General features: G+C 44.2%; 56 protein-coding genes, 1 riboswitch and 1 other annotated feature (1 of these 58 running past the window's edge). Of the genes, 46 read left to right on the forward strand and 10 right to left on the reverse strand.

From position 1 onward, the window contains the following. The 6 genes from LCM00_RS18425 to LCM00_RS18450 all read left to right on the forward strand — a co-directional run. Positions 1 to 960: transposase (locus LCM00_RS18425; RefSeq protein ID WP_318247629.1), on the forward strand; the 960-nt coding region annotated here is incomplete at its 5' end. Between the two features lie 324 nt (positions 961 to 1,284). Continuing rightward, complete coding sequence (locus LCM00_RS18430) at positions 1,285 to 2,241, forward strand: ABC transporter permease (protein WP_224904818.1); 957 nt, start codon at positions 1,285 to 1,287, stop codon at positions 2,239 to 2,241. After that, positions 2,228 to 3,184 (forward strand): iron chelate uptake ABC transporter family permease subunit, encoded by a 957-nt coding sequence (locus LCM00_RS18435; protein WP_224904820.1) that lies wholly within the window; start codon positions 2,228 to 2,230, stop codon positions 3,182 to 3,184. Before LCM00_RS18430 ends, LCM00_RS18435 begins: the two co-directional genes overlap by 14 nt. After that, complete coding sequence (locus LCM00_RS18440; protein ID WP_101551400.1) at positions 3,181 to 3,948, forward strand: iron ABC transporter ATP-binding protein; 768 nt, start codon at positions 3,181 to 3,183, stop codon at positions 3,946 to 3,948. The genes LCM00_RS18435 and LCM00_RS18440 overlap by 4 nt, the downstream gene beginning before the upstream one ends. A 196-nt stretch (positions 3,949 to 4,144) precedes the next feature. Beyond that, a complete protein-coding gene (locus tag LCM00_RS18445; protein ID WP_224904822.1) occupies positions 4,145 to 5,173 on the forward strand; it encodes a siderophore ABC transporter substrate-binding protein in 1,029 nt (342 codons plus the stop codon). Between the two features lie 245 nt (positions 5,174 to 5,418). Beyond that, positions 5,419 to 5,751: an antibiotic biosynthesis monooxygenase family protein gene (locus tag LCM00_RS18450; protein WP_224904824.1), complete on the forward strand. Its 333-nt coding sequence runs from the start codon at positions 5,419 to 5,421 to the stop codon at positions 5,749 to 5,751. A gap of 27 nt (positions 5,752 to 5,778) precedes the next feature. Here LCM00_RS18450 and LCM00_RS18455 read toward each other — a convergent pair whose 3' ends face one another. After that, positions 5,779 to 6,423: a GGDEF domain-containing protein gene (locus LCM00_RS18455; protein ID WP_224904826.1), complete on the reverse strand. Its 645-nt coding sequence runs from the start codon at positions 6,421 to 6,423 to the stop codon at positions 5,779 to 5,781. Positions 6,424 to 6,597: 174 nt separating this feature from the next. Here LCM00_RS18455 and LCM00_RS18460 point away from each other — a divergent pair, with 174 nt between their 5' ends. Together LCM00_RS18460 and LCM00_RS18465 are read left to right on the forward strand one after the other, a co-directional pair. Further along, the gene (locus LCM00_RS18460) at positions 6,598 to 6,891 is read left to right on the forward strand and encodes a hypothetical protein (protein ID WP_224904828.1); all 294 of its coding nucleotides are present in this window, start codon (positions 6,598 to 6,600) and stop codon (positions 6,889 to 6,891) included. Between the two features lie 97 nt (positions 6,892 to 6,988). Then, positions 6,989 to 7,591 carry a hypothetical protein gene (locus tag LCM00_RS18465; protein WP_224904830.1) on the forward strand — a complete coding sequence of 201 codons (603 nt, stop codon included), beginning with the start codon at positions 6,989 to 6,991 and terminating at the stop codon, positions 7,589 to 7,591. 61 nt (positions 7,592 to 7,652) lie between these two features. Here LCM00_RS18465 and LCM00_RS18470 read toward each other — a convergent pair whose 3' ends face one another. Beyond that, positions 7,653 to 8,513 (reverse strand): RNA polymerase sigma-70 factor, encoded by an 861-nt coding sequence (locus LCM00_RS18470; protein ID WP_224904832.1) that lies wholly within the window; start codon positions 8,511 to 8,513, stop codon positions 7,653 to 7,655. Continuing rightward, a complete protein-coding gene (locus tag LCM00_RS18475; RefSeq protein ID WP_224904834.1) occupies positions 8,503 to 9,789 on the reverse strand; it encodes a phytoene desaturase family protein in 1,287 nt (428 codons plus the stop codon). Before LCM00_RS18475 ends, LCM00_RS18470 begins: the two co-directional genes overlap by 11 nt. 339 nt (positions 9,790 to 10,128) lie before the next feature. On the opposite strand from LCM00_RS18475, the gene LCM00_RS18480 reads away from it, so the two are divergent. From LCM00_RS18480 to LCM00_RS18510, 7 genes are all read left to right on the forward strand, one after another. Then, positions 10,129 to 10,632 (forward strand): sigma-70 family RNA polymerase sigma factor, encoded by a 504-nt coding sequence (locus LCM00_RS18480; protein WP_224904835.1) that lies wholly within the window; start codon positions 10,129 to 10,131, stop codon positions 10,630 to 10,632. Further along, the gene (locus LCM00_RS18485; RefSeq protein WP_224904837.1) at positions 10,625 to 11,755 is read left to right on the forward strand and encodes an anti-sigma factor; all 1,131 of its coding nucleotides are present in this window, start codon (positions 10,625 to 10,627) and stop codon (positions 11,753 to 11,755) included. The genes LCM00_RS18480 and LCM00_RS18485 overlap by 8 nt, the downstream gene beginning before the upstream one ends. Then, positions 11,743 to 12,279, forward strand: a complete 537-nt coding sequence (locus LCM00_RS18490) for an HXXEE domain-containing protein (protein ID WP_224904839.1) — start codon at positions 11,743 to 11,745, stop codon at positions 12,277 to 12,279. Before LCM00_RS18485 ends, LCM00_RS18490 begins: the two co-directional genes overlap by 13 nt. 83 nt (positions 12,280 to 12,362) lie before the next feature. Next, positions 12,363 to 13,214 (forward strand): DegV family protein, encoded by an 852-nt coding sequence (locus LCM00_RS18495; protein ID WP_224904841.1) that lies wholly within the window; start codon positions 12,363 to 12,365, stop codon positions 13,212 to 13,214. 136 nt (positions 13,215 to 13,350) lie between these two features. Beyond that, entirely contained in the window at positions 13,351 to 15,390 is a 2,040-nt protein-coding gene (locus tag LCM00_RS18500; protein ID WP_224904843.1) for a DUF4179 domain-containing protein, read from the forward strand. 89 nt (positions 15,391 to 15,479) lie between these two features. After that, positions 15,480 to 17,531: a DUF5643 domain-containing protein gene (locus LCM00_RS18505; protein WP_224904844.1), complete on the forward strand. Its 2,052-nt coding sequence runs from the start codon at positions 15,480 to 15,482 to the stop codon at positions 17,529 to 17,531. Between the two features lie 89 nt (positions 17,532 to 17,620). Next, positions 17,621 to 18,091 carry an NUDIX hydrolase gene (locus LCM00_RS18510; RefSeq protein WP_224904846.1) on the forward strand — a complete coding sequence of 157 codons (471 nt, stop codon included), beginning with the start codon at positions 17,621 to 17,623 and terminating at the stop codon, positions 18,089 to 18,091. 152 nt (positions 18,092 to 18,243) lie between these two features. Here LCM00_RS18510 and LCM00_RS18515 read toward each other — a convergent pair whose 3' ends face one another. Then, on the reverse strand, positions 18,244 to 18,798 hold the full coding sequence (locus tag LCM00_RS18515; protein ID WP_224904849.1) for a TetR/AcrR family transcriptional regulator: 555 nt from the start codon (positions 18,796 to 18,798) through the stop codon (positions 18,244 to 18,246). Positions 18,799 to 19,077: 279 nt separating this feature from the next. On the opposite strand from LCM00_RS18515, the gene LCM00_RS18520 reads away from it, so the two are divergent. The 6 genes from LCM00_RS18520 (at position 19,078) to LCM00_RS18545 (ending at position 28,811) form a co-directional block, all read left to right on the forward strand. After that, positions 19,078 to 21,021: an efflux RND transporter permease subunit gene (locus LCM00_RS18520; protein WP_224905004.1), complete on the forward strand. Its 1,944-nt coding sequence runs from the start codon at positions 19,078 to 19,080 to the stop codon at positions 21,019 to 21,021. 11 nt (positions 21,022 to 21,032) lie between these two features. Beyond that, positions 21,033 to 22,850 carry a YhgE/Pip domain-containing protein gene (locus LCM00_RS18525; RefSeq protein ID WP_224904850.1) on the forward strand — a complete coding sequence of 606 codons (1,818 nt, stop codon included), beginning with the start codon at positions 21,033 to 21,035 and terminating at the stop codon, positions 22,848 to 22,850. Positions 22,851 to 23,311: 461 nt separating this feature from the next. After that, positions 23,312 to 24,547 (forward strand): methyl-accepting chemotaxis protein, encoded by a 1,236-nt coding sequence (locus LCM00_RS18530; RefSeq protein WP_455768453.1) that lies wholly within the window; start codon positions 23,312 to 23,314, stop codon positions 24,545 to 24,547. A gap of 501 nt (positions 24,548 to 25,048) precedes the next feature. After that, on the forward strand, positions 25,049 to 26,467 hold the full coding sequence (locus tag LCM00_RS18535; RefSeq protein WP_224904854.1) for an amino acid permease: 1,419 nt from the start codon (positions 25,049 to 25,051) through the stop codon (positions 26,465 to 26,467). A 98-nt stretch (positions 26,468 to 26,565) separates the two neighbouring features. Next, positions 26,566 to 26,650: riboswitch (cyclic di-GMP riboswitch) on the forward strand. Between the two features lie 87 nt (positions 26,651 to 26,737). After that, positions 26,738 to 27,694 carry a sensor domain-containing diguanylate cyclase gene (locus LCM00_RS18540; protein WP_224904856.1) on the forward strand — a complete coding sequence of 319 codons (957 nt, stop codon included), beginning with the start codon at positions 26,738 to 26,740 and terminating at the stop codon, positions 27,692 to 27,694. Between the two features lie 55 nt (positions 27,695 to 27,749). After that, on the forward strand, positions 27,750 to 28,811 hold the full coding sequence (locus LCM00_RS18545) for a DmpA family aminopeptidase (RefSeq protein ID WP_224904858.1): 1,062 nt from the start codon (positions 27,750 to 27,752) through the stop codon (positions 28,809 to 28,811). Between the two features lie 39 nt (positions 28,812 to 28,850). Here LCM00_RS18545 and LCM00_RS18550 read toward each other — a convergent pair whose 3' ends face one another. Next, positions 28,851 to 30,140 carry a DUF4085 family protein gene (locus LCM00_RS18550; RefSeq protein ID WP_224904860.1) on the reverse strand — a complete coding sequence of 430 codons (1,290 nt, stop codon included), beginning with the start codon at positions 30,138 to 30,140 and terminating at the stop codon, positions 28,851 to 28,853. Positions 30,141 to 30,352: 212 nt separating this feature from the next. Here LCM00_RS18550 and LCM00_RS18555 point away from each other — a divergent pair, with 212 nt between their 5' ends. From LCM00_RS18555 to LCM00_RS18630, 16 genes are all read left to right on the forward strand, one after another. Then, positions 30,353 to 30,715 carry a helix-turn-helix domain-containing protein gene (locus tag LCM00_RS18555; RefSeq protein ID WP_224904863.1) on the forward strand — a complete coding sequence of 121 codons (363 nt, stop codon included), beginning with the start codon at positions 30,353 to 30,355 and terminating at the stop codon, positions 30,713 to 30,715. A 242-nt stretch (positions 30,716 to 30,957) separates the two neighbouring features. Next, on the forward strand, positions 30,958 to 32,043 hold the full coding sequence (locus LCM00_RS18560) for an acyltransferase family protein (protein WP_224904865.1): 1,086 nt from the start codon (positions 30,958 to 30,960) through the stop codon (positions 32,041 to 32,043). Between the two features lie 43 nt (positions 32,044 to 32,086). Next, positions 32,087 to 33,994, forward strand: a complete 1,908-nt coding sequence (locus LCM00_RS18565; protein WP_224904867.1) for an NAD-dependent epimerase/dehydratase family protein — start codon at positions 32,087 to 32,089, stop codon at positions 33,992 to 33,994. Next, a complete protein-coding gene (locus LCM00_RS18570) occupies positions 33,987 to 34,853 on the forward strand; it encodes a hypothetical protein (RefSeq protein ID WP_224904869.1) in 867 nt (288 codons plus the stop codon). Before LCM00_RS18565 ends, LCM00_RS18570 begins: the two co-directional genes overlap by 8 nt. Before the next feature lie 9 nt (positions 34,854 to 34,862). Further along, complete coding sequence (locus LCM00_RS18575) at positions 34,863 to 36,698, forward strand: DUF2194 domain-containing protein (protein ID WP_224904871.1); 1,836 nt, start codon at positions 34,863 to 34,865, stop codon at positions 36,696 to 36,698. Further along, complete coding sequence (gene pelF, locus LCM00_RS18580) at positions 36,695 to 38,155, forward strand: GT4 family glycosyltransferase PelF (protein WP_224904873.1); 1,461 nt, start codon at positions 36,695 to 36,697, stop codon at positions 38,153 to 38,155. Before LCM00_RS18575 ends, pelF begins: the two co-directional genes overlap by 4 nt. After that, on the forward strand, positions 38,115 to 39,560 hold the full coding sequence (gene pelG / locus LCM00_RS18585) for an exopolysaccharide Pel transporter PelG (RefSeq protein WP_224904875.1): 1,446 nt from the start codon (positions 38,115 to 38,117) through the stop codon (positions 39,558 to 39,560). Before pelF ends, pelG begins: the two co-directional genes overlap by 41 nt. An 88-nt stretch (positions 39,561 to 39,648) precedes the next feature. Next, on the forward strand, positions 39,649 to 41,028 hold the full coding sequence (locus LCM00_RS24765) for a DUF4832 domain-containing protein (RefSeq protein ID WP_224904877.1): 1,380 nt from the start codon (positions 39,649 to 39,651) through the stop codon (positions 41,026 to 41,028). 183 nt (positions 41,029 to 41,211) lie between these two features. Then, positions 41,212 to 41,440 (forward strand) — a binding site (T-box leader). Between the two features lie 52 nt (positions 41,441 to 41,492). Beyond that, the gene (asnS, locus tag LCM00_RS18595; protein ID WP_224904879.1) at positions 41,493 to 42,884 is read left to right on the forward strand and encodes an asparagine--tRNA ligase; all 1,392 of its coding nucleotides are present in this window, start codon (positions 41,493 to 41,495) and stop codon (positions 42,882 to 42,884) included. Between the two features lie 165 nt (positions 42,885 to 43,049). Beyond that, complete coding sequence (locus LCM00_RS18600; protein WP_224904881.1) at positions 43,050 to 43,946, forward strand: DMT family transporter; 897 nt, start codon at positions 43,050 to 43,052, stop codon at positions 43,944 to 43,946. A 273-nt stretch (positions 43,947 to 44,219) separates the two neighbouring features. After that, the gene (locus LCM00_RS18605) at positions 44,220 to 45,200 is read left to right on the forward strand and encodes a Gfo/Idh/MocA family protein (protein ID WP_224904883.1); all 981 of its coding nucleotides are present in this window, start codon (positions 44,220 to 44,222) and stop codon (positions 45,198 to 45,200) included. A gap of 302 nt (positions 45,201 to 45,502) precedes the next feature. Next, positions 45,503 to 46,375, forward strand: coding sequence for a YitT family protein (locus LCM00_RS18610; RefSeq protein WP_224904885.1), 873 nt, complete (start codon positions 45,503 to 45,505; stop codon positions 46,373 to 46,375). A gap of 113 nt (positions 46,376 to 46,488) precedes the next feature. Beyond that, a complete protein-coding gene (locus LCM00_RS18615; protein WP_224904887.1) occupies positions 46,489 to 46,884 on the forward strand; it encodes a VOC family protein in 396 nt (131 codons plus the stop codon). A 6-nt stretch (positions 46,885 to 46,890) separates the two neighbouring features. Further along, positions 46,891 to 47,091, forward strand: a complete 201-nt coding sequence (locus tag LCM00_RS18620) for a hypothetical protein (RefSeq protein WP_224904889.1) — start codon at positions 46,891 to 46,893, stop codon at positions 47,089 to 47,091. A 123-nt stretch (positions 47,092 to 47,214) separates the two neighbouring features. Then, entirely contained in the window at positions 47,215 to 47,415 is a 201-nt protein-coding gene (locus tag LCM00_RS18625) for a hypothetical protein (RefSeq protein WP_224904890.1), read from the forward strand. 101 nt (positions 47,416 to 47,516) lie between these two features. Next, positions 47,517 to 47,819, forward strand: a complete 303-nt coding sequence (locus tag LCM00_RS18630) for a hypothetical protein (protein WP_224904891.1) — start codon at positions 47,517 to 47,519, stop codon at positions 47,817 to 47,819. Between the two features lie 109 nt (positions 47,820 to 47,928). Here LCM00_RS18630 and LCM00_RS18635 read toward each other — a convergent pair whose 3' ends face one another. Further along, positions 47,929 to 48,690, reverse strand: coding sequence for a metal-binding protein ZinT (locus LCM00_RS18635; RefSeq protein ID WP_224904893.1), 762 nt, complete (start codon positions 48,688 to 48,690; stop codon positions 47,929 to 47,931). Between the two features lie 303 nt (positions 48,691 to 48,993). Between LCM00_RS18635 and LCM00_RS18640 the strand changes: the two genes are divergently transcribed. The 7 genes from LCM00_RS18640 to LCM00_RS18670 all read left to right on the forward strand — a co-directional run bounded on the left by LCM00_RS18640 (position 48,994) and on the right by LCM00_RS18670 (position 53,422). Further along, positions 48,994 to 49,764, forward strand: a complete 771-nt coding sequence (locus LCM00_RS18640; RefSeq protein WP_224904895.1) for a TerC family protein — start codon at positions 48,994 to 48,996, stop codon at positions 49,762 to 49,764. 139 nt (positions 49,765 to 49,903) lie between these two features. After that, positions 49,904 to 50,362, forward strand: coding sequence for a DinB family protein (locus LCM00_RS18645; protein WP_224904897.1), 459 nt, complete (start codon positions 49,904 to 49,906; stop codon positions 50,360 to 50,362). A gap of 401 nt (positions 50,363 to 50,763) precedes the next feature. Further along, positions 50,764 to 51,222, forward strand: coding sequence for an 8-oxo-dGTP diphosphatase (locus LCM00_RS18650; RefSeq protein ID WP_224904899.1), 459 nt, complete (start codon positions 50,764 to 50,766; stop codon positions 51,220 to 51,222). Between the two features lie 252 nt (positions 51,223 to 51,474). Next, the gene (locus LCM00_RS18655) at positions 51,475 to 52,008 is read left to right on the forward strand and encodes a dihydrofolate reductase family protein (protein ID WP_224904901.1); all 534 of its coding nucleotides are present in this window, start codon (positions 51,475 to 51,477) and stop codon (positions 52,006 to 52,008) included. A gap of 94 nt (positions 52,009 to 52,102) precedes the next feature. After that, positions 52,103 to 52,279, forward strand: coding sequence for a hypothetical protein (locus LCM00_RS18660; RefSeq protein WP_224904903.1), 177 nt, complete (start codon positions 52,103 to 52,105; stop codon positions 52,277 to 52,279). A 44-nt stretch (positions 52,280 to 52,323) separates the two neighbouring features. Beyond that, positions 52,324 to 52,809 (forward strand): GNAT family N-acetyltransferase, encoded by a 486-nt coding sequence (locus tag LCM00_RS18665; RefSeq protein ID WP_224904905.1) that lies wholly within the window; start codon positions 52,324 to 52,326, stop codon positions 52,807 to 52,809. Positions 52,810 to 53,041: 232 nt separating this feature from the next. Beyond that, positions 53,042 to 53,422, forward strand: coding sequence for a hypothetical protein (locus tag LCM00_RS18670; protein ID WP_224904907.1), 381 nt, complete (start codon positions 53,042 to 53,044; stop codon positions 53,420 to 53,422). Positions 53,423 to 53,552: 130 nt separating this feature from the next. Here LCM00_RS18670 and LCM00_RS18675 read toward each other — a convergent pair whose 3' ends face one another. Next, the gene (locus LCM00_RS18675) at positions 53,553 to 54,020 is read right to left on the reverse strand and encodes a hypothetical protein (protein WP_224904909.1); all 468 of its coding nucleotides are present in this window, start codon (positions 54,018 to 54,020) and stop codon (positions 53,553 to 53,555) included. 120 nt (positions 54,021 to 54,140) lie between these two features. Here LCM00_RS18675 and LCM00_RS18680 point away from each other — a divergent pair, with 120 nt between their 5' ends. Continuing rightward, the gene (locus LCM00_RS18680; protein WP_224904911.1) at positions 54,141 to 54,470 is read left to right on the forward strand and encodes a nuclear transport factor 2 family protein; all 330 of its coding nucleotides are present in this window, start codon (positions 54,141 to 54,143) and stop codon (positions 54,468 to 54,470) included. A gap of 140 nt (positions 54,471 to 54,610) precedes the next feature. On the opposite strand, the gene LCM00_RS18685 is transcribed toward LCM00_RS18680, so the two are convergent. The 3 genes from LCM00_RS18685 to LCM00_RS18695 are packed head-to-tail and all read right to left on the reverse strand — an operon-like array spanning position 54,611 to position 57,028. Then, positions 54,611 to 55,795 (reverse strand): methyl-accepting chemotaxis protein, encoded by a 1,185-nt coding sequence (locus LCM00_RS18685; RefSeq protein WP_224904913.1) that lies wholly within the window; start codon positions 55,793 to 55,795, stop codon positions 54,611 to 54,613. Between the two features lie 32 nt (positions 55,796 to 55,827). Next, a complete protein-coding gene (locus tag LCM00_RS18690) occupies positions 55,828 to 56,424 on the reverse strand; it encodes an ECF transporter S component (RefSeq protein ID WP_224904916.1) in 597 nt (198 codons plus the stop codon). A 55-nt stretch (positions 56,425 to 56,479) separates the two neighbouring features. Further along, positions 56,480 to 57,028, reverse strand: a complete 549-nt coding sequence (locus tag LCM00_RS18695) for a DICT sensory domain-containing protein (RefSeq protein WP_224904918.1) — start codon at positions 57,026 to 57,028, stop codon at positions 56,480 to 56,482. Positions 57,029 to 57,401: 373 nt separating this feature from the next. On the opposite strand from LCM00_RS18695, the gene LCM00_RS18700 reads away from it, so the two are divergent. Beyond that, on the forward strand, positions 57,402 to 57,671 hold the start of the coding sequence (locus LCM00_RS18700; RefSeq protein WP_224904920.1) for an NAD(P)H-binding protein. It continues 366 nt past the right edge of the window; 270 of the gene's 636 nt are visible here — the first part of the coding sequence; the start codon lies at positions 57,402 to 57,404; the stop codon falls past the right edge of the window.

Raw genomic sequence — 57,671 nt, forward strand, 5'->3', positions numbered from 1 at the left:
CAGGCCGCTGGCAAGGGCCCTGTACTCCCAGACCGAAATTGGCAGCACCATACCTTTATTGAGACTGAGCCAAGGGGTCTGACCCCCTGGCTCCCCAATGCAGGAGATTTTATCTTTGGGTCGAATAGTATTATGTATGAGCCGGGGACTTACGTGGCTGAATGGCCTGTCCCTGCAGTTAAAGAATGGAGGTGCCGAATGCCTAGACAATCTAGGAAGAAGAGTGTGACCGGCATATATCATGTAATGTTAAGGGGGATCAATAAGCAGACAATTTTTGAAGAAGATGAAGATAGGAGGCGATTTATTTATACGGTATTGAGATATAAAAAGGAATATGAATTCGATCTTTTCGCTTACTGCCTTATGGATAACCACGTTCATCTGCTGCTGAAAGAAAAAGAAATAGCACTATCAGATATAATCAAAAACCTCAGCTCAAGCTATGTTTATTGGTATAACACCAAATACGATCGCTGCGGCCACCTGTTCCAGGGCAGGTTCCGAAGTGAAAATGTTGAAACCACACCATATTTCCTCAAAGTAGTCCGCTACATTCACCAAAACCCTCTGAAAGCTGGTCTGGCCAGGACAGCGTTCTCCAGTAAATGGACCAGTATCCATGAATATACTTCTCCATCAAGCCCATTAAACACCGCGGCTGTCCTTAAGCTATTCTCCAAAAACAAAGACGAATCCATAATCTTATTCAAAGAATACATGAATGCACTAAACCAGGATGAATGCCTGGAGGACATTCCATCTTCACGTAAAACGGATGAACAACTGATCAGCTATATGCGTGAAATCGGAATTCATCATACCAGTATGCTGCAGCAAATGAACAAACCACAGCGAAATACGATTTTAAAAAAGTTAAGAAAACTAGAAGGAGTCTCGGACAGACAATTATCAAGAGTTACGGGGGTATCGAGAAGCATCATTCAGAGATTGGATTGAAGCCGCAGACAGGTCCCGTGGCTCATTTGGGAAAAGTGGGCCAGGGGGTCTGACCCCATGGCACCTCCTGAAAAGTAGGCCAGGGGGTCTGACCCCGTGGTTCCTCCTGAAAAGGGGGCCAGACTCCGTGGCTTCCCCGAAAAGTGGGCCAAGGGACCTGACCCCCCGGCCCAAAACGAGCCAAGGGACCCGACCCCCTGGCCCGCCCAATTTCCCCTTTGATTTTTCCCAATCCTTGTCATATAATAAAAACTAAATAAGGATGATAATCATTATCAACTGTGTGATGCTGATAATAGAAACAGAGAATTAAGAGGATTAGCTATGAAACTATGGGTTTTGACTATTGCAGCTTTTGTTTTGTCTGGTGTGTCGCTTTTTATTGGGGCGATTGATATCAGGGTCAGTGATTTGCTTGATTGGGAGTCGGATGAGGCGCAGATTTTCCTGATCAGCCGGGTGCCGCGTTTGATGGCGATTATTCTGGCTGGGGCGGGGATGAGTATTGCCGGTCTGATTATGCAGTCTTTGAGCCGGAATAAGTTTGTGTCGCCGACGACGGCCGGTACGCTGGATGCAGCGAAGCTGGGGATTTTGATTTCGATGCTGTTTTTTACGAATGTGACGTATACGCAGCAGGTGCTTTTCAGCTTTGCGTTTGCTTTGGCGGGGACATTTGTTTTCATGCAGATTCTTGACCGGGTGAAGTTTAAGGATGTTATCTTTGTGCCGCTGATCGGGATTATGTATGGTAATATTTTATCCTCGATCACGACGTTTTTTGCTTATGAGGCAGACCTTCTCCAGAATATTTCTTCCTGGCTGATGGGGAGCTTCACGTTAGTGATTTCAGGCCGTTATGAGCTTTTATACATAAGTGTTCCAGCGGTGATTCTGGCGTATATTTACGCGAATAAGTTCACGGTGGCAGGCATGGGCGAGGATTTTGCGAAGAATCTGGGCTTGAGCTATAAGGTTGTGCTGAACCTGGGACTGATCCTGGTTGCTATCATTTCTACAACTGTCGTGCTGACAGTCGGTGTCATTCCGTTCCTGGGATTGATTGTGCCGAATATCGTTTCGCTTTATCTGGGCGATAATTTGCGCAAGTCCATCCCGCATACCGCTTTATTGGGGATTGTTTTCCTGCTCATTTGCGACATCATCGGGCGGATTGTGATCCATCCATACGAGATTCCGGTCAATGTAACAGTGGCAGTAATCGGCAGTGCGATCTTCTTAATTATGCTGTTTAGGGGGAGAGCATATGCGAAAAAATAGTACGAAGCTGATATTCCTTGCCGTGCTGGCCATTATTAGTATATTATTCTATGCTTTTTACGATATAAAAGGCGGCTTTGACTACGCCTTCCCAAGGCGGATGATGAAAATAGCCGCGATGGTGATAACCGGAACCGCGATTGCGTATTCGACCGTTGTGTTCCAGACGATCACCCATAACCGCATCCTGACGCCTTCGATGATGGGGCTTGGCTCCATGTATGAAGTGGTGCAGACCCTGATCTACTTTTTCGGCGGATCGATGTCTGTCTGGGTGCTGAATAAATATTTGAATTTCGGTACTGCGATTTTCGCGATGGTCCTGTTTGCGCTCCTGCTTTACCGCTTCTTATTCAGGGCTGATAAGTATCCTATTTATCTGCTATTGCTGATCGGGATGATCATCGGGACGCTGCTCGGCAGCCTTGTGACCTTCTTGCAGGTTATCATCGATCCGGTCGAATATTTGAGTCTTCAAAGCCGCTTGTTTGCGACTTTTACCAATGTGAAATCTGATTTATTAATGATTGCGGCCGGCATCCTGCTTGTGGCGTTCATTTACGGGTTCCGCATCATGGGCCAGCTGGATGTGATGTCGCTTGGACGCGACAATGCGATGAATCTTGGCATCAATTATGACCGCATGGTGATGAATATTCTGATCCTGTCGTCTGTGCTGATTGCCACTTCGACCGCATTGGTGGGGCCGATTACGTTCTTTGGGCTTATTGTAGCTAATCTGTCTTATCAATTTCTGGTAACCTATAAGCACTCTATTCTGATATTGGGAGCCAGCCTGATCAGTGTCATTGCCCTGGTCGGGGGGCAGTTCCTTGTGGAACATATTTTTGAACTGCGCACCACATTAAGTGTGATTATCAATTTTGTCGGCGGTATTTACTTCATTTACTTATTATTAAAAGAAAGCAGGTCAGCAGGATGATAGAAATCAAGGGTCTCACAAAGCATTTTGGCAAAAAGCCTGTTGTGGAGGATGTGTCGGTCACAATCGAGCCGGGGACGATTACGTCATTCATCGGGCCGAATGGTGCCGGGAAGTCGACGCTTCTTTCGATGGTAAGCCGTCTATTGGATTCAGATACAGGTGAAGTTCTGCTGGATAAAAACAATATTAAGAAATGGAAGTCAAATGGATTCGCCAAACGCGTATCCATTTTGAAGCAGTCCAATTATATCAATGTCCGTTTGACCGTGCGCGAGCTGGTTTCGTTTGGCCGTTATCCGTATTCAAAAGGCCGCTTGACAGCGGAGGATGAAAAACTTGTTGAGCAGGCGCTGGAATATATGAATCTGCTGGAAATGCAGGATCAGTTTCTGGATGAACTGTCAGGCGGGCAGAAGCAGCGTGCGTTCATTGCCATGGTCATTGCCCAGGATACGGATTATATTTTGCTTGATGAGCCGCTCAATAACCTTGATATGAAGCACTCTGTCCAGATTATGAAAATTTTGCGCAGGCTCGTTGATGAGCTTGGCAAAACGGTTGTCATTGTGCTGCATGATATTAACTTTGCGTCTGTGTATTCGGACCGCATTGTGGCTTTGAAAAATGGGAAGCTCGTGAAGAACGGGAAGACCCATGAGATTATTAATTCCGATGCGTTGCGCGAGATTTACGATATGGACATTCCTATTCAGGAGCAGAATGGATGCCGCATCTGTGTTTATTTTAATTCGCATGCTTGAAAAATTTATGGGCAGTCTCTGCAAAATAGTCTACTAGAAGGCTGTTTTGCGGCGATTGTCTTTTTTTTACAAAAAATCAAAATTATTTATAAATCCAGTTGACTTTGAGATTTACCGGCTCTATAATGAGAATTGTTATCAGTGATAATGATTATCATCATCAAATACCAAATACATAGCAAGGGGAGAAAGACAGATGAAAAAATGGAAAATCGCGAGTGCGCTACTAGCAGCTTCACTCATGCTTGCAGCATGTGGATCCGATGAGGAAGCTTCAGGGGAAAAAGAAGTAAAGCCTGCAGCTGAGCAGACTTCTGCGGCAGCAGAGGAGCAGAATGGTGCTTACCCGATGACGGTATCTCCGACAGTAGCTTCTGTCGAAGGGGAAGAGGGCGCTGAGCCGTACAGCTTTGAAGATATAACATTCGAAGAGATGCCGGAAAACATCGTTGTCTTTGATTACGGTTTCCTGGATACATTGGATGCACTCGGTGTTGAAGGAATTACAGGCGTGGCAAAAGACTCTTCATTGCCGGATCAGCTTGAAAAATATTCTTCTGATGAATATGCAAGTGTCGGCAGCTTAAAAGAGCCGCTCCTTGAAGATGTTGCCGAGCTTGACCCGGATGTCATTTTCATCTCAGGACGCCAATCACCATTCTATGAAGAGCTGAGTGAAATTGCACCTGTCGTATTTGTTGGAACTTCACAGGAAGACTATTGGGGCACATTCCAGTCATCAGTTGATCTTGCTGCTAAAATGTTCGGCAAAGAAGCTGAAGCAGAAGAATATATGGCTAAGATCGATACAGCTTTAGAGGAAGTCAAAACGCTGTCTGGAAACTATGAAACATCTTTAGTGACCATGTATAACGAAGGGAAATTGTCCGGATTTGCTACAAACTCCCGTTACGGCTACATCTATGATCAATATGGCTTCAAGCCGGTAACAGAAGATATCGAAGCTTCATCCCACGGCTCAAACTTTGGTTTCGAAGCACTATTGGAATTTGATCCGCAGGTAATATTCGTCATCGACCGTACAGCAGCAATAGGCGACAAATCTAATATCGATAAGGATATGGAAAACGACATCGTCAAGAAAACAGAAGCATACAAAAACAAGAAAATCGTATACCTCGATGGCCCGCTTTGGTACCTGAGCGGCGGCGGACTGCAGTCTGAACTTGCAAAGATTGAAGAGATTCTGGCTGAGTTGAAATAAAAGTGAGCCAAAGGGTCGGGTCCCTTGGCTCTTTCTGAGATTGTGCCAGGGTGTCGGGTCCGTTGGCTCTTTTTGAGACTGAGCCAGGGGGACAGGTCCCTTGGCTCTTTTTTGAAACTGGGCCAGGGGACCTGTCCCCTCGGCACATAAGGATGAGCCAAGGGGACAGGTACCGTGGCACATTTTGAGACTGGGCCGAGGGGTCTGTCCCTGTGGCTCTGCTAATACTTTTTGGAGGGATTATCATGTTTGTACAAATACGCAAATGGACATTGACAGAAGGAAATGCTGATAAGATTCTTGATCGTTTTCAAAAGAAGCCGGGTGAAGGGCCATCGCTGATTGAGCAGCGAGAAGGATTCATAGGCCGTGAGCTGATGGTGAAGAATGGACGCCGCGGAGAAGAAGAGGTAGTGATGATCATCCGCTGGGAATCTGAAGAGGCATGGAAGGCATGGGAGAAGAGTCCGGAGCATATTGCGGGGCATAGGAATAAGATTAAAGAGAATGGCGGGAAGCCGCCGAAGCCTGAGTATGTGATTGAGATGGAGGTTGGGAATTATACGGTGGTTGAGTGAGAGCCAAGGGGTCTGTCCCCTTGGCTCCTACAAGGCTTTCTTTGAATTCTTACTGCTATACATATGGTGGTCAGCAATCCTGATCAGTTCAAGTAGATCTTTGCTCTGGTTTGGATAAATGGCTGAACCAATAGAAAGTGTAATAGGCATTTCTAATTCTTTAGAGAGATCTTTCATTTTATCTTCAAGTTTTTGAAGAGCGGTTTGCATCTCTGTGTCTTCATCGAATTGTCCAATGACCAGGAATTCATCTCCACCCCAGCGGGCGACAGCATCACGTTTTGTTGTTGTTGCAACAAGTGCTTTGCTGATTTTAGTTAAGATCATATCACCTTTTTGATGCCCGTATGTGTCATTAATTAATTTGAAGTTATCACAATCAACAATTGCTACATATAGTTTGCTGTCTGTTTTTTTCGTTAGATTGGATAATCTCTTAAAAGTGCTTAAAATATATCTTCGATTGTATGTACCTGTCAGTTCATCTTTTTCAGAATAAAATCTCACTTTGTCATACTGTTTGCCAGCCCAATAGCCAAACCAGATTAATAAGGGATATGTATACAAATCGAGCGGCTCTACTTCTCTATCACGGAGATAGTAATAGAGGATATATACGGAGTGAAATAATAACATGCTCAAACTTCCAATGATCTTACCAGTATGCTTCATTATCGCTCACCTTTATAGTTAAAAAGTCATGTTTTTATCATAACATGTGCTCACATTTAAATGTTATTTTAATATAGATATTTTTACATTTAAAGAAAGTTTTTCCTTTTATGATAATTTTTTATGGTACAGTGATATTTATAGGTAAAGATTCAGAGAATGGTGGGGAGTGCTATGAGAAAAGCAATTCTGATGGTTGTATACGGATCTATTATAATTTTTTCAGTTATTGCCCAGATCTCAGACAAATTCACCCAGTGGCTAAGCCCGAATGCGGTTTCTCTTATTGATGAAAGAATGAGCTTTACCTTTGGTCCAATGTTAATAAATTTCATAGTTGTATTCTTATTATGGAAAATCAAGACCCGAAAGAATTTGCTTCGCTTTTTGCTGCTATGTAATGCAGTGTTTTTCTTCTATTATATATACTATCAGTTTGGGGATATGGGGCTTGGGAGGTTTAGGTGAGCCAGGGGGACAGGCCCCATGGCTCTTTTTGAAACTGGGCCAGGGGACCTGTCCCCTTGGCTCAAAACGAGGGCTCTGTCCAACATTGAGGTGCTAAATGATTAAGTTAACAAGAAAGATACCAGGATATATTCTATGTCTCGTCTTTGGAATACTGCTGGGGGCAATAGCCAAGTATTTGGATACCGTCTCAGTTGATGGGCGCTGGGGGAACTATATCCTAAGCTATTCAGGGGATATTTTTACGAGGCTCGGCATTTGGGTGTTGATCGGGACCATTTTGGCTGCTTATAGTAAAACTCTATTAAGAGCGGCTGTGAATACGTTCCTGTTCTTTATCGGCATGCTGATAAGTTATTATGTGTACTCAGCCTATTTATTCGGATTTTTTCCAACGAGCTATTTTCTTATGTGGGGCAGTATAGCCATCGCATCTCCTTTCTTGGCTATTATTGTTTGGAAAGCTAAGAATGATCCGCGTCTAGCTTTTGTCCTGCCGGCTCTCCCGATGGGACTTTTATTAAGCCTTTCCCTGGGAATAGGTCTATTTTATGTGTATGTATCTTATACAGAAGAGTTAATGATGTATATTGTTCTTTGCATCGTCTTTTATAGGACAGGTAAGCAAATGGCTATATCCGTTATTCTTTCATTCCTTGTGGCTATCATTTTTGGCCTTTATAGCCCAATTCAATTTTGAGCCAAGGGGTCTGTCCCCATGGCTCTTTTTGGAATGGGCCAGGGGGTCTGTCCCCATGGCTCTATCCCCCCAGCTTCTCCGGATTCATAGTAATAAAAATCTCCGCAATCTGCCCATCAAAGATTGAAAAGCTGATGGTGCTGTGGATGCGGCCGTTCATGTAGTTGACCATGGCAGGCTGGCCGTTGGCTGTGGTGAGGGTGAACTGGAAGTCATCGGATAAGTTGCTTGTGATGCCATGCAAAAAGGCCAATACCCGCTGGCGGGTGAGGATTGGACGAACTGCGGCTCTGACGATTCCGCCGCCGTCGGAATAGAGTGTGACATTTTCTGAGATGAGTTCCAGAAGATCTTCGGTACGCTCTGTTTGAAAAGCGAGGATGAAGCGCTGGATCAGCGATAGATTCTTTTTATAATCCAGGCTTTCTCCTTCTGCTTTAGCCATCTTCTGCTTAGAGCGGCTGAACAGCTTGCGGCAGTTTTCTTCTGTTTTTTCAATCATTCTGCTAATCTCCGCATACGAAAAACCGAATGCTTCCCGCAGCAGCAGGACTGCCCGCTCGTGAGGGGTGAGATGCTCCATCATCCGTAAATAGGCGATGCTTAAAAACTCCTTCTCCATGAGAATTTGCGAAGGGTCATTGTGCTGGTCCCCAGGCTGCAAGAGGGGCTCCGGGTTCCAAGGGCCGATATATTGTTCTCTTTTAACCTTGGCAGATCGTAAAAAATCAATGCAGCGGTTGGTCATCATTCTGCATAAATAAGCCTTCTTGTTCTCAACCAGCTGTTCAGGCAGCTGGTAGGCCCGGAGGAAGGTTTCCTGGATCAGATCTTCTGTTTCTGACACGGAGCCGGTCATGCGGTAGCCGAGAGAAAATAATAATGGCTTATACAGCACATAATCTTCATTGCTAATTTGCATGCTTTACCCTCATTTCTTTATCAATCACTTCCAGAGCGGCCTGTTTTCCGCTTTCTGCCGCAGCCTCTGACAGTATGAAAGATGGTGAGGCCCAATCTCCGGCAGCGTAGAGCCCGGGGAGAATGGCGCAGCCGCGGGAAAATAGCGATGCGTCTTCGGCCTTTGGCAGGCGGGCATTCACCGTTATCTGCGGAAGGCATCTCTTAGTAATGATATATTTCTGCCAGCCAGGTTGTAATACCTCTAAAAAACTCTCCAGCTTCTTTTTTTCTTCCGTGACATCAATGGACTCATCAGGATGATGGTATTTCAATACATGGAGAATGGTGCTTTCTCCTGTCTGTGACAGCCGGGCATAGTTAGAGTGAACAGAATAATAGTAGGGTGCATCGATTCCCATGGCAAATAAGTTTTCCGGATGGGGAAGCCTGGTTAATGCAACATCCAATGTTGCGGCTTTGATGGGTTCAAATTGATTGAAAGGAAGCTTGCCGGATTCGCTGAGCAGACCATTCAGTGCTTGAGGTGGGCCTGTATAAATAATGTTATCGCAAAGTATATGTTCCTGATTGGACACTTCTATTAGCCACTGGCCGCTGTCCAATGCGGTCAGCTGCTTCACATTTGCACTGGTCTGGATCTGTACATTATTAGTGACTGCCAGGTTATACAGCTGGTCGATGATGGATTGCCATCCATTATCCACATAGATTACACCGCCCATGCCAATTTGCAGTTGAGTCAGCATGACACTCGCACTGATTTGTTCGGGGGCATGGGAATAGCTCACAAGCCGTCCTAGTGTAAAAAGAAGTTTCTGGATGTTAGGTGTCTGTGTAGTTTCATCCACGAACTGCTGGAAGGTTTGATTTTTGTATTGGCCTGGGTGCAGTTTCTGGACTTTGCGCAGAATGCCTATCCATTCTATTTTTTCTTTCCAACTTAGAAGTTTTGATTGAAGTACCCCATTTGGTGAAAAAGGTGCTGTAAAAGATTCGTGGCCATCCATTAACAAGCCGCCTAATTTAGGCGCACGGCCATTGATCTCCACACCCAATTCTTTGAGGATGGGCACTGCCTTGCCCTTTTTATACAGGGCATGCGGTCCAATGTTAAAATACTGCCCGCTGATGATATCCGTTTTTGCACGTCCCCCGGCAGATGTCGCTTTTTCAAGCAGCAGAGTCCTCATCCCTGCTTTTCCAAGAACAGCTGCGGAAACAAGACCTGCTAAACCGCCGCCTATAATGACAGCATTCCAATGATTCTGAGTCATAAATATCCCTCCAGTTTTAAATTCATTCTCAAGACGATTGAAGAGGGGATTTTGTGACCGGAGCCAAGGGGACAGGTCCCTTGGCTTATTTTGAAACTGGGCCAGGGGGTCTGTCCCCGTGGCTCTGATTGGGCCAGGGGGTCTGTCCCCCTGGACTGCCCGAAACCGAGCCAGGGAACCCGCCCCCCTGGCTCTCCCCCGAAACCGAGCCAGGGAACCCGGCCCCCTGGCTCTCCCCCGAAACTGGGCCACGGTACCTGACCCCCCGGCCCAAAAAAATGTTTTTTTCATGAAACAATTTCCTTTTTCATGCGTGTATACTGCAGAGGGGGGTGGCGAATGGCGAAGTTGTCTTTGGATGGTTTGTATGAGGAGTATGCGAGGGATGTGCTGCGCTATTTGCTGTCTCTTTCTGCGGACCTGGCTACTGCGGAGGATATGATGCAGGAGACGTTTTACCGCGCGTATTTGCATATTGAGGATTTGCATGATGAGAAGGTCAGGCCGTGGCTTTTCCGGGTTGCTCAGAATGCGTATATAGACCATATTCGTAAAAGGAAGAAAGAAAGCATTCAGTCAGATGAGTTTTTCTCTGGAATAAGAGACACTGGCGCATCTGTGGAGCATCGCGTTTTTCAGCAGGAAAAGCTGGGTGAGGTGATCGAACGGATGCAGAAGCTGCCGGAGCCGCAGAAGCAGGCATTGCTTCTTGTGACGGTGCATGATTTTACATACAGGGAAGCGTCCGAAATCTTAGGTGTATCAGAATCAAATACTAGATTGCTGGTGTTCCGGGCGAGGAAGAAGCTGCGAGATTTTGAGAGGGGTGAAGTAGATGAGTGAGGATTTTAAGAAAAAGCTTGAGGATTATAGCAATGGGCTGCTTTCTAAGGAAGAAAATGAAGAAGTGGAAAAAGAATTGGATAAAATGGAGTTATATCAATCCTATTTAGATTCATTGATGGAATCGGAAGAGGAACCGGAAAAGGGATCTTCACTTGAGAAGAAGCTGGTCAAGAAAGGAAAGTGGAAGGCCCGCCTGCAGAATGCGTGGACGGCTTTATCACTGCTGCTGCTGTTTCTGATTGCCGGCTGGATTACTTCGGCCATTTTTTATTCATGGGGAAGTCCCAGCCGTCAGGACACTTATTCGGATGTCATCAAAGCGGCTGTCGAAACGACACAGCCAAATATAACAATCGGGAGCACCTCGATGAATAGCGGTGTTTTTACCATGAATTATGAGGGCGAGCTTCGGAAGATGATAGGAAGGGAAAAAGAAACCGTGGAACAGTTCGAGACGAAATTCCTGTTCGGCTTTTTCAATGTCGATCTGCCGGATGGCCTCTCAGACCGCCCGATTTTCTTTTATCCCGAAAATGTTGTGAATTATAAGATCCAGGATGGTTTTGACCAGCTGGAAAAATTGCCGGAAGGAACGGTCTCGGAGTTGTATATCACTTTCACAGACTATATGAGCACAGACGATTTTTTAAAAAAGATGGAAGATAAAGAGATGATGCCTGTCTGGATGGCGGCAGACACAGGCCGGGAAAACGAGCGTGAGAGCAATCCGATAGGACCCTCTGAACCCTTTGGCTTCCCATATATGGGCTATCATTTCAGATCTGACTTTAAGACAGTATTAAAAGAAGAAAAAAAATTAGGAGGATATTCTAAAGAGACCAGCGAAACAGAAAGCATAGAGTCATATGGAGACGGTGAAAAAAGGGAAGCGGAATTTCTGAAAGCACTCCACTTGATTGAAGAATACCGGGGAAGAACCGAACATCTCCACTGGCAAACAAAAGAAGAACTGAAGGCCAAGGTCGATTATATCGAAGAAAATGGCGTGCGGCTTTATGGGGCTGTTGTTACCGGTCCATCAAAGGAACTCTTGAAGCTAAAAGAGGAAGATTGGGTGGGGAGCGCGAAGATAGGGGAGAAGAGGCTGTGGAATTGGTAGTTGAGCGGGGCAGGGAGCCTGTCCCCTCGTCTCTGAAGAAGCTCATTATATTGTTTCCATTTCTTTATCTGCTTCATGATATAGAAGAGATTGTAACGGTTGAAAAATTTCTCAGCAGCCACTCGGATATCATTCCATTTCATGTGACAGCTCTGGAATTCTCGCTGGCTTTTACGCTGTTATGGGTCGTGGCTTCGATTGGCTGTTTTAAAGCGGCAGCCGGTAGATCCTTTTTAGGGATGAAGCCAGTTGTTTTTGTATCCTTTTTAATACCGGGAATTCTGCTGGCAAATGGAATTGGCCACCTTTTTCAATTCATTTTTTTCAAAGGCTATGTGCCAGGAATTGTGACCAGTCTATTGATCATCTTTCCATATTCTTTTTTTACAGCAAAGCAACTGATTGCTGAAAGGCTGCTGACAGTAAAGAGGTTCCTGGGGTATCTCATCCTGGGGTTTATTCTGCAGGCGCCGGCGGCATTGGCTGCGCATTTTATATCGAAATTGATTTTGGGTCTTTTTTGAGCCAGGGGGACAGACCCCTTGGCCCGTTTTGAGACTGGGCCAGGGGGTCTGTCCCCCTGGCTCCTAACTAGGAGGCGAAATAGGTGAAAAAGATCATTCTCACGACTGAAAGCGGCGCTGATTTGCCGGCTGATTTAGCTGAAAGGTATAACGTTCAGGTGGTTCCGATGCACATCGTAATGGATGGGAAAGATTATTTGGATGGCCATCTGCCGGTTGAAGATATTTATGATTATTATGCACGAACGAAAAAGATTCCCTCCACGACGTCAACGAACTCTTATGAATACGAGGAGTTTTTTGCAAAGATAAGAGAGGATTATCCGGATTGCATCATTATTCACATTGGATATACAAGCAAAGCTTCTTCTTCTTTTCAGAATGCGGTGATCGCAGCGGAAGAGTTTGAAGATCTTTTTCTGATTGATGCCCTGAACGTGACAGGCGGACTGGCGGCCGTTGTCATTTATGCAGCACAACAGCTGGAACAAGATCCTGGCATCGAACCTGCAGCCCTGGTTGAAAAAATTGAAAGCATCGTGCCTAAATCCAGGCTTGCTTTCATACCGGGCAGCCTGGATTTTTTAAGAGCGGGCGGGCGCGTTAGCAATATGGCGTACCTTGGCGGGACACTATTAAAAATAAAGCCATGTATAGAATTAGTTGAGGGAAAGCTCGTCTCAACGAAAAAATACCGCGGGAAGATGAGCACTGTGGCTGAAAAAATGATGCAGGATTATTTAAATGATTACAAGATCGACAGAGACCAGCTTTACTTCATTTACTCAATCGGCCTTGATGAAAATATCAAGAAACGGATGGACGAAATCGCGGCAGATGCTGGATTCAAAAACGTAATGTGGATCCAAGCAGGCGGCATGATCTCCACCCACTCTGGCGCCGGCGGTTTCGGAGTGGCGGGATTAGAGGTGTGAGCCAAGGGGACAGGTCCCTTGGCTCTTTTTTAGATTGAGCCAGGGGGTCTGTCCCAGTGGCTCTCTTGAGTTTGAGCCAGGGGGTCTGTCCCCGTGGCTCACTAACAGGTATAATTAGGAAATAGAGGGGGGGAGCATGTTGATCATCCCAGCAAGAGTTAATACTAGTTTACCTGCAGAGATAAGGAAAGATGATTTGATGTCGGTTGCGGATTGGTTCGAGAAGCATCGGCGGTCTTTTTATGTGCTTGGCTGGTCATACGTCAGGGATCAGCAGCAGCTGGAGGAGCTTTTTTACCAGATCATATTAAAGGTGCAGAAGGATTTTCCGAAAGTTAAAAGAAAAACATCATTTGATATATGGGCAACAAGGGTTTTTATATATAATTGCCGTGAGCTTGATGCAAGCGGGAGTTTAGAAACTTCAGAGGGAAGTGATGCGCATCGGGAGCTGTTCAACGCGCTTGATCAGTTGAAAGGGCAAGAGAGGGAAGCGCTTGTTTTTACCTATTTAAGGGGACTGTCTGCTGAGGAAACAGCCAGCCTTCTTCAGCTTTCCGTTATAGAGGTGAAGGAGCTTCTGGTTTCCGGAATTCATTCACTCCGTAATGTATTGCTGCAGGGAGAGCATTTTGGCGGCTGTTTGGGGTACCAAAAGTTTTACTTTGATTATCTTGAACGGAACATGGAGAGACCGCTTAAGATTGATTTAGAAAAGCATATTTATCACTGCACAGACTGCCAGGAGGATTTGGCCTCTTTTCAGGAAGTGACATTACAGCTTGCGGAAACCCTTGAGGAATTCCAAGTGCCAGCCGGATTTATAGAGGGCATCAGCGAGCGTATTGCTGAAACAGAAAAACGCAGGCAGCGAAAGGCCGGCAAACGGAATAGAATTGCTTTTATTGCTGCGAGCGTCTTTGTCCTGGTCATGTGTACCGGATTTTTCACAGGGGCTTTTGCGGATGTTTATTATAAATGGAAAGAGGAAGACCCGGAGCTGCGGGCTTTTCTCAGGGCGGATTTGGGTGAAAGGCTGAATCTCGAAGCGGAGAGCAATGGGGTTAAAATCAAGATTAAGAGTGTAGTTGCTGATAAGTATCAGACCCTTATTTTTTACGAAATAGAAGATACGAAGAAAAACAATAAATATATGATCAACTATGAGGACGGGGTTTCTGTGCAGGACGATTGGGAAATCTTTAAAGGTCAATTCTATCCTCAGTACCAGCCTCCGAACCTGGATTCCGATTTTAATAAGAAAGAACAGAATATCTACCATGGAAAATTGAGCCTGCCGCCGCTAAAGGAGGATAGCGGGACAATCAAACTTAACATAACACAAATGATGAAATTACCTGGGGACTCCTCTGTACAAGGTATCTTCAACCCATACGGGAACCAGGATTATAAAAAAGGGGAGTGGGACTTTGAAATACATGCAGACAAAAAGCCCTCCACCGAGTATAAAATGGATGAGGAAGTTAAAGTGGAAGGGGTCACCGTTCGGCTGAAGAAGCTGACGCTGTCACCAACCGCAACAATTCTGGAATATGGAATAAATAATAGATTGCCGAAAAAGCGGTTAGATAATATCAATTTTAAGCAGCTGGAAATAAATGGCGAGGAATTAAAAGCTGATTTATATGGCAGCCTGGCCAGCTCAGCTTATAATAACCAGGCACAGTTTGAACCTTTTTTTGAAAAACATGCTAATAAGGTTAAACTTTATGTGGATCAGGTGTATTTATCATTTCAGGACAACAAAGTTGTTGAGCTGGATGCCCAAAAAGACTTTCCCCAAACATTTGAATATGCAGGCAGCACCATCTCCATTGAAAAGCTTGAACTTGGAGAGTCAACCACAATTATCATAAGTAATCATGAAAAGGAACGATCATATAACACCCTTGACTATGGTGTTCTCACCGAGGAAGGTCAAATGCATTCGATAGAAACAGGATCTGAAGGTGTCCTTATTGATAAAAATGGGAAAGAATATGATGCCAATACACTAACAACCAAAGAATTTGAAAAACTGGAGAACCCTCGTTATATCACTACTGAAGAAAGCATAAAGATCCATGAAAAAAATGTGATACCCAAAGCACTTGAGTTTTACGGATATAGGGCATCGAAGTATTTGGATGAAGTTTTTGAGGTTTCGCTGAATTGACGATTGTTGAGCCAAGGGGAAGGTCCCTTGGCTCTTTTTGAAAAAGAGCCAGGGGACCTGTCCCTGTGGCTCATAGAGGGGGGAACAAGTTGATCATCCCAGAGAAAGTGAATGCTGATTTACCTGCAAATATTATTCAAAATGATTTAGAGTCGATTGTTCATTGGTTCGAGAAGCATCAGCGGTCTCTTTATGTGCTTGGCTGGTCATACTTCAGGAATCAGCAGCAGCTGGAAGAGCTTTTTTACCAGTCCATTCTGAAAGTACAAAAGGATTCTCCTAAAGTAAAAAGCAAATTGTCATTCGAGGCATGTGTGACAGCAATTTTTATACATAATTGCAGGGAGCTTGCGGCCGCAAAGAGCTCCGAGATTTCACAAGAAGGCGGCCAGCATGATGAGCTATTCCAGACTCTTGGCCAGTTGAACGGGCAGGAGAGAGAAGCTCTGATTTTTACGTATATTAAAGGGCTATCGATAGATGAAACAGCCGGTCTGCTTCAAATTTCACAAGAACAAATGAATGATCGGCTGGCTGCCGGAATCCGGTCTTTAAGAGAAAAGCAGATTCGCGGGGAACAATTCAATGGCTGCCCGGAGTATCAGAGGTTTTACTTGGATTACCTCGAAAGAAATCTCGAAAGGCCAGAGAAGATTGAGTTTGAAAAGCATGTGTACCACTGCCAGAAGTGCCAGACGGATTTGGCTTCTTTTCAGGAAGTGATATTGCAGTTTACGGAAACTCTTGAGGAATATCAGGTGCCGGCCGGGTTTATGGAGAGGGTTAAAGAGCGAATTGCGGAAACGGAAAAAGCCAGGCAGCAAAAGATTGGTAAGCGCAATAGAATTGCTTTTATTGCTGCGAGCGTTTTTGTTTTAGTTATGTGTACCGGATTTTTTACAGGGGCTTTTGCCGACGTTTATTATAAGTGGACAGAGGAAGACCCGGAGCTGCGGGCTTTTCTCAAGGCAGACCTGGGTGAAAGGCTGAACCTTGAAGCGGAAAGTAATGGGGTTAAAATCAAGATTAAGAGTGTGATTGCTGATGAGTTTCAGACGCAGCTTTTTTATGAGATAGAAGATACAAAGGAAAACAAACAATATGTTATAAATTATGGGGACGGTGTTTCTGTGGAGGATGAACAGGAGATTTTAAGTAATGAAATCTATCCCCAATACCAGCCCCCTGACCCGGATTCGGAATTAAATAAGAAAAAACAAAATGTCTTCCATGGAAAAATCGGTCTGCCGCCGCTAAAAGGTGACAGCAAGACGCTCAACCTTGAAATATCAAAATTGGCGAGAATAGTGGGTGATTCCTCTGGACCAGCTGTCAACAGCTATACAGACTCCGGTGATTATGAAAAAAGGGGAGACTGGAATATAAAAGTACCTGTAACCAAACTGCCTTCAACAGAGTATCCAATGGAAGAGATCATTAATATTGAAGGAATCCCTGTTCAGCTGGAAAAACTGATCATTGCGCCAACATCAACCGTTCTGCAATATGCCATCAATAACGAACAGGAAGAGAAAAGGATAGACATGATTGATTTTGTCCATCTGAAAATGAACGGCAAAAAGCTGAAGGCAAATCCATATGGCGGCGGTTATGCAGCTGGTTCATGGAATAGTTACCAGTCATACTTTAACCCTATATTTGAAACTGAAACAAATGAAGTGGAAATCCACTTTAATATGGCTTATCTATCCATACAGGATAATAAAACCATTGAATTGGATCCTTCAGAAACATATCCCCAAATCTTTGAATATGCAGGCAGCATAATAAAGATTGAAGAGATGGACATCGGAAGGCCTACTACAGTGGCCATCAGCAATTATGAAATCAAGAATCGGGCGTATGAGTCGCTATACTTCAACATCATGACAGAAGAAGGCGACAATCAATCAATGACTATGAGCTCTGAAGGAATCTTTGTTGATAAAAATGGAAAAGAGTACGATATGAAAGAAATAACGAATGCCATCTACCTGGGACTCGAGAATCCCCGTCATTATATTACTTACGAAAAAGTAGAAATACCAGGTGACAATATAATCCCTAAAAGCCTAGAAATCTACGGATACAGCACAACGAAAAATCTGGATAATGTTATAAAGGTTAAGCTGGATAAATGAGCCAAGGGGACAGGTCCCTTGGCTCTTTTTGAGACTGAGCCAGGGGGTCTGTCCCTTTGGCTCTCAACAAGCAGGGAGGAGTATGCTAAATGATTAGAAATGCTGTTGGAGCTATAGTATTTCATGGGGAAGAATTCCTTTTGGTACATAAGGTTAAAAGAAGTTCTTTAAGGGATTCTGATGGGCATTTGCAAGGGGAGTGGGACTTTCCTAAAGGCGGTGTAGAAGAAAGTGATGAAAGTTTGCGGGCTGCAATCTTAAGAGAGCTGGCAGAGGAAACAGGATCTGCTGAATATCGGATTATAAGGCAGCTGAAGGAGAAGGTTTGTTTTGATTTTGATAAGGAGTTTGCTGAGAAAACAGGCTGGAGCCAGCAGGAAACGGTGATGTTTGTTGTTGAGTATGTGGGGGATAGGTCTGATTTGAAGGCAGAGGACAGCGAGATTAATGGAGTTGAATTTGTTGGGAGGGATGAGGTCCTGGAGCGGTTGGCGCATGGGGAGAGTAAGGCGTTTTTCTGGAGTTGGAGCCAAGGGGACAGACCCCCTGGCTCTTTTTAAAACCGGGCCAAGGGACCTGACCCCCTGGCTCAAAACCGGGCCAAGGAACCCGACCCCCTGGCTCAAACCAGAACAAGGAACCCGACCCCCCGGCCCAAACCGAGCCAAGGAACCTGACCCCCCGGCCCAAAACGAAACCCGTCCCCCTCACCTCACCGCACCCCCAACAACCCCCGATTAATCACCCCATTAATAATCTCCGCCATCTCCCTCGGAGAATGATCCATTCCATTATTGAGCCATTTCTTTATCGCGTGGATGCTGCCGCTTATGATAAAGGTGCTGAGGTATTCGGAAAGGTTTTCATCGTACGCAGTGTCGGCGAGCCAGCTGGTCATGAAGACCTGGTGGGCGAAGTTGATGACTTTTGTTTCGAAGGTTGTGTTTGTTTTTTCGTTGAGGAGGGTGGTGCATACTTCGTGCTTTGAGGCGAAGTATTCGAGCAGCTTTTCGATCATTTGGAGGGCCTGGTCTTCTTTTTCGAAGTTGTATTGGCTCATATAGCCCTGCATGTCCTGGAAGATTTCGTCTTCGATGGTGTCCAGGAGGTCATATTGATCGGTGTAGTGGGAATAAAATGTGGAGCGGTTGATGTCGGCGAGACTGCAGATTTCTTTGACGGTGATGTAGGAGATCTGCTTGTCCTTCAATAGCTTCATGAGGCTGTCTTTTAATACCATTTGTGTATATTTTTTGCGCCGGTCCATTTTTGAAGAGGTCATAACCAGATTCCTTTCTTTTTGCGTTTTCCAACACTTTTGATTATTGTGTCGGGAATACCACGGAAGTTAGAGAACTGTTCGTTGAATGGACAACACCGTGTTTATATAATGATAAAGTGTATAGAAAAAAAGGGCAAGAGAGGGTGAACACGCATCAATATTGCTGCACGAATACTTAAACATAAAAAAGCCGTTGCCATAACGTTTGCGGTTTTGACTGTGCTTTGCGCCCTGGCGCAGTTCACTGTGTCGGTGAACTATGATATGAAGGAATATCTGCCGGAGGATGCCCAGTCGACTAAAGCCATGACTGTGATGGAGCGGGAATTTGAAGGAAATGTCCCGACAAACCGGGTGATGATGCGGGACATGACCATACAGGAAGCTCTTGCTTTCAAAGAAAAGCTGGCCGCGATTGATGGTGTATCTGATGTCATGTGGCTGGATGATGTGATTGATATCAAGGCTCCGCTTGAGATGGCGGACCCGAATACGGTAGACGACTATTACAAAGATGAGTATGCTTTGTTTTCTTTCAGCATCCGTGAAGGAGAAGAAGTCCAGATTACCGATCGCATTTATGATCTCATCGGCGAAGACAATGCAATGGCCGGGGAATCCCTGAATACGGCCACACAGCAGAAAATGGCCGGGACGGAATCGATGTATGCGGCCGCCTTTTTGGTGCCGATCATCATCATCATTTTAGTGGTTTCCACGACCTCGTGGGTGGAGCCGCTGCTGTTCCTGACCGCTATCGGTGTGTCGGTGCTGATCAATATGGGGACGAATATTTTTCTCGGGGAGGTTTCCTTTGTCACCCAGTCGGTCGCCCCGATCCTGCAGCTTGCAGTCTCGCTGGATTATGCGATTTTCCTCCTGCACAGCTTTAACGATTACCGGAAAAAGGTGGGCGATCCGCGGGAGGCGATGGAGCTGGCGATGAAGAAATCATTCTCGGCAATCGCAGCCAGTGCGTCCACGACCTTCTTTGGTTTCATCGCCTTATCATTTATGGAGTTTGAAATCGGGTCGGATCTTGGCATCAACCTGGTAAAAGGAATTTTACTGAGCTTCATCAGTGTCATGGTATTCCTGCCGGCATTGACGCTGCTCTTTTATAAATGGATCGACAAGACGCAGCATAAGCCATTGCTGCCATACATCCGCGGCAAGGGAAATTTTGTGCTGAAGTTCCGGGTGCCGGTCCTTTTGCTTGTCGCCATCCTGATTGTCCCGGCCTTTCTTGCTCAGAGCAAGACCAATTTCACTTATGGAGTTGGCGAATTGCCGGAGTCGACAAGGGCGGGGAGCGATTTTGCGAAAATTAAAGAAGAGTTCGGGGAAAGCACGCCGATGGTCCTGCTTGTGCCGAAAGGGGATACGGCCAAGGAAGAAGAGCTGGTCGGCGATCTGGAAAAGCTTAACCATGTGACGAGTGTCATGGCATATGTCAACACCGTCAGTGCCGCAATCCCTTCAGAGTATCTCGACCCCAGCATCACCGAGCAATTCTACTCGGAAAATTACAGCCGGATCATCCTGCAGACAGATACGAAAACAGAAGGAGACGAGGCGTTCCAGCTGATCGAACGGGTCCAGGGTACTGCTGAAAAACTGTACGGGGATAAGGTGTATTCAGTCGGGGAAAGCGTGACATTGTATGATATCAAAAACACGGTCAAAAAAGACAACACACTGGTCAATCTATTGACCCTCCTGACGGTTGCGTTCGTCCTATTCGTAACCTTCAGGTCGATTTCGATTCCGCTGATCCTGCTGCTGACCATTCAGACAGCCGTCTGGATCAATCTGTCTGTCCCTTATTTTACAGATTCTTCATTAGTATACGTCGGCTATCTGCTCGTCAGCATTATCCAGCTGGCAGCGACTGTCGATTACGCCATCCTGCTGACAGATGCTTATAAAGAGGATCGGCAGGAAATGTCTGCCCTCGAAGCAGTCAAGAAGACGATGGATGAAAAAATATTCTCTATCGGCATTTCGGCCTCTATTTTATCAAGTGTCGGCTTTATCTTATGGATTACATCCTCGAATCCTATTGTTGCCTCAATTGGGCTGCTGCTTGGAAGGGGAGCGCTGCTGGCCTTGATTATGGTTGTGTTCTTCCTGCCGGCGTGCCTGCTGATCTTCGATAAACTGATCATGAAAACAACATGGAAAGCAAACTTTTATAAGGAGAAGTGATGATGAGGAGAATGAGAAAATTCTTGGCTGTTTTTGCCAGCATCCTGCTCATGATGCCCGCCCTGCTGGTTTCAGCTGATACAGCAGGCAGCAAGTCAGGGGAAGAGGTTTCCCAGGAAACAGGGGAGCTCTCTTCAAAGGACGAAGTGGTGTATGCAAAGCTCAGCCCTGCCGGTGAAAATCAGGAAGTTTATGTGGTTAACATTTTAAATATTGAAGAACCTGGGGAAGTGACTGATTACGGCCCCTATACGAACCTGAAAAATCTGACAGACATGTCGCCGATTGAGAAGTCAGACGCAGCGGTGAATGTGACGGCTGAGGAAGAAGGAAAGTTTTATTATCAGGGTGATTTGAATGAGTCAGCCCTGCCATGGAATGTTTCCATTTCGTATACATTGGATGGGCAGGAAACCGCACCGGAAGAACTGGCTGGAAAAAGCGGCCATGTGGAGATTGGGATACAAACCTCCAGAAATGAAAGTGCAGAAGCTTCCTTTTTCGAAAATTATCTGCTGCAGATCTCTTTCCCGCTGAATGGGGAGAAATTCAGCAATATCGAGGCTCCTGACGGGATGCTTGCCAATGCCGGGAAAAACAAGCAGGCCACATTCACTGTGATGCCGGAAAAAGAGGGCGAACTGACCCTTGAAGCAGATGTAGTTGATTTCGAGCTCGAAGGCATTGATATCACAGCGATTCCGTCTTCACTCCCGATTGATGCACCTGACATCGATGATATGACAGGTGAAATGGATACACTGACAAAGGCAATCAAAGAAGTCAATGACGGAGTGGGGCAGCTGCAGAACGGCGCTTCGGAATTGCATAATGGTGCCAGTAAGCTGAGCAATGGCTCCAGGGAGTACCGTAATGGCATAGCGGCGCTCAATGGCTCTTCATCCAAGCTGGTCAGCGGCTCCAAGAGCATCGAGCAGGCTTTGCAAAAGTTGAATAGCAGTCTGAGCGCTGGCTCTGGAGATATGGGCCTTGGTGATTTGAAAAAGATGCAGGATGGACTGTCCCAATCGGCTGCCGGCCTGCGGGAAGTGTCCAAGAATCTGGCAGAATTGCAGCAGGCCTTCAGCGCCTCTTACAATAGCTTGAATGAAGCAATGGAAAACATCCCGAATCATGAGATTTCCCAGGCGCAGATCGAGCAGCTGAAACAAAGCGGCGCCGATCCGAATGTGGTCGCGCAATTGCTTGAGACCTATGCAGCTGCCAAAAATACCAAAGGAGTCTTTGCTGCTGGGCAAGGCAGCTTTGCCGCTGTCAGCGGGACCTTAGAGCAAGTGAGCGCTTCTCTTACAGAGATGGCCAAGAATCTTGACGCTATGTCTGCCGGACTCTCTCAGGCTTTAGCCAATTCAGATGCTGCTGATGCAATGGCACAGCTGCAGAAAGGCGTTAATGCTCTTGCCGCCAATTACGAATCCTTTCATTCGGGATTGGTGGACTACACCGGCGGAGTGAGCAGGCTGGCCGGGTCTTATCAAGGACTGCATAACGGCATTGCAGGCATTGCTGACGGAACAGGGGAACTTTCTGACGGAGCAGCCGAACTCCACGGAGGGACTGCTGAATTATACGAAGCTACCAGGGATCTGCCTGAACAAATGAAGGAAGAAGTTGAAGGGATGCTCGAAGAATATGACAAAAGCGACTTCAAACCCGTTTCCTTCGTATCGCCTAAGAACGAGAAAGTGAATTCAGTTCAGTTTGTGCTAAAAACAGAGAGCATCAAACAGGAAGAAACGAAAGAGGTTGAAAAGCCTAAAGAAGAGCCGCAAGGGTTTTGGGCTCGTTTGAAGGCGCTGTTTTCATAAGTAATAGTCAGGTGCTGGCCTTTGGGGGCTGGCGCCTTTTTTTAAGCCAAGGGGAAGCCAAGGGGACAGACCCCGTGGCTCTTTCTGGGCGAAGCCAAGGGGACAGACCCCGTGGCTCATTCTGGGCCACGGGACCTGACCCCATGGCTACTGGGCCACGGGACCTGACTCCATGGCTACCCCATGGCTCATTCTGGGTCACGGGACCTGACCCCATGGCTCTTTCTGAGCCACGGGACCTGACCCCATGGCTTAAACAGGTCAAATGAAACAGATAATTTGATGTTTTCCTATAAAAGTAGCTAAAATAGGTTTTAAACAATCAATTATTAGGTATATAGAAATAGGAAAAAAGATACATAAAGAATTTTATAAGGTTAGGGGCTAGAACAACAATGGATAACAACAAGTCGGGAACTTTCAAAGAAATTGTAAATGTTCAGCGCAGTATAAAAGTAAAAATGATTTTTGCGGTGATTGTCTCCCTGCTGATCAGCACGCCTATTTCCGGAATTATCAACAGCCAATTGGAGGGTATTTTTGACGGAAGCTTCGGCGTCATTGTCAGCACCTGTGTGACGCTGCTGGTGTCGACATTAATCATTTCATTATGTACGACATTTCTGGTTACCAATCGCTTGAAAAAGGTGCTGGAAGCAACAAAATCCGGGGCCGAAGGAGATCTGAGCATCCAGATTGAAGATAGATCCAGAGATGAGATCGGGCAGCTGGCTTCTTCGTTCAATGTGATGATCGATAGTCTGAGGCAGGTGGTTGCGAAAACAAATGATACCGCCTCCAAGGTCTCAGCTTATTCGGAAGAGTTCCAGGTCAGCACGGAACAAAGCAGCGCTTCTGTTGAGCAGATTTCTGCCACCTTTCAAAACATTGTGTCCGGTTCCGAATATCAGGTGAATAAAACACAGGAGCTTCAGGACTCTGCAGGATTGATAAATGCTGAAATGAAAAGTATGGGCTCGTCCGTTCAAGCAGTCTCTAAAATGATTGCCGAGACAAATGCCAAGGCAGATATGGGGATGAAGCTGATTGGCAATACAGTCTCAAAAATGGACCTCATTCAAGAGTCTGTTAAAGAATCATCCAGCATTGTAAACCTGCTGGGAAACAAATCTAAAGAAATCAGCCAAATGGTGACGCTGATCAAAGGAATCTCAGATCAAACCAATTTGCTGGCGCTGAACGCTTCCATTGAGGCAGCGAGGGCAGGAGATGCAGGAAAAGGGTTTGCCGTTGTGGCTGAGGAAGTAAGAAAGCTTGCCGAAGAATCCGGACAAGCGGCCGAAAGCATCAAAAAGCTGGTCGATAATATTTTAGATCAGACAGCAGATGCCGTTGAATCCATCAATAAAGGCACAGAGATTGTAGACAATGGCAGGAATATGGTTCATGAAACTGGCGAAGCATTTAAAGACATTGCAGGCTATGTACATGAAATTGGCAAGCAGTCAACAGACTCACTGAAAGCGCTGGAGAAAGTAGGGAAAACATCAGCACATACCGGGGAAATCATTATGGAAATAGCCGGCATTGCCAGGCAGGCCTCAACAGGTGTTCAGCATGTGGCCTCCTCCCTGGAAGAACAGTCTGCTTCCAATGAAGAAATCACATCTGCTGCAGGAAGATTGAATAAGATGGCCGGTGAATTGAGTGTGGAGCTGAGTAAGTTTACAGTTTAACCGGTTTACTAATATAAGAGAAAGAGGTGCCTGCCAGGCGGTAAAATGCCGGGCAGGCATTTTACTTGTTTTATTTGCTGCTAGGCTCAAATTCCACAGTGATTACAAAAAATAAACATACAAAAACAAACTCAATGCAGAACACATAAACCCGGTTAATGTAATGTAATATATCATAAACTCAAGCTTCGTAAGCTTTCGCTGTTTTTTTGTTTTTGTTAGGTGGCGCAGGTAAAAGCCTGAACTAAAAATCAGCAGGAAGAGAGAAATAGTGCGCAAAGCTTCTATAAAAGTGATCAATACATCAACTCCTTCATGAAAAAAATCAGCTGATTAACTAGGATATATATCTTTACGGCCAGCCTAAGAAATAGTTTCCTTCTTTTGCAATAAGAAAAACGGCTGGTACCAGGCGCCATAATCATCCCGAATAGGGGCATACTTCTCATAAGAAAGGCAGAAGAGGGAGCACTTCTGCTTTTGTTAGTGAGGAGTGGGAAGATGCAAAAAGTGAATGTGGTGAAACAGAGCGTTAAGAACGTCCAAAAAAACCAGGTGGAAAAGGGGCAGACACATAAGCTGGCATGGTGGCAGCTTTCTTTGATCGGGATAGGGTCTGTGATCGGTGCGGGATTCTTTTTGGGATCGGGTCTGTCTATTCATTCGGCCGGCCCTTCTGTGCTGATCGGATACCTGCTGGCTGGACTGACCGCTTACTTCGTCTTTAGTGCGCTTGCCGAGATGACGGTCCAGGACCCGCAGCCAGGATCATTCCGTACATACGCGGGTCAGGCATTCGGCCATTATGCAGGCTTTATGAGCGGATGGATCTACTGGGTGGCGGGAGTGCTGATCATGTCGAGCGAAGTGACGGCGCTTGCGATCTTTACTCAGTTATGGCTGCCGGATGTCCCTATCTGGATTTTTTCTATCATTTATTCCGCCATTGCCCTTGGAATTAACTTTCTTGGCGTAAAAAATTTTGGGAGTATTGAATCCTTTTTCGCCGTGATAAAGATCTCGACGCTCATCGGCTTTATTGGCTTTGGGATTTTGGCAGCAGCCTGTGTACTCTCGCCTGAAAAGGCAGCAGATCCGTCGGCCTTACTAGCAGAAGGTATTTTTCCGAATGGGTTTTCAGGATTATGGTCTGCGATGATTTTCATATTGTTTTCTTATGGAGGCATTGAGGTGATAGGGGTCTTGTCTTCGGAGCTCAGGAACAAAAAGGATGTTCCGAAGGCAGGGACCTTCCTGGTTGCAGCCTTGACGATCCTTTATGTGGTGAGCATCCTCTTTATTCTGATGATGGTTTCTTTTCGAAGCATCAGCGAAGATAAGAGCCCATTTGTCTCTGCTTTATCGCAATTCAATATTCCTTATTTGGATAGCATTTTCAATGTCATTTTAATCAGTGCGGCATTTTCAACCATGGTTGGCTCTCTTTTTTCCATAACCAGCATTATCGTGTCTCTTTCCAAGGATGGAGATGCACCGCAAAGGCTCCAGAACAAAACCCGGAAAGGAGTGCCGGCAGGGGCGCTGATGCTGAGCGGAGCAGGGCTTGGTGTTTCTGTCCTGCTGTCATTTTTGCTGCCGAATACCATTTACGAGTACATGACTACCTCTGCAGGCATCATGCTCATCCTGAACTGGGTCATCATCCTGGCATCACATATCAAGAAAAGGAAGCAAGTCGGCGCCTCCCATGAGAAATATAAATCGTCAGCCTATCCCGTTACCTCCTATCTGGGCATTCTGCTGATTATTTTTACGATTGCGGGATCGCTTATCAATGCCAATCAGAGAATGGGCTTTTTTGCGAGCATTGGGTTTGTAATCATCATTCTTGTTTCGTATCTTTTGGGTGCTAAGTTTGGGAAGTTTAAAAAAATCCATAAGACTGAGGAGGAGTATTAGAGCAGCCCTATTATGCATTAATGACTTAATTTTACCTGAAAGTGTATTTGGTGGTTTAACTTGGAAGTGTAACCATTTATAATTTAAAATGGAGTATAGATAAATACAGGCAAATTCATCGAAAGGTGAAGACGCAAAGCTACAGGGACTAAGGTCGAAAGATTATGTCTGCCAGTTTCCGATTCATCTTTATGAATGATAGGCTAGTCGGTCAGGTTGGCCTATTTTTTATGTTTTGAGAATCGAGGATAATGAAGAGGGTCAGCGCTGATGAACATACAATTTGCACTAGGTTTTTTATTAGGAGTACTGACTGTTGGTTTGACTGCCGTTTATTTTTTCAGCAGATGGAAAAAGAAAGAAAATGAACTTATGAAAAATCATGAAAGTTATATGCATGTGATAGAAAACACCAAGGATTTCCTTTATTATTGCCAGGTCTATCCGGAGTTGAAATTCAAATATCTCGGTCCTTCAGCTGAGTGCTTTTTCGGCGAAGGCTCCAATGCGGATGCCTATCTGGACGCGGGTGTTGCCTTTAGGGATATTCATCCAGAAGATTTGGATATCCTCCAAAAAAAGGTCCAGGGACAGGTGGATTTCAATAAATCAATCGTTCAGCGCTGGAAGGATAAAGACGGCCATTACCGTTGGTTTGAAGAGTATGCGTCTCCCGTATATGAGAACGGTGTGCTGGTTGCTCTTCAAGGGGTGGTGCGAAATATCGATGAAAGAAAAAAGCTGGAAGAAACCTTGCAATATCGAATTGCCCATGATGCTTTGACAGACATCTATAACCGGGAATTTTTCGAACAATTGATGGAAAAATATAATGAGCAGGAAGATACAGCTGCTGCCCTTATATTATGCGATTTGGACGGCCTCAAATGTTTGAATGACAACCATGGACACAAAACAGGGGACTTTCTTATAAAAGAGACAGCACATCTGTTAGATCGCTTTTTCACAGAGGATGCTTATGTTTCAAGGATTGGCGGAGATGAATTTGCCGTAATCCTTTTAAAAAAGGAAAAAGAACAGGTGAAGTTCCTGGTTGAAAAGCTATCTGAAGAGATTAGCAGATATAATGAAAGCAGCCAGGACGTAAAAATCAACATATCGATAGGCTCTGCGTTCAGTGAAACTTCACTAGGCGTGATGGAAAGCTTATTTGTTGAAGCTGATAACCATATGTATCAGCATAAAAGAACGAAAAAAGGTGCCTGACTCTTCCGCCGCAGATGGGAGAGAGGCACCTTTCTTCGCAAAATGGAGGAAAATGATGCCCGCTCAAAAAAGAATCAGAGACTACGGAGTAAAAATTGGAAAGCTTCAGCCAGGTCCTCGCAATAGCATCACAGATGTGGAAGGAGTGACTGTGGGCCAAACCACGCTGAGCGATGGTGACAAGCAAACAGGGGTTACCGCAATCCTGCCGCATCAGGGAAATTTATTCAAGGAAAAACTGATTGCTTCCACCCATGTGATTAATGGTTTCGGCAAAAGTATGGGGACGATTCAGATCAAAGAGCTGGGGACGCTTGAATCCCCGATCATTCTGACCAATACGCTGAGCATAGGCACAGCGGCAGAAGCTTTGATTCAGTATATGCTGGAGCAGAATCCCGAAATCGGCCGGACGACAGGAACAGTAAATCCGGTTGTGTGTGAATGCAATGATATGTTTTTGAATGATATCCGGGCCGGGTTTGTAGAGCGGGAGCATGTATTCCAGGCTCTGCAGAATGCCTCGGCCGAGGTGGAAGAGGGAACCGCCGGCGCAGGGACCGGCATGCTGTGCTATTCACTGAAGGGCGGGATCGGGACCAGCTCGAGGCTGATGGAAATGGACTATGGGACTTATACGATGGGCGTCCTTGTGCTGACGAACTTCGGCGGTTTAAAGGATCTGCGGGTGAATGGGAAAGCGGTCGGGGAAGAGCTGAGTGAGGCTATTCGAGCTCAGGAGGAAAAGGATAAAGGTTCGGTCATCATCATTGTGGCTACAGATCTGCCTGTATCAGAGAGGCAATTGAATCGGATCATTAAAAGGACGGTAACGGGATTGTCCCGGACGGGGTCTATCATTGGAACGGGAAGCGGCGAGGTGGTCATAGGGTTTTCGACTGCTGCGAAAATTCCGCATGAAAAACCCTCTGAGTGCCTTTCCATTTCTGCCATTCATGAAGAGGATATAGATTTAGCTTTCAGGGCTGCCGGCGAAGCAACAGAAGAGGCTGTTTTAAATTCCCTGACGGCCGCGTCCCGTGTAGTTGGTCGGGACGGAAATGAACGGCCGGCTTTCAGTGATCTCCTGCGTGAGTATAATATTCGTCTCATTTGAAGAGTCCTGGCCCCATCATTGGGTGCCAGGAACCCATTTTTACTCAAATAATCCTCCATACTTTTTAATATTTTCTTCAGTCAAAATTCCGGCTTTATAAAAATGGGCCGCATAAACGGCTGCCATCATTTCATTTTCTTCTGTAATCTCCATGTTCTTCAATATCCGGTTGATGTTTTCTGCATGGTCTTCAGGATTGGTGTACATTGTATTCCAGGCACGGACCTGCTGCTCCGGTATGCCGCTGAAAACCGCTGCTTCCAGTTCTTCCGATGGGACCGGCTCATTTAAGTGTGCATAAGGGTCTTCATATGTATCTGTGTAAATGGCGCTTATAGGATTGAATTCATCTGAAGTGTAGGTGAATCGCCCATTTGAGGTTGTTATTACTGCTTTATTTTTCTCTATTTCCAGCTTCCCGTCTTCTAAGAGAATGATTTCTCCTAAACGGCTTATTTCGCTTAACACATCTGGAGCAGCCAGCCAATAGCGCTTACCCGGTTCCAGCTCTGCGGTATATTCCCCGAGCGGCATATCCTCCAGTTTTCCTTCATCACTTAATCTTGTATATATGGCAGGGCGATAGAAATACCGGGCTGTCATGTCCTTCATATGAATGGTCCATTGCGCATCCGGGCCCTCGAACAGAACACGGAAAGCGAAACCGGCAGCAGTTTTCTGGAGTTCATAGTAAATCAGCCATTGTCCCTCTTGCAGCTCATCGGTATCTCCCTCAGTGATCTGCTGGAGAGTTAAATGAATGTAAGACTTGGCGGAAAATCCACTATCCGTATTGATATAGAGGTGAAGAGTGTCAGGTTCCCGTTCAATTCGATCAATCACAGCATCATGGAGGCTTTCTTCAAACACCTCATGGACTGCGGGCGATAATAGTGCGGCAGCCTGTTTTGTCTGTTCTTGTGCAGCGTCCAGAACCTGTTCGAATTCCCTGTCACCTTCCCGCATCCATTGCAGATAATCCTCCCGGACCGATTTAGGCAGGGATGGCTGATTGAGCGTTCCATTTTCCACATAAGGAAGGAAGCGGCTTGGGAGGACAGGAAGCAGCTCAGCTTTTACTTCCTCCAGCTCCTCGGCCAGGCGCGCAGCGAGATCTTCTCCTTCTTCTGCTGCTTCTCTTAATGATATCTCCCAGTCGGAGTCAGATTCATGAATGGGAAGCAGATTATGCTTCAGGAAGGCCTCTTTTGCTTTTTTTGTTATATTCCACATGGTTACACCTCGAGTGAATTGGTAGAAATAGTATACTATCATTCTTCTTCGAAAAGCCTGCCTGGTAGCAGCAAATGATGCTAGATATACTATCATCATAAGGAATCAGGCTTTTATGGGCAAAATTCTCTAGATGTTTGCTAATATTCCAATGAAATTTTCCTAAAAGTTCAAGAAAATCATTTACAAAATAATGTTATATTCTATAATAAGAAATATCAATTTCTTTATAAAGAACAAACAGTTCTTTATAGAATGGTTACTAGTGTTAAATACATTGGTTGTTTTGTAAAAGGTGGGAGGTTCAAATGTTAAGTACCCGTATAAAAAAATTAAGAAAGGAACAAAACCTTAGCTTATCCCAACTCGCCTTAAGGACTAAAATTTCCAAATCTTATCTTAGCAATATCGAAAGAGGCGTTAAATCGAATCCATCCATTGAAATACTTTCAAAAATTTCTTTGGCTCTCGGGGTGAGTATAACGGCATTGTATGGAAATTCACAAAATCTTTCTGAAAACCACAGAGATCTTCCTTTGGATGAATGGATTGGTGAATTGCGAAGAGCGCTGGAAGCAGGAGAATCAAACCAACAGGTCATAAGAAGACTCCTGCAGGATTTAGAAGCCTTACAACAGAATTTCAAAAATAGCGGGAGCGGCCATGCATAATTTGTTTATATGGAATATATAATTGAAATTTGTATGGGGGGTTGAGGATGCTAGTTTAAATGATGCAGCTTTGACCAGTTCCTTACATTATAACTTTGGCCGTTATGGTTTCGACTTGATAAAACATATTTAAGTCCCTCCTTACTGGGATGGGTAGAGGAATACTTATTGCCCTTTTGTTCTTTATTAAGAATAAAAAGAGTGTTTGTACAGAAAATTATTATTCTTGAGAAGGTGGATGTATGCCCCGAAAAAAACTAGTGCTCATTCAATTTTCGCGTGCATTTGTACCTATCATGGTCATGCTTTTTCATTTGTCTTTAACCATGGAAGGATACTACGATTTTAATTTATTGGGACTGCATGCACTTCCTATGTCAGGAGGGGTCAGCTACTTTTTTGCTCTTTCAGGCTTCATGATGTATTACGTTTACCGGGAACAGTTTGGACAGCAAAAGAAATTAAAGGAATACCTGATAAACCGATTTATACGCATTTACCCGCTTTATTGGATTCTCACATTGGCATTGCTGCCCTTTCTGTTTATTTTCCCGTGGTATGGAATGGGGCATGAAACAGAAATGGAGACACTTATCTCCTCGTTTCTGCTGAGCCCCGATCCAAGTGACAACCCGCCAGTGCTTATCCCGGCCTGGTCCCTGAAGTTTACAGTCCTGTTTTATTTTATGTTTTCATTGTTCTTCCTTTTACGGCCAGCTATTGCAAGTTTCATCCTGGCGATTTGGGGAGGCCTATGTGTGGCTTTTTTCCTTGGTTATGTTCCGGTCTCTTCCTTTATTTTTGGATTTTTACTGAATGAGATCAATCTTATCCTGCTTGGAGGGGTGGCGGCTGCTTATTTCGTCACACATGTAAAAGTAAGCTGGTTCTTATCCCTGGCATTCACATTAGCAGGTTTTATGGGCTTTGCTTTTATGTGGCATAATGCTTTGAATCCTATTTATGAAATTAACTTTGACCTCGGAACCGGCCTTTCATCCATTTTTATCATTATAGGGATTGCTTCGATTGATCTTAAGAAAGATATACAGATTCCCAAGCAGCTGAACTATCTTGGGAACGCAGCCTTTTCCATTTATTTAGTTCATAATCTTGTCTTGGATTTAAGTGCTGAATTATTTAGCAGGTATCCAGTCTATGAAACACTGGGAGGCTGGATACTCAGCGCTGCCTTCTTTGCCATGATGCTGAGTGCAGGCTGTCTCGTTCATACGTATCTGGAAAAGCCATTGGTCAGCAAGCTGAAATATCATTTACTTGGCAAGAGAAACAAGATCAAGGGGATTGAAGCTGTTGTTGTTAAGTAAAGGATATCGGGTGAAAGTTTAAAATTTGAGATGAGGTGAGCACATGAGAGTATTGATTACTGGAGGGTACGGGTTCATTGGTTCTTTTGTGGGTGAAATGTTTGCGGCAGAAGGCCATGAGGTGCATATCATTGACAACCTATCAACCGGGACCAAAGAAAATGTTAAATTCAGTCATACCTTCCATCATATTAGCGTTGAGGATCCACTTTGTGAAGAAATATTCACAAGGTTTAAATTTGACGTTGTTATTCATTTGGCTGCCCAGGTAAATGTGACTGTATCCATGGATGATCCGTATATTGATTCAAAATATAATGTGTTAGGCCTTTCCAATATGCTCAGTCTTGCAAAGAAATATGGAGCAGGCAAAGTTGTTTTCGCTTCTTCAGCTGCAGTATATGGATTGAATGAAGAAATTCCTTTAAACGAGAGCTCCCTTTGCGATCCTGTTTCACCTTATGGATTGAACAAATGGATTGGGGAAATGTATTGCCAAAAATGGATGGAACTTTTTGGCCTGGATACTCTATGCTTCCGCTTTTCAAATGTATATGGCCCTAGACAAGGAACAATCGGCGAAGGTGGGGTTGTCTCCATCTTTATTCAAAGAGTTTCGCAGGAGAAAGAATTAATTGTCTATGGAGATGGTGAGCAAACGAGAGACTTTATATTTGTGCAGGATGTAGCAGAAGCCATTTATCGAGGGGTTGAAAAAAACCTTTCCGGAGTCTACAACCTTTCAACGAATACGGGTGTAAGTGTCAATCAGCTAGTGGAAGCCCTCAGTAATATGACCAAGGTGAAAAAGGTAAACTATCAGGATGAGCGGAAAGGGGATATAAAGCATTCCCGTCTTGATAATGCAAAAGTTAAGAAAGATTTAGATTGGGCTCCCTTTCATTCCTACGAGGATGGCTTGGCTAAAACATATCAATGGTTTAAGGAAAATATACAAAAGCCCGAAAAGATAGAAAGAAAAGAAGAAGAGAAAGTCTCAGGATGGAAAAACCGGCTTAAACCTGTACGGCCATACCTCGAAAATGTCGGGATCTTCCTAGTTATCTACATGCTTAGTGCCCTGGTTGATATACATTATTTCATGGTAGACTACCAGCTCATCTATATAGTTTTCGTTTCCTTTTTGCTCAGGAAATCACAGTCAGTGATTTCAATCGGAGTAGCCTCGATATGGTTCCTGGCTGAAAATGCTGCGATGGGCAGGGATTTAATTTCCTCCTTTATTAATCCTGGCTTAGTTATCCACATCTCTATTTATATTTTTGCTGGTTTGGCAATCCGCTATGCCCTAGATAAAAAGGATATTCTGCTGATGAATTATCGGGATGAAGCTGCTGCGGCAAAGGAAAATTACCATTCTTTAAACACAGCCTATGAAGATATTGTTAAGGCTAAAGAAGAGCTTCAGAATCAAATTCTCTATACAGAAAATAGCATAGGATTGGTGTACAGAATTATGAGGGATATGGATAGTCTCGATCCGCAGAAAATATTCAAAGCATCCATTCATACAATTGAACAACTGCTTAAATCAAACGAAGTGGCATTTTATCTATTAGAGCCGGCTACGGAAAAGCTTTTTCTTGTAGAAAAGTCAGAGTTTCTGGAAACAGATGCCGTCTATGGGGCAGATCAGGAAGAGTTTTATATGGAAGTATTAAAAACGAATCAGCTTTATGTCAACAAAAGCCTCGATAAAAATCTGCCATCAATGATAGTCCCAATCTATATAAATAATGATGCTGCTGGAGTCATCTGTGTCGGCGGTTTAGCTTTTGAACAACTGTCGCTGTTCTACATGAACCTGATGGATGTAATCTCAGAAGCAATCTCCTCATCTTTAAGCCTGGCTCAAGAGCACCAGAACATGCTGGAGGAACAGAGGCCTAGAGAATTACTGAATACTGGCAGGAAGATTGTCAATGTTTGAGTGGATCATCGTATATTCTTTGTTTTGCTTAAGCTTTTGGTTTTACTTGCAATGGAAAAAGGAAGAAAACAGGTTCGTTAAAACCATTATTGTCACTTTTATCCCCATCTTCGGCTTTGTTCTATCCTACTTATTATTCAAAACACCAAGCCGTCTTCAAAAAGAAGAGGAAAGCCAGGAAGAAAACGAGGAATTATCCTCCCTGCTTCCTTCTGGAGGCAAGATCAAAATGGAACGGGAAATCAACTTCATTCCTTTCCAGGATGCTTTGCTGTCATCTGACAACCAACTGAAGCGGAGTATGCTAATTGACAGCTTGAAAAATGGCGACAATAATATCGGTATTCTAACCAAGGCGATCAAAAGCGAAGATTCGGAAACATCCCATTATGCAGCTACAGCTATTATGGAGATTCAGAAGAAATATATTGCATCCTTGCAATCTTCAATCAAAAGGCTTGGGGAGAGTCCGTCGGATTATGAGGCTATGGATGACTATGCAAAGACACTAACAAAGTATATAGAAAGCGGATTGCTGGATAAGGAAACCGCGCTGCATTACCGGGAGAGATTATCCAGCCTTCTGGAAGATCTCCTTAACAGCCCATTGAAGTGCAGGCAATACTACGTGGAGAAGATCCATTGCGATTTGGAATTGGGGAGAAGTGATAAAACGGAATATTACAGCCAGCTCTTTTTGGAATCCTATCCATATGATGAGCAGGCCTATATAACCGCTCTTAAGGTTTATTATGCAGCAGGAAATTTGAATAAACTGAATGATGTACTCGATACGCTGAGGAGAACACCGATCCAGTTATCACCAAAAGGGTTCAGAGCCCTTCATTTCTGGTCATAGGAGGGCGTTATGGGAAATAATATCAATTTGCTCAAGATGATCGTCATGATGTCATTCTTGATCTTGTTTGGCGTGTTCCTGCTGATAACCCAATCTGAATCATTCTACCGGTTCAATCTCAAGGATGTGCCTGCATTTGCAAAAGATGTGCCTGTTGAACAGGCCCTTTCAGAGGCTGAAATGCAAAAGATTGAACAGGATAAAGTATTGTTGGTTTATGATTCTAATCAAAAGTCTAGTATCATGCTAAAGGATAATGTTAAAAACACCTTAGAGTTTATGAAAAAAGAATATAAGGCGGTACCGGCAGCAGAATTACCGGCAGACTTTCGTGAATATGAAAATATCATTATTTTATTTTCTGACCTGGAACTGATGCAGGATATCTCTTTATTGAAGGACTATGTCTTCGACGGAGGGAAGGTGTTGTTTGCCATCCGGCCGGACACAGGCCAGACGTTTGAAAGCATTCATGATAGCCTGGGGATCCGTGAACCCGAACCTTTATATCTTGATACTTCGAGCGTCCAGCTGAAATCAGATCTGCTTCTAAATTCAAAGGGCATGAAAATTGCTGATAATATATTTCTCTCAAATTCATCACTCCATGTCAGTCTGGAGAAAACCAGCAGAATACTGGCCACAACAGACAGGGAGATTCCTTTTTTATGGAGCAACCCCCACGGAAAAGGGGAATTCATGGTCTTTAATGGAACGATGCTTGCAAGCAGTATGAATAGAGGCTTCCTTGCAGGCGCACTGAGCTTTTTAAACGAAAATTATATGTATCCAATATTAAATTCCAAAGTGGTGTATATTGATGACTTTCCTGCCCCCCTGCCTGAAGGCCTGCATGATGCCATCTATGCTGATTATAATTTGGATACAGAGAAATTCTTTCATAATGTCTGGTGGCCGGATATGCTTAAAATGGCCAAGGAATATGACTTAAAATACACAGTAGGAGTTATTGAGACTTATAACAATGATGTGGATGGGCCTTTTAATGAGCGTTTATCTGATAACGTGTTAAAAATTTTTGGCCGGGAGCTGATCCAAATGGGCGGAGAGCTGGCTGTCCATGGGTATAATCATCAATCATTGACTCTGGATCAGAAGCAGGTAGATGGGTTGGGCTATAACGCATGGAAAAGTCAAAAGGATATGGTTGCTTCATTAAAGGAATTACGGCACTTTATCCAGGAAATTTTCCCCGGTTATACGGTAAAAACCTATATCCCCCCTTCAAATGTATTAAGCGAAGAGGGGAAAGAAGCGATAAAGGAGGCCATTCCTTCTATATCCAATATTGCATCCCTGCACATTGCCGATGATGAAGGCATTGCCTATATCCAGGAGTATGAGGTATCAGAAGACTTTAATGAAATCCCCCGCTTAACTTCAAATTATGGAGATCATGATGAAGAGAAATGGATCATAGCCAATGGTGCCTCATTGTACGGGACCTTTTCCCATTTTGTTCATCCTGACGATATTCTTGATAAAGAGCGGAGTAAGAATGATGGCTGGCATGAACTGAAAAGGGGATTCCTGAGCATATTAAAGGATTTAAAAGAAAAATATCCCTGGATGGAAAGCATGACAGCTTCAGAAAGTGCCGAATCCTTAAAAGCTGTACACGATGCACAGGTAAAGATTCAGCAGGACGAAAGAAAAATAGAAGGATATATTAACCGCTTTCAGGGGAAGCTTGATTTTCTGCTCCGCAGTGAAAAGAAGCTTATAAACGCATCCGGCTGTGAAGTGAAAAAAATTAGTGGTGAGCACTATCTGGTACGGGCTGTATCGCCTGAGTTCACTATAGAACTGGGGGATGGGCAATGAGAATCTGTCTTATAGCTGAAGGATCTTATCCCTATGTAATCGGAGGTGTATCAAGCTGGGTGCAGACATTGATCACCTCAATGCCGGAACATGAGTTTATCGTGTATGCCATCAGTGCAGATGAGAAGGATAAAGGCAATTTTAAATATCCATTGCCCGGGAATCTTATAGAGGTTCGGGAAACCTTCTTGAATTCTTATTCAGCTTCCTCAGGCAAACCGGGCAAGAGCTGTAATCTGAGGGATGGGCAGAGGCAGGCAATAAAGTCATTATTAGCTGCTGGAATAGCAGATTGGGATGAAATTTTCTCGATATTAAACAGCCGCCGTAAAAGAACCAATTTTGCAGCTGAGTTTCTAACGAGCAAAGATTTGCTGGATATTGTAAAAGAAGTATGTCTGGAGGCCTATCCGGATCTTCCTTTTACACAGTTATACTGGAGCGTTAGATCCATGCTGATGCCTTTGCTGTCCATCCTCTCCCAGCCGGTGCCTGAAGCTGATGTGTATCATAGCATATCAACCGGATATTCCGGTATTGCGGGCACATACTGCAAATATGTCCACAACCGTCCGTTTATCATTACGGAGCATGGGATTTATACAAGAGAACGTGAGGAAGAAATCATTAAATCGGAAGACATAACCGGGAGCTTTAAAAACCTGTGGATCAAGTATTTCCACAGTCTGTCAAAAGGTGCATATGAATCCGCAGACCAGGTGATTACGCTGTTTAATAAAAACAGGGAGATACAAGTGGAAATCGGATGCCCTGAAAGTAAAACAAGCATTGTTCCTAATGGGGTCAATATTGATGACTATACATGCCTGCCTCAAAAGGCCGCTGAGGATGAAGGATATGTTCATATTGGAGCAGTGGTGAGGGTTGTCCCGATCAAAGATATTAAGACAATGATCCAAAGCTTTGCGATTGTAAAAAGAGACATCCCGAATGCCCGATTCTATATCCTGGGACCGTATGACGAGGATCCTGAATATTACGAGGAATGCTTACAGTTAGCCGATTTTCTGGGGCTTCAGGATATCTATTTCCAAGGTACCGTAAATGTCAAAGAATATATCGGCAAAATGGATCTGCTGGTCCTTTCCAGCATCAGCGAGGGGCAGCCTCTTGTGCTCCTGGAAGGCATGGCTGCCGGGAAGCCGTTTGTCTCTACAGATGTGGGGAGCTGCCGGGAATTGCTTTATGGTTTAAGTGATCAATTAGGCAAGGCCGGTTATATTGTCCCAGTCATGGATGCAGTGAAACTGGCAAATGCCGTCATGAAGCTGGCACGGGATCCTGTCCTCCGGAAAACAATGGGCGAATCCGGGCGTCAGCGGGTGGAGGCTTACTATTCATGGGCAAGCTTTATCGGGGACTATAGAAAAATCTATGAAAAAAGAGGTTATTCGAATGGCGGGAATTGGATTCCAACTCAAAAAGTTAGCGAATAACGGGAAGAGATACGGCGGCTTAAGGGCTTTCGCTTATTCTTCTGTCATTATTTCGGGTCCGATGATTTTATGCATTGTTCAGCTGCTGATTGCCCAGAAGCTTCTTGCTGTTTCAGGAGCAGGGTTCTCTGAAAGGGGGCTTTTATTATCCGGGACGATGTACAGCTTTGTTTTTTCCCAGATCATAACGGGAGGATTCATCATGCTTGTGACAAGATATGTATCTGACCAGATTTATCTGGAGAAAGAGGAAAATATCCTGTCTTCTCTATATGGAATCATTGCAGTAATCCTGGCTGCCGGCGGATTGATCAGCATTGTTTTTTATTCCTTTTCACCACTGGGGATTCCATTTAAAGTGATTGCTTATCTTTTCTTTGTTGAGTTATTGGTTATTAATATACTGGCCATCTATATTTCTGCAGTAAAAAAGTATATGCAAATTGTCAAAGCCTATGCTTTCGGAGCAATCGTAGCGGTTATGGCGATGTGGTTATGCATACAGGTCTGGAATGTCCTGAAGGCTGAGCATTTATTGGCCAGTATGGCCGCCGGTTTCTTTGTGGCCATTATCCTTCTGATCAATAGTATAAAGGCACGCTTCCCAACAGCCAATCAGCATTATTTTGACTTTTTGCCCTATATGCAAAGATACCCATCGTTATTCTTTATAGGATTATTTTACGTCATCGGTCTGTTCGGTCCTATATTTATCGTCTGGGGCAGTGAAATCCAAATAAAAGTCGGCGACACATTTGTGATGGCCCCATTCTATGATGTACCTATTTTTTACGCCTATTTATCTATCATCCCGGCTATGGTCAAGTTTGTCATATCCATGGAGACGTCCTTTTTCAATGTATATAAGAGGTACTATGGAAATATCACCGGCCAATATTCCCTCAGGCAAATAAATGAAGCCAGAACGAAAATGTTTCATGTGTTAACACATGAGCTTGTTTACATTATGGAATTTCAATTGTTTTTTACCATCCTCGCCATTGCCCTTGGCTCGACCATTATCCCTTTGTCAACTGAGCAGAATAATATCTTCAACCTCTTAGTGATAGGCAATTACTTCTTTATCATCATGTATGTGCTTCTGCAGATTCTGCTGTACTTTGATGACCGCAAGGGGGCTGTTCTGGTGATATCCAGTTATATGTCGGCCAGCATGGCAAGCATGGCTTTAATAGTGGCTTTTGGCGGCAACTATGGCCTAAGCAGTTTTGTTTCGGGAATAATCGGTCTTATTACAGCCTTCCTCCGCCTTAATCACTATGGAAAAAACATCGAGTACTATACATATTGCTCACAGCCGATGTATTCTGCTGACAAGAAGGGGATGATTGACAATTTTGCTCACCGTATGAATATATTGAATGGAGGGGGAAGGGGGGAATAACCTTTTCCTTGCCGTTTTTCCGGCCTTATTATAGTTCTGGACAACCTTCTTAAGGTTCTTACTGCAGGAGGAAGAAGGGAGAACAGGAGTGAAAAAAAGTATGGGTATCGCACTGATTGCTGCATTGCTGCTGTTTGCATCATGGATTGCTTTTTTTAACAATAAAGAGATTGTGAAATTTAAACCATTAGAGGGAACCGCCACTAATCCGCTTATGGGCCTTGCCCCTCCAGCAGAAGGAGGGCCCTACGCCCAGCCGCATTCGCTTGTGTATGCAAATCTCACCTGGAAGGACCTTGAACCACGGAAAGGAGTTTATGATTTCCAGGCGATAGAAGAAAAATTTAAATTTGATTATTGGAAGAAGAATAATAAGCATTTGATATTCCGGGTGGTCCTGGATTATCCAGGGGAACCAGACCATATGGATATACCTGAATGGCTGTATGATGAACTCGGCCAGGATGGATCCTGGTATGATCATGAGTGGGGAAGCGGATTCAGCCCAAATTACAGCAATCCAAAACTGATCCAATATCACCAAAAATTAATAGAGGCACTGGCAGACAAATATAATGGCGATCCTTTTGTCCAATTCATTGAATTGGGAAGTATCGGCCATTGGGGAGAGTGGCACACGCTGCAGCAGGATGGCATTTATATTCCTTTTCCAAAGCTGCCGGTTGCTGAAATGTATGTCCAGCATTATATTGATGGTTTTACAGACAAAGTTTTGCTGCTAAGGCGACCGCATCAGATTGCGGCAGATCATAATATGGGATTATATAATGATATGTTCGGGAGAGTGGACCATACCATTGAGGAATTCCATAGCTGGGTCACCAACGGTTATGAATTTTGGCTGACGGATGAGAAAAATCCCCCTATGCCTGAATCGTGGAGATCAGCTCCCATTGGCGGAGAATTTGCCCCAACCCAAAATTGGGGAGATTATTTTTCCCGGAGTAAAATTGACTCGACTATGGAACAGCTGAAAATAACCCATGTCAGCTGGCTGGGCCCCAGTTCGCCGGCAAATTATCCTCCAGATGGCGAGTACCAAACTCAGCTTGATCGGTTTTTAAGTAAAATCGGCTACCATTTTCGTATAGCAGAAGCAACGCATCATAAGACCGCTAAGGCAGGTGCAAAATTATCATTAGAGATGAAGTGGGTTAATAGCGGTGTGGCTCCCTTTTATTTTGATTGGCCGCTGGAAATATCCCTTTCAGACAGTGAAGGGGAAATTGTCCATAAAGAGAAGGCAAACGCAGATATCCGGGAATGGCTGCCAGGCACGCATTCAGTAAAGGAAGCAATCACCATTCCGCGAGCCCTGGAGAAAGGAATATATGAAATTAATATAGCGATCCTCAATCCTGATGGAATGCTGCCGGCCATACAATTAGAAATGGAAGGGGGAAGGGAGGACCTTAGGTATACTATTGGAAAAATTAATATCAAATAGAGCCAAGGGGACAGACCCCCTGGCCCAAACAGAGCCAAGGGACCTGACCCCCTGGCCCACCTGTTTATCCCCTCAAACTCTCGGCAATAATGCATAATGAAGAGATTAATCTGCTATACAGCCAATATCCCAGTTGAAACTATCCCGCTCTTCGATTAATATATATGGTGTTGAACTAAACAATTGAAATCGATGAAGAGGACAAGTAGCTGGTGCTGTAATCTAAAGCGAGTCAGGGACGGTGTGAGCCTGATGAGGATGCATGAGTGAAGAACACCTCTGAGTTCTAACCGAAAAGGCTCACTGAGTAGGCTTAGACGTGTCCGGGACGTTATCTGCCGGAATTGATAAGCTGGCCGCATATTGCGGCAATGTGGGTGGTACCGCGGAAGCAAAGCCTTTCGTCCCTTTTAGGGGGACGTAGGCTTTTTTTTATGATCATTATTATTTTAGGAGGATCAATCATGATTAAAGCAACTGTTAAAGAGCTGTACAGAGATCCTGAAGCCCATTTGAATGCTAAAGTGCGTATTACCGGCTGGGTCCGTACTTCCCGCGATTCAAAGACTTTCGGCTTCCTTGAAGTCAATGACGGCACTTTCCTTAAAAATGTCCAGGTGGTTTACGGAGATGAGCTGCCGAACTTTAAAGAGATCACAAAAGCGGCAATCAGCTCAACTGTTTCTATAGAAGGTTCTATCGTTCTGACGCCTGACATGAAGCAGCCATTCGAAATGAAAGCCGAGCAGATCACCATTGAGGGTAAATCAAACTCTGACTATCCGCTTCAAAAGAAGAAGCACTCTTTTGAATATCTGAGGACGATTGCGCATCTGCGCCCTCGCACTAATACGTATTCAGCTGTTTTCCGGATCAGATCTTTGGCATCTTATGCCATCCATAACTTCTTCCAGGAAAAAGGCTTCATTTATGCTCAAACTCCTGTCATCACAGGAAGTGATACAGAGGGTGCCGGCGAAATGTTCCGTGTTACAACCATGGACATGAACAATGTCCCTAAAACGGATGAAGGCAACGTCGATTTCAGCAAGGACTTCTTCAATGGGGAAGCCAATCTGACAGTCAGCGGGCAATTATCTGCAGAAGCCCTTGCCCTTGCTTTCCAGAAGGTGTATACGTTCGGGCCGACTTTCCGTGCAGAAAACTCCAATACAACACGCCATGCAGCTGAATTCTGGATGGTTGAGCCAGAAGTCGCATTCGCAGAGCTGCCTGATATCCTTGATCTGGCAGAAGATATGATCAAGCATGTCATTCAGTATGTGCTGAACGAAGCTCCTGAAGAGATCACCTTCTTCAACAGCTTCATCGATAAGACTCTTATCGAAAGGCTGAACACAGCGTTGAATACTGAATATGCACGCGTCACTTATACTGATGCAGTCGAGCAGCTGAAGCAATCAGGCGAGAAGTTCGAATATCAGCCTGAATGGGGAGCAGACCTGCAGACAGAGCATGAGCGCTATTTGAGTGAAGTCATTTACAAGCGTCCTGTCTTTGTCACAGACTATCCTAAAGACATCAAGGCTTTCTATATGAGAGCGAATGATGATGGAAAAACAGTTGCCGCTGCAGACCTTCTTGTCCCTGAAATCGGCGAGCTGATCGGCGGAAGCCAGCGTGAGGAGAGAGAAGAGCTCCTTAAAGAAAGAATCACTGAAATGGGGATGGACCTGAAGGACTACTGGTGGTACCTTGAGCTCCGTAAATATGGTGAAACGAAGCACTCCGGCTACGGAATCGGCTTTGAGCGCCTGATCATGTATCTAACAGGCATGAAGAACATCCGTGATGTTATTCCATTCCCGCGTACTCCAGGGAATGCTGAATTTTAATTAACAGCGTAATGACTTTAAAAAGCCTGTCTGCTATGCCATTAGCGGACAGGCTTTTTCTATTGGATTTCAGCAAGCCCGGGAGCGGAGACTGGAACCATTTTTGAGAACCGAAATACACTGAAAGCATTGAGAGCCTAAATGCAGGACGGGGGAAGTGACAGCATGGGGATGATATTAGCCGTTTTCTGTGCCATAGCTTATTCTTTCAACTATATATTCATCCAGCTCGGTATGAAGAAATCACCGCAGGATAATGGCAGTTTCCTGTCTCTGTTCATCTGCGTGCTGACCGTGATGGGGATATACGGATCGATGTTCCTTTTCGGGGAAAAAGAGATGGCGCCAGTTAGCTGGATCGGTGCCTCTTTTTATATGCTGGCAGGATTTTGTACGGTATTCCTAGGAAGGACTCTGTTGTTTGCAGGTATTCGAAAAATAGGCTCCCCCAGGGCGGCAGCACTGAAAAACGCTGCTCCGGTATTCACCATTATCATGGCTGTCCTATTTTTGGAAGAACAGATTACCCTTCTGGCTGGGACTGGCATCCTGGTAATCCTTACTTTCCTCTTTCTGCAGGCACGATTTGACTTTCGTTCAGCAAGCGATCACCCGAAACAAAAGGATAAATCGGGATTCATGCTGGCGCTCGCTGCAGCCATCTGCTTTGGCATTGGGCAGGGGTTGAGAAAATTAGGCATCATGTACGATACGGACGCAGTCTTAGGTTCATTGATTGGTTCCGCATTTGCACTTTTTGTTTTTGTGCTGATGGAAATGGGCCGGAAGCAGCTGAAGCTGACATTGGCGCGGAATTTTAAAAACATCAATCTGCACTTTATGGCTGCCGGCATTGTGACAGGCCTCGCCCAAGTCTCTTTTTTTGTGGCCCTTCTTTATACACATGTATCGTATGTCAGTACCATAGCGGCAATTGAGCCGATCATAACGATTATTCTGGCCAGGATGCTATTGGCCTCCGAAGAGAGATTGAATTGGCGGCTGATTATAACAGCCTGTGCTGTTTTTTTGGGAACAGTGATTATTATTATGGGGCAGTAAAGCTGGAATGGGTGCGAAAGCAGGTAATATGAAGATGAGAATAGAATAAAGAGGTAATCAGACAGCTGCCGTATCAAGGTTATTTTAATAGACAGCCAGATAATATAGGAAGCCGGTGAGGGAAGAGGAGGTATACTGACCAGGAAGGCTGCCTGGGATCTTTTCGCCTGCCGGAAGTCTCATGAAAGTCCAGGCCATTCAATACTGCCGGGACAATGGGCGGCCTTATTTGCGGATTTAACAGGACAAGCAGATAGATGGGGAGGGAACAAAATGACCAATGTAGGCATAATCGGAACAGGCTGGTTCAGTGAAGTGCATGCAAAGATATTGATGAAAATGGAAGAGGTAAACATGGCGGCAGTATGTGGGACGAGCCTTCCAAAAGCGATGGGCTTTGCAGGAAAGTTTGCCGGGATGAGAGGGTATGAGGATGTGGAGGAGATGCTGGACGGGGAGCGTCTGGATGCCGTTTATCTATGCGTTCCTCCATTTGCCCATGGAGAAATTGAGCTTCAGCTGATCAAACGGGGGATTCCTTTCTTCGTTGAAAAACCTGTCGGGACAAGCATGGAAGCTCCTGAAATCATATTATCCGCCCTCAAGGAAAAGCCAGTCATCACTTCTGTCGGCTATCATTTCCGCTACCGCGAAACAGCGGCAAGATTGAAAGCAGAGCTGGAGGGTGCGGTCCTTGGGATGATAACCGGCCAATGGATGGGTTCAATGCCGCCTGTCCCGTGGTGGAGAAACCTTGCCCAATCAGGAGGGCAGCTGGTTGAGCAGACCACTCATATCATTGATTTTCTCAGATATACGGCTGGAGAGGTTGAAGAAGTGTCTGCAGTTTTTGGAAGCCGGGCATTAGAGAGTATGCATAAAGGTGTTACAATTCCCGATGTTGGTACGGTGACCCTGAAAATGAAGAGTGGACCATTGGCGGTCATTTCAAACACATGCATGCTGCCTGAGGGAGATTCTAAGATAGGCATCGATTTTTTCCACAGCAAGGGGATTCTCCAGCTTGATCAGGAAGGGCTGACAAAAAGCGAGAATGGAATCGTAACAGAATGGAAGGATCAGACCAGCCCGTATATATCAGAAGCACGCGCTTTTATCCATGCGATCAGGACAGGGGACGCTTCAGGTATTAAATCGGACTATTTTGATGCCTGCCGGACCCAGAAAATTGCCGCAGCTGCTGTGGAATCAGCCAGGACCGTCAGCTCAGTAAGTATAACCGAAGATTTTTAGTTTTTGTGGAAAAAACCGACATCACTGTTTTTTGAACAATGATGCCGGTTTTTTTATGGTTTTTCTCTGAGACATAATTCATTGTTCTCACTCTATCATGTCAACAAGGTTTTTATCTTCTGGGAAGGAATCTGCCTTGAACAGGATCAAGCAATTTCCTTTCTTCGATTAAACCGGATATAAGGATCAGGAACAAGTCATGGCAGAGGGGCGTTCCCTTTTAAAAGTATGAATAAATTCAGGGAAAAGGCTATAGTATGGTACACTTTAATAATGAAAAAAGTGTAAAGGCAGGAAACATAATGAGTAAAATCAGAAAACACAAATCCAGCAAATTAAAATTATCCATGAGGGGGCTGCTTGTCATCCTTGGGGGATTCATCGCTGCATACGGCCTTGAAACCGTTCTGATCCCGAATGATGTATCAGATGGAGGCGTAACGGGCCTCAGTATCGTTGGGGCGCAATTAACTCATTTTCCTTTAGGAATTTTGATCGCGGTCCTGAATATCCCGTTTATTTGGCTGGGGTATAAGCAGATCGGAAAAACCTTTGCCATCCTTTCCATCATTGGAATTGCCTCTCTGGCTATAGGGACAAGCATGATGCACCATACACCCGCAATCATAGAAGGAGACACCTTGCTTGTCACTGTCGTTGGGGGAATCATCCTCGGTTTTGGCATGGGGCTGGCACTTCGTAACGGCGGTGCATTAGATGGCATCGATATGCTTGCCGTGCTGCTGTCCCGGAAATTGCCGTTTGGGACGAGCGATATCATTCTCTTCTTGAACATCTTTGTATTTATCTTCGTTTCAACCGTGTTTGGCCTGCAGGGAGCCATCCTGTCAGCGATTGCTTACTTTATCGCTTCCAAGGTTATTCATATCGTTGAGGTAGGGTTGAGCGGTTCCAAAACTTTTCAGATTATCACCACCCAGCCTGCATTGATGGTAGAGACTATACGCGACCGCTTAGGCCGCAGTGCCACTTATAAAGAAGTCTACGGAGGATTCTCCCATGAAAAATTTAGGGAAATCACCTGTGTCATCAACCGCATGGAAGAAACCAAGCTGAAAGAAATCATCAATGAAATTGACCCCGATTGCTTTGTTACCGTTTATGATGTCTCGGAAGTAAAGGGCGGGAATTTCAGAAAAAAGGATATCCACTAATTGAAAAGATGCCTGTTCCAAAAAACTTTGGGGCAGGCATTTTTTGTAGAAGGGATTCCTAAAGATAACTCGAAGTTAGTATGAGGAAAATAATTGGAAATCGGGAGGGAATCATGGGAAGATTAGTACATTTCGAAATTCATGTGGATGATATGGAGCGTGCGAAAAAGTTTTATGGGGATGTGTTTGGCTGGTCGTTTCAGGACTGGAGCGAGTATGCAGGAATGCCTTACTTCGGGGCAATAACGGGTGATGACAATGAACCTGGAATCAATGGAGCATTGATCAAACGCCAAAGCCCGCCTCCCGAACCCGGTCAGCCGGTAAACGGCTATTCCTGTACTTTGGGTGTGAAAGATTATGACAGTACGGAAGCAAAAATCCTGGAATATGGCGGAAAGGTCGCATTGCCGAAATATGCTCTGCCGGGGATGGCGTGGCAGGGATATTATGTGGATACAGAAGGCAATATCTTTGGCATCCACCAGCCGGATGAAGGTGCGAAATAGCGGCAAGTGCTGAAATTTCTGCGAAAATCAAGGAAGAATTTTTATATCGTATTGTTTGTCACACTGGCAGCCTGGTTTAGTTTGTATGACTATCTAACAGAAAAGGAAGTTCATCTCCTTTCTAATTGTATTCAGGCTGCCGTATATATTGCCGTATATGCCTTCCTGGATTGGGGCTTTTCCGGAAAAGAACGGAAAAAAGAATAAAGAAACAATGGGCATTTCCTTTTGATGGGGAAATGCTTTTTGTTTGGACCTTATAAAAGGAACTTTTTTCCTTTATAACCGTATTAGTAATTAAAGAATTTGCCGGCAAAGGGGGAGGCAGGGATGTTTTATAGTGATATACAAATGGTGCTGGCCGCCTTATTTTTCTGGTGGACTGTGCTGCTTCTGTTTCAGCGCTTGGCCAATCGCTACCCTGAAAGGAATACGTGGAAAAAAGATATTTTGACTTCTTTTTATCAAAGCGTTTTGATTCTGATCCTGCTGCCGGTGCTGAAATTTATATTGAACCAGTTTGGTTACTAATCATGCGGCTAAGTAAGGAGTGAAGCGGTGCGAGTCAAGAATATACTTATTGCTGCATCTATTTTTCTGAACATAGGATTAGGGTTGATTGTTTATAAAGATTGAGCAAACCAGATGCTGGTGAAGTTGGTCTGATGTTCAAGGAAGCGGTTAGGACAGAAAATGATCAGCAGGCCAGAACCCTCATGGCCGAGGGGAGAAAAGCTGAAATCTCTGATAAGCTGCTGCAGCAAATTAAGGTTCGGATGGGTGCAAGTACAAGCTTCAATACCTATGAGCTGTTAAAATTTGAAAACGACGAAATGGTGCTGCTTCATTTAACGCCTGATGATCGGTATGAAATACAGAATGTGATGATTGTGCCGGAGGAGATGAGAGGGGTGTTTGACGGAGATGGGAATTAAAGGTAGGAAGTGAAACAGCGGGTCACGCCTAGCTGACCGCTTATTGAAAAAAGCTGAGAGACAAATATCACCTGCAAAAAGGTAATATTTATCTCTCAGCTCAAAATTATTAATGAGCAGTCATCTCATGCACTATTTCATCACCGCTTAAGTCAGAGAAATAATAGGTTGGCCAGTGCTCCAGCTCTTTCAGAAGTTCTGCATGTTCTTCATCCCCGAAATAAATGTGGTAATGATGGGCTTTTGTCGGGTAGATGCTGTGATCGCTGAATTGGACATGCTTTGGCAGCCCGTCTGTTTCTTCTCCTATCAGATCAAATAGAAAACGGACGCCGCGGTTTCCAGCTTCATAGTTCAGGATTTCGTAGCCGTGATATTCATATTCTCCCGTTTTTGCTTCACCATTTCTGTAAAATGTCATCTCGTTATTCTTGATAACAATTCGTTCAACGTCTGTCTCATAACCGGTTTTATAATAAGCTTTGTACTCCTCAGCGGATTTATCCTTTTTTGTTTCAGCTTTGTGTTCAAAAACCTCATCCAGCGTTCCGTCTAACAGATAAGGATAAACAGACTGCCAGTCGCCTTCCCAGTCAGATAAGGAACGGTCTTCGACTTGGTCATCTTCAAATATCCCTGAATAGATTTGTTTTTCTTCTTCCGAGCCGTGGCTGTGGTCATGTTCGTGGTCGTGCCCATGATCTTCGTCGTCTTCATGGTCCTGTTCATGATTATGGCTTTCTTCGGCATTTTCAGCGGATTCCTCGGGTGCTGCCTCTTTAGCGGGTGCATCGCTCTTTTCCTGGCAGCCTGCAAGGATGATCCCTAATAAGAAGATGGAAAAAATAGAACTGGTAAGCTTTTTGTTCATGAATATAATCGCTCCGATCACTATGTATTGTATAAATCGTAATAATTACTATTTATACAATACTGAATATACTATGAGCGAAAAAGTGTGTCAATGTAAAACGTAATTATTATGATTTAACTCGAGAAATTACTTTTTAAAAAATAATTCAAAAGACAACATTATGTGTTATAAAATGGAATTATTGCATACTTTGAGGGGATTATTTATCAAAGAAAATCATTAATGCTTATTTAAATGGTTATAACCAGTCTTATCAGGGAAATCTACAGGAAATGTATTGTTGTTGAGAGGAGTGTTTTTATGGAGGGCATATGGCTTGAATATGCATGGGCATTATTGATATTAATTGGATTGGAGGGCCTGCTTTCTGCGGACAATGCGCTTGTGCTGGCTGTCATCGCGAAGCATCTGCCTGAGGAAGAGAAGAAAAGAGCTATCAACTACGGAATCATTATGGCATTTGCCTTTCGTTTTATCGCGCTTTTTGCCATTTCATTCATTGCCAACGTATGGCAGATACAGGCAATCGGGGCGGCTTACCTGCTTTACCTGGGATTGAAGCATGTGATTAAAGCGAAGTTTGGGAAAGACAACGAACATAACCGCGAGGATCTGAAAGAAGAGTCCCGCGGAAAGGGATTTTGGCCGACGGTAGGGAAAATTGCATTAGCCGATTTGGCATTTGCAATTGACTCGATCCTTGCTGCAGTCGCACTTGCTCTGGGTCTGCCGGATTCACCACTCGATGATTTCGGCGGCATGGACGGCGGACAATTCATTGTCGTAGTCCTCGGAGGAATTGCCGGGTTAATTCTGATCAAGTTTGCTGCAACCTGGTTTGTTCAGCTGCTTGCGAAACGCCCTGCACTTGAAACAACCGCCTATGCCATTGTAGCATGGGTCGGAGTCAAGCTCGCTGTCATCACCCTTGCGCATGAGGATATTGGCGTCCTAGACCACCATTTTCCGCATAGCACAGGCTGGACACTGGTCTTCTACGGCGTGCTCATAGCAATCGCCCTCATTGGCTGGTTTGCACCGCAGAAAAAATCGGAAACTGAATCACTATAAAGAGCCAAGGGGACAGGTCCCCTGGCTCTTTTTACGGCTGGACCATGGGGTCTGTCCCCCTGGCTCTTTTTTCAAGAAGGAATGGCGAACTGTTTTGTGGAACTTATGGTGGAAGTCATTATAAGAAGGAGTTCAAACGATGAATGACCGCCAAGAAAATCTTTTCACCCAGCTGCAAGCTTATAGGGAGGATATTCTGCTTGTGTTAGAAGGAGTAACCGCCGGTCAGGCAGAGATTGTTCCCGATAAATTCCGCAATAACATTAGATGGAATATGGGGCATATTTATCTGGATCAATATTTATGGATTGAAGCGGTGACGAAGGAGAAAATCCAAATGCCGGAATTATTCCGCACCTGGTTTGGCTATGGCTCAACACCAGCTGATTTTACTGAAGAAACGCCAACATTTAATGAACTTAAAGACCTGCTGAGACAGCAGCCATCCGCCCTGAAGGAAGCCTATGGCCACCGCCTTGAAGTAGAATATCCGCCAACAGAGCTGGGAATGCGGACAATTGAACAGGTGCTGATTCGGACGATTTTTCATGAAGGCATGCACCTGCAGGCTATTATGGATATTCGGAAGTGGCTTTGAGCCAAGGGGACAGGTCCCTTGGCTCTTTTGGGAATGGGCCATGGGGTCTGTCCCCCTGGCTCCAAATGCCATAAGAATCTATTTGGGGGATATCTTGAGTACAAAAATTATCGTATTTCTACTTACTCTTTTCACCTTTCTCACATGGCTGTTCATCGCCATCTATTTTTCCGCAGAGAATAATTGGTGGTCTGTTCTTGAGGAGAGGAAAACCAGCTATGATACTGCTGCAGCTGGAGTGTCTTACGCGAAAGTCCTCATAGGCACAGGTCTATTTCTAGCTGCGGGAATCCTTTTGTACATGTTAATCCGCAGAAAATGAACCAGGGGGACAGGTCCCTTGGCTCATTTTGAGGCTGGGCCACGGGACCTGACCCCGTGGCACGAAATGAGGAGATATTTTGGAGGATCAAATATCATATAAAATCTGGACGGTTGTCATGATCCAGGATGGAGATAAGGTGCTGCTGTTGGACAGGCAGCATGACCACTTCAAGGGCTTTCTTCCGCCGGGGGGCAGAGTAGAATTTCCTGAGAGCTTTACTGATGGAGCAATACGGGAAGTCAGGGAAGAAACCGGTCTTGAAGTGAGTAATCTTGTGTTTAAAGGGATTTCGGAGTTTGTGAATCCTGCGAAAAATGAACGGTATATCATGATGAATTATTGGACGAAGGATTTTTCGGGAGAACTGCTGGAAAATCCGTCGGAAGGAGAACTGCATTGGGTCAGCATACAGGATGCGAAAAATTTGCCGATGCAGGATGATATCAAGATGAGATTTGGTTTGTTTTTTGAGCCGGGGACATTTGAGATCCAGAGTGTGTGGGATGAGGAGAGGAATGGGCCGGGGCAATTATGATTAAGAGAACATGAAGAGCCATGGGACAGGTCCCTTGGCTCTTTTTAAAACTGGGCCAGGGGGTCTGTCCCTGTGGCAAGTCAATAAAAAGAACAAAAAGCAGAAAAAAAATTTAATGTGACAGGCGGGTTGATCCAGGAAGGAAAACCGCCTTTTTTATTGAATCATTATTCTATAAAAGTTGCTGTTTAGGTCAAGTGTCTTGTTGTTAAAATAATGGGGCAAATTTCCCCGTAGTTAGGATGGTGCATAATGAAGAATCCGCGGAACGTAGTACTCTTTATTGCTCAAAGCTTGGATGGTTACATTGCAACAAAAGAAGACTCATTAGATTGGTTATTTAAAGTTGAGGGTGAAGGTGATAATGGCTACTCGGAATTTTATGAAGAGGTTGACACAATCATAATGGGCAAAAGAACATATGACTGGATAATGAATTACGAAAAAGGTCAATTTCCATATAAAAATAAAAATTGTTACGTCTTTTCCAGATCTCAATTAGAAGATACAGCTGATGTTAAGTTTGTAAATGAAGATATTGTAAATTTCACTAATAGCCTTAAAAAAGAAGAAGGAAAAAATATTTGGGTAGTTGGCGGCGGAGACTTATTACATACGTTTTTTAAAGAAAAATTACTCGATGAACTGATTCTGACGACGGCTCCTTCCATAATCGGAGATGGAATACCATTATTTAAACCCGGAAATTATCAGCTGGAATTAATTCTAAAAAGGACCCGAACCTTTAATCAATTTGTTGAAGTACATTACACGGTTAAAAAATGAATGAACCAAGGGGACAGGTCCCGTGGCTCCTTTTTAAGTTGGGCCACGGGACCTGTCCCCTTGGCTTGGGTGAATATAGAAGGAGGGAAAAACAATGGAAGTGACGATTGGGTATTATATTTTCGGGTTACTTACTATATCATTTATGTTTTTCTTTGCTGTTGCATCACTCATAGGAGGTACAAATGAGCCGTATAGAGACCTGTTACTAACTATTGCAGTTGGTCATTTTGTGATGTCAAAACTGATAGTAATAAAAAAGAAAGAATGAGCCACGGGACTTGTCCCTGTGGCATGTTAAAGGGGGAGCTTAAGATGAATATTACCATTCGTAATATGCATTACGGAGATACAAAACAAGTTCAAGGTATTGCGAAAACAACTTGGAATGCCACATATGGGGGCATAATCCCCTTAGAAGTTCAGAATAATTTCATCAAATTAAATTATAGTGAAGAAAGTTTGAAACAACGTATAGAACGTTCTATTGTATATGTTGCAGAGGTTGATGGGAAAGTTGTCGGTTTCGCAAATTTTTCTACAGTAAGGAATGGTGGAAAGGTAGAATTGGCGGCTATCTATCTTTATCCAGAATTCCAGGGCAGAGGGATTGGCACCGCTTTGATACAACAAGCAGTTAATGAACTAGTAGGTATAAAAGAAATTTATATAAACGTTGAAAAAGATAATAAGATTGGCATGTACTTTTATAAAGCTAAAGGGTTTGAAATAGTTAAAGAATATGAAAAAGAATTTGATGGACATATCTTAAAACAAGTACGAATGGTCAAAATAGTTTAATTGCTAACGGGGGATTATGCTGCAGCTGCCAAACTAGAGCCACGGGACCTGTCCCCGTGGCACACAATAAAAGCATCGAGTTAATAATCGGTAAAGAAATTTTTAGATCTGCTGCCAAACGAGGCAGCTTTTCTTATATAACAAACGGGGCCAAAATGTTTAACAAGGCATTGATTGAATTGTAACTATTTTGAAGTTACTTCGTCTGTTTATTTACACAAGGGGGTATCAAATGAAATTGACAAAAATCTTGTTTTCTATAGGTATTTTGTTTATTTTCTTAGTTGGATGCAATAGCGGTTTTATTGACAATCCAGCTAAAGGTAACCCGACTCCAAAAGACTTTCTTGAAAATGAAAGTGCTGATATATTTCTTCTTGATGAGATTGTTTATTCTAATGCCGAAGATGTTGAATGGGTTTCTGATTTGGAATATCAATTAGGTGAACAAATCGGAGAAATAACTAAACAAACAGATAGGGCCCGCAGTTTTAAAAACGGTACTGCAAATAAATTACCTGTTGGAACTAAGATTTATGAAACTGACACTCCAGCATATATTGCAAAAGTAGATAGGAAGGAAATACCATATTTAAAAATGCTTGAAGGTTGAATGTTTTGTCCAGGTTATGAGCCACGGGGACAGGTACCGTGGCTCACTTTTGAGACTGAGCCACGGGGTCTGTCCCCTTGGTAGCCACCCTTGGTAGTCACAAGGCCTGTCTCCATGGCATACGTTATCGTTAAGTACTCTTTTTATTTCTATATGGTTCAACCAACATAAATTGATATAAATAGTTAAGGACTGATACTGCAACGCTTAATAGGAAGAGCTGTTTCCGACTCATTCGTACCATTTTATAAATGCGCAGCTTTGCTGCTATTGTCGTCAGGGGATAGGCAAATAAGTAGTCAGCAAAGATGTTACTTAATAAGTACAGCCAAAACCTTCCGAATGTCAGCTTAAAGATCCAGAAATTAATTATAGAAAAAGCGCCAAAAACGAAAGAGATATCTGTTGCTAAGTTTGGGATTAATGGTTTTCTAACCTTCCACCATTTTAATTTTTTAGATAATTCACTAATAAGGGCAATAATCAAGTCACTAAAAATAATGGTTGGCAGGAAACGAAGGAAGGTCTTTTTTCCAAGTTTCACTACAGTTAACCAAGGCAGAACGAGTAACAAAACCATTTTCCAATCTCGTCTCATCCGAACCCACCCCTTGGTAAGAAAAATAGTATATTCCACATAGGAACATTTTTATCTTTACCTAAAATTTTTTGAATATACGGTTGCTGCTGCTATTGTAGAGCCAGGGGGACAGGTACCATGGCTCACTTTGAGCCAAGGGGTCTGTCCCCCTGGCATATTGGTCCTGGTTTCCGCCATCATAATCCTTATTTCCGCGGTGATGCTGAATCGCTTATGATCGCAATGGAAGAGAGCGCTGCCCAAAATCCCGATAAAACTCTTGAGGTAAAACGGAGTATTGAAGAGAATGACATTGTTGCTGTCCACTCCCATGTTAAGCAAGACCGGGATGATATTGGCGGGGCTGTTGTACATATTTTTCGTTTTCATAAAGGCATGATCGCCGAGCTGTGGGATATTGGACAGGCAGTACCGGAGGATTCTCCCAATGAGAATGGGGTGTTTTAACAGAATCTGTCCTGCAGCAAATAAAAAGGTGCCCAGCCCGACAAGGGAAAGGCGCCTTTTGTTTTATCTAGTGAGAGCTACAGGGACAGGAGTAATACAGTTTTGCCTGAGGGCCAAACTCTGCCTCACCATTCCAGCCCTTACTCAGCAAGCCTCATCTCTTGTCTTTGTTTCATTGCTGCAGGCCGGATCCATGCTATATCACCTTTATGTTCTGATTGTTCCTTCAAGTGATCCTGGATGTTCCGAATATGTTCCGCCATTGTCGTTACAGTCATATCAAGCTCCATCAGATGGGTCTGCTGCTCCATGGTCAGTTCAGATGAACCCATTGTTTTATGGCTCAAACTTTCTGTAATCTGCAGTACTTGCTGCATCAGGTCGATGAGACGCTGATTTTCCACTTCAACCTCAGTTGAGTCGCGTTTGATTTCATTCGATTGCAGTGCAAGTGTATTGATGCTCGAAATAACTCCATCGAAGATGTCCATCATTTGTAAGCTCTTTTCTTTTCCTTCTTCCAATATTTTCACATTCGAACTATACGATTTTTCTTGTTCTTCTATGTTTCTATTTACATCAGTAACGATGGTGTCGATCGTTTCAGCACTTTGTTTTACCTGAACGGATAGCTTGCGTATTTCACCGGCAACAACCCCGAAGCCAGCACCATTGGCACCGGCACGCGCAGCTTCAATGGAAGCATTCAAGGAGAGGAGGTTGGTCTGGTTGGATATGTATTCAATGCTGCTCAGTGCTTTCGTAACCTCCTTCATCTTTTCAAGCAGCTGCTGATTATAGTCCCCGAACTCATTAGTGATTGCTATGATTTTAGAAAAAACAACACTGAAATCGTCGACTTTCAGTTTCCCCTCATTTGATAATAATGTGACGTCGGCTGTTGTGGAGTTGGTGACTTCAATAATGGCATCTAAATTTTGGATCATTCCATTGATTTTGCCTAATTGATCTCCAAAGTACGTAATCAGATCATGCTGTTTTTGAATATCCTGTACCATGTCCATGAGCTGGCCGCCTGTCATTTCAGAAGAACTGCTTACCTGACCAGCCATAGAAACAAGGTGTTCACTATGTGCTTCAAGGTGCCGCAGCTCTTCCAGGGAATCCTGAATCGGGGTGTGGTCTGCTGTGTCTGCTACAGACAATTCCACGTTCTCCGTATTCTTTTGTTTCATTGCCGAGAGGCAGCCAAGGACGGCGGCAGCTGTAATGACCGTGTTTCCGGCAAGAGATAGAAGAAATGAATTCACATAGTGGCTGAATAAGGAAATCAGCAAAGAAACCAGGAGGATTGAAACTATCATCCAAAAAATTCTTTTCTCCAGGAGGAATGCTTTCATACTGCAAGGCTCCTTCTTTGTAAAATTCGCTGGACTCTAAAGGCAAATGGCAGTCCGATTGAATACACCACAAAAATTTTAATAAGATTAAATGGAATAATAATGAGCAGCACCGCTGTTTCAAAATCCTTCACAAGCGGGTTGGCATCTGTAAAAGATGTCAGATACTGATCCATACTCAATCCAAGCAGGTTCATAATAGCCGGCAGGATAAAGTAATAGTTCAGCAGGTACATGCTCATGAGGAAAACACTGATAGAAAGGGCAAAGCTTAACCAGTTCAATTTTTTCTGGTAATGGTAAAATGCCCCTATCATTCCTACAATGATGGCACCAGAGCTGAAATTGGCAATCTGGTTGATTGGCAGGCCAACATAGCTTCCATGTGTTAAGTATTCAATGACATTCTTCAAGAATTGAACGAGGATCCCTGCAGCCGGACCCATTGTAATAGCACCGATTAAAGCGGGAACATCACTGACATCAAGCGTTAAGAAAACAGGGAAAAAAGGAAGCGGGACCTTGAATAAGTATAAAATCAGGCTGAGTGCTGTTAAAATGCCAATCGACGCCATTCTTTGAATACGTGACATATGTAAAACTCCTTTATTCATGATAAAAGGGCAGCACTAAGGCTACCCTTGCGGCTTAACCGATGACTGAAAGTCCAAGATGAGGTGTTAATAGTTTCGTTGCATTTGCGATGATTTGCGGATTTGAAGTCTTAACCCCTTTAAACTTTCGCCCTTCTTCCACCTCGTGTACGCCAAACCCTTCCATGTCATAAGCAACCATCATAGATTTGAATACCGGGCTGTCAATAATGAGGAACCACTCGCGCATCAATTCGCTGTTTTTTGGAAGTTCAATATAATGAATGCCATCTGATGGATCCATAGCCGCATCATTCTCACCAAAAATATGAACGTTAGAGTACTCGGCCATAGCCTGGAAACGATCCAGCACGTTCTTTGTGCGCGAGAACTTTTGAAAGCCTGCATAAACATTTCCTTTAAGCTTCTTTGTAAGGACGATGTTCTCCATCATTAAGCACATATACTCCAGCTGGGGCACTTTAGTCTCATACTTTAAAGACTGCGCATTCAACTGGCTCAAAGGTGCATTGTCGAGCTTTTGGGTCTCTCCCTCAACCTGGCCAAAGCATTCTCTAAACAAAGATAACTTTTTTAACTCCATAAAAAATCTCCTCCTGAAAATGTGTAATCAGTTCAATTGAACCACGAAAAAAGAACTAGTAATAAGGCAAAAAAAGTAGTCCGCTTCAGCGTGGACTATGCTGGGGTATGTATGAAAAGTATGTATTATTTCTTTCGCTAAATCTTTACCTTACTAAACTCCCTCCCTCCTTTACCACGTTTAAAACTAATTCAAACACAAAAATGAAAAAAACTGAAATTTGAATGTTCTGAGCCAGGGGGACAGGTCCCTTGGCTCTTTTTGAAGCTGGGCCATGGGGTCTGTCCCCTTGGCATACCAAAGGCGCCTTTTTGGTTTTCCCTGGAAGTAGTGTGGTAAATAATAAAGATTAACTAAAGCGGGGAGGCATTCTATGAGAGTCCTTGTGATTGGAACGGAGGATTTGACCGGAGAGCATGTGATTAAGCAGCTGTCGGATAAGCAGCATGAGGCGGTGGCATTGGTTGGGACAAAGAGTAAGGTGGATGAAATGGGAAGGCTGGGGGCAGCGGATGTTTTTGTGCTTGAAAATGATCATTATGCCCAGGCCTTTTCAGCTTGTGATGCGGTCATTTATGTGGGCGATGCCAGTGCGCGGACAGGGGAAAGCAAGCCGATCCTGATTGACCATCAGTCGGTCATT

It is taken from the genome of Bacillus infantis (genome assembly GCF_020171945.1).
GTDB lineage: Bacteria > Bacillota > Bacilli > Bacillales > Cytobacillaceae > Bacillus_AB > Bacillus_AB infantis_A.

Bases quoted from the DNA above. Each gene is read 5' to 3' on its own strand.
- LCM00_RS18430 (WP_224904818.1), top strand. From the start codon at position 1,285: ATGAAACTATGGGTTTTGACTATTGCAGCTTTTGTTTTGTCTGGTGTG.
- LCM00_RS18435 (WP_224904820.1), top strand. From the start codon at position 2,228: ATGCGAAAAAATAGTACGAAGCTGATATTCCTTGCCGTGCTGGCCATT.
- LCM00_RS18440 (WP_101551400.1), top strand. From the start codon at position 3,181: ATGATAGAAATCAAGGGTCTCACAAAGCATTTTGGCAAAAAGCCTGTT.
- LCM00_RS18445 (WP_224904822.1), top strand. From the start codon at position 4,145: ATGAAAAAATGGAAAATCGCGAGTGCGCTACTAGCAGCTTCACTCATG.
- LCM00_RS18450 (WP_224904824.1), top strand. From the start codon at position 5,419: ATGTTTGTACAAATACGCAAATGGACATTGACAGAAGGAAATGCTGAT.
- LCM00_RS18455 (WP_224904826.1), bottom strand. From the start codon at position 6,423: ATGAAGCATACTGGTAAGATCATTGGAAGTTTGAGCATGTTATTATTT.
- LCM00_RS18460 (WP_224904828.1), top strand. From the start codon at position 6,598: ATGAGAAAAGCAATTCTGATGGTTGTATACGGATCTATTATAATTTTT.
- LCM00_RS18465 (WP_224904830.1), top strand. From the start codon at position 6,989: ATGATTAAGTTAACAAGAAAGATACCAGGATATATTCTATGTCTCGTC.
- LCM00_RS18470 (WP_224904832.1), bottom strand. From the start codon at position 8,513: ATGCAAATTAGCAATGAAGATTATGTGCTGTATAAGCCATTATTATTT.
- LCM00_RS18475 (WP_224904834.1), bottom strand. From the start codon at position 9,789: ATGACTCAGAATCATTGGAATGCTGTCATTATAGGCGGCGGTTTAGCA.
- LCM00_RS18480 (WP_224904835.1), top strand. From the start codon at position 10,129: ATGGCGAAGTTGTCTTTGGATGGTTTGTATGAGGAGTATGCGAGGGAT.
- LCM00_RS18485 (WP_224904837.1), top strand. From the start codon at position 10,625: ATGAGTGAGGATTTTAAGAAAAAGCTTGAGGATTATAGCAATGGGCTG.
- LCM00_RS18500 (WP_224904843.1), top strand. From the start codon at position 13,351: ATGTTGATCATCCCAGCAAGAGTTAATACTAGTTTACCTGCAGAGATA.
- LCM00_RS18510 (WP_224904846.1), top strand. From the start codon at position 17,621: ATGATTAGAAATGCTGTTGGAGCTATAGTATTTCATGGGGAAGAATTC.
- LCM00_RS18515 (WP_224904849.1), bottom strand. From the start codon at position 18,798: ATGGACCGGCGCAAAAAATATACACAAATGGTATTAAAAGACAGCCTC.
- LCM00_RS18520 (WP_224905004.1), top strand. From the start codon at position 19,078: ATGAAGGAATATCTGCCGGAGGATGCCCAGTCGACTAAAGCCATGACT.
- LCM00_RS18525 (WP_224904850.1), top strand. From the start codon at position 21,033: ATGAGAAAATTCTTGGCTGTTTTTGCCAGCATCCTGCTCATGATGCCC.
- LCM00_RS18530 (WP_455768453.1), top strand. From the start codon at position 23,312: ATGATTTTTGCGGTGATTGTCTCCCTGCTGATCAGCACGCCTATTTCC.
- LCM00_RS18535 (WP_224904854.1), top strand. From the start codon at position 25,049: ATGCAAAAAGTGAATGTGGTGAAACAGAGCGTTAAGAACGTCCAAAAA.
- LCM00_RS18540 (WP_224904856.1), top strand. From the start codon at position 26,738: ATGAACATACAATTTGCACTAGGTTTTTTATTAGGAGTACTGACTGTT.
- LCM00_RS18545 (WP_224904858.1), top strand. From the start codon at position 27,750: ATGCCCGCTCAAAAAAGAATCAGAGACTACGGAGTAAAAATTGGAAAG.
- LCM00_RS18550 (WP_224904860.1), bottom strand. From the start codon at position 30,140: ATGATAGTATATCTAGCATCATTTGCTGCTACCAGGCAGGCTTTTCGA.
- LCM00_RS18555 (WP_224904863.1), top strand. From the start codon at position 30,353: ATGTTAAGTACCCGTATAAAAAAATTAAGAAAGGAACAAAACCTTAGC.
- LCM00_RS18560 (WP_224904865.1), top strand. From the start codon at position 30,958: ATGCCCCGAAAAAAACTAGTGCTCATTCAATTTTCGCGTGCATTTGTA.
- LCM00_RS18565 (WP_224904867.1), top strand. From the start codon at position 32,087: ATGAGAGTATTGATTACTGGAGGGTACGGGTTCATTGGTTCTTTTGTG.
- LCM00_RS18570 (WP_224904869.1), top strand. From the start codon at position 33,987: ATGTTTGAGTGGATCATCGTATATTCTTTGTTTTGCTTAAGCTTTTGG.
- LCM00_RS18575 (WP_224904871.1), top strand. From the start codon at position 34,863: ATGGGAAATAATATCAATTTGCTCAAGATGATCGTCATGATGTCATTC.
- pelF (WP_224904873.1), top strand. From the start codon at position 36,695: ATGAGAATCTGTCTTATAGCTGAAGGATCTTATCCCTATGTAATCGGA.
- pelG (WP_224904875.1), top strand. From the start codon at position 38,115: ATGGCGGGAATTGGATTCCAACTCAAAAAGTTAGCGAATAACGGGAAG.
- asnS (WP_224904879.1), top strand. From the start codon at position 41,493: ATGATTAAAGCAACTGTTAAAGAGCTGTACAGAGATCCTGAAGCCCAT.
- LCM00_RS18600 (WP_224904881.1), top strand. From the start codon at position 43,050: ATGGGGATGATATTAGCCGTTTTCTGTGCCATAGCTTATTCTTTCAAC.
- LCM00_RS18605 (WP_224904883.1), top strand. From the start codon at position 44,220: ATGACCAATGTAGGCATAATCGGAACAGGCTGGTTCAGTGAAGTGCAT.
- LCM00_RS18610 (WP_224904885.1), top strand. From the start codon at position 45,503: ATGAGTAAAATCAGAAAACACAAATCCAGCAAATTAAAATTATCCATG.
- LCM00_RS18615 (WP_224904887.1), top strand. From the start codon at position 46,489: ATGGGAAGATTAGTACATTTCGAAATTCATGTGGATGATATGGAGCGT.
- LCM00_RS18625 (WP_224904890.1), top strand. From the start codon at position 47,215: ATGTTTTATAGTGATATACAAATGGTGCTGGCCGCCTTATTTTTCTGG.
- LCM00_RS18635 (WP_224904893.1), bottom strand. From the start codon at position 48,690: ATGAACAAAAAGCTTACCAGTTCTATTTTTTCCATCTTCTTATTAGGG.
- LCM00_RS18640 (WP_224904895.1), top strand. From the start codon at position 48,994: ATGGAGGGCATATGGCTTGAATATGCATGGGCATTATTGATATTAATT.
- LCM00_RS18645 (WP_224904897.1), top strand. From the start codon at position 49,904: ATGAATGACCGCCAAGAAAATCTTTTCACCCAGCTGCAAGCTTATAGG.
- LCM00_RS18655 (WP_224904901.1), top strand. From the start codon at position 51,475: ATGAAGAATCCGCGGAACGTAGTACTCTTTATTGCTCAAAGCTTGGAT.
- LCM00_RS18660 (WP_224904903.1), top strand. From the start codon at position 52,103: ATGGAAGTGACGATTGGGTATTATATTTTCGGGTTACTTACTATATCA.
- LCM00_RS18665 (WP_224904905.1), top strand. From the start codon at position 52,324: ATGAATATTACCATTCGTAATATGCATTACGGAGATACAAAACAAGTT.
- LCM00_RS18670 (WP_224904907.1), top strand. From the start codon at position 53,042: ATGAAATTGACAAAAATCTTGTTTTCTATAGGTATTTTGTTTATTTTC.
- LCM00_RS18675 (WP_224904909.1), bottom strand. From the start codon at position 54,020: ATGAGACGAGATTGGAAAATGGTTTTGTTACTCGTTCTGCCTTGGTTA.
- LCM00_RS18680 (WP_224904911.1), top strand. From the start codon at position 54,141: ATGGCTCACTTTGAGCCAAGGGGTCTGTCCCCCTGGCATATTGGTCCT.
- LCM00_RS18685 (WP_224904913.1), bottom strand. From the start codon at position 55,795: ATGATAGTTTCAATCCTCCTGGTTTCTTTGCTGATTTCCTTATTCAGC.
- LCM00_RS18690 (WP_224904916.1), bottom strand. From the start codon at position 56,424: ATGTCACGTATTCAAAGAATGGCGTCGATTGGCATTTTAACAGCACTC.
- LCM00_RS18695 (WP_224904918.1), bottom strand. From the start codon at position 57,028: ATGGAGTTAAAAAAGTTATCTTTGTTTAGAGAATGCTTTGGCCAGGTT.